Below are 57537 nucleotides of genomic sequence, written 5' to 3'. Positions count from 1 at the left end.
CCAAAGCATCATTCCGTCAATATTCAAACGCTCAAAACGTGTACTTCCTCCCCAGTAGCGATCTACCGATTTTTCCATCGCATAAGGCAACAGGTATTGTGCCCCAATGGCGGTAGGATTGTTGGGGTCTACGTTCATTTTGTCGAATTCCGAGGTACAGGAAGTCACAAAAAATACGGCCAAAATGAATGATAAAAGTGTATGTTTTTTCATTGTAAAAGTCTTTTTAGTTCAATTGATAAAGCCTGTTTTCTACCCGGTCACTTGCTTAAAAGCCAAGTGAAATGTTGAAACCAATGCTTCTTGAGTTTGGCAACTCACCATACGCAAACCCTTGACGGTTACCGGCAAAACGGTCTACTTCAGGATCAATGTGCGGCGTATTCTTGAACAAAATCGCCAGATTACGGCCCACTACCGACACTTTCGCGGTACGGATGAAACCCGTTCTTTTCAAAAATGCTTCAGGAATGGCATAACCCAATGTCATCTCACGAAGTTTTACATAGCTGCCATCGTAGATAACGGCTTCGTGGTAACGGCGCGGGTTGTTGTAACCGTACAATTGGTTGGCTGATACAATTACGTCGTTGGGAGCGTAAACGGCTGAACCATCGGCGTTTGTGCTTACCACTTTTACTCCTGTACCAATGATACCTTCTTCACGACCAACGGCCGTTTCTTCGTATTGACCCGTCCAACGGGCAGTACCTGTTCCTTCGTCGAAGAAATCACCGCCCATCCGTACATCGATCAATGCCGACAACGAGATTCCTTTGTACGTAAATGTATTTGAGAAACCACCTGTCCAATCAGGTTGAACGTTTCCTAAAAGACGCGGAACCGTTGATACCACCGGCAAACCATCTTTATAAATGACCTGTCCGTCAGGTGCGTGCTCAAAACCGATCCCGTACAAAGCTCCGTAAGGTTGACCTACCCGCGCTTCAGAAGTTAATCCGCGTTGGGTGTGCAAAGTATAGGTAGTCAACCCTTCGGCCAATGCCACTACTTTGTTGCGGTTGCGGGCAAAGTTCAGGGCCACATCCCACGTAAATCCGGTGGCTGATTTGATCGGCGTACCGATCACCATGACCTCAAGACCTTTGTTGGTGATTTCCCCCGCGTTCAGGATTCGGCTGTTGTAACCGGTCGCTTTCGAAATCTCAACACCAAGGATCTGGTTTTTAGAGGATTGACTATAATAAGTCACGTCCAATCCCAAGCGCCCGCGTAAAAAGCGTACGTCCAATCCCAATTCAATTCCGGTCGTGATTTCAGGTTTTAGGCTGGAGTTAGGAATAGTGAGGTTTTCGTAATATTCGGGCGTACTCCCGTCCCAAGCGCTGCTTGAGCGGTACGTTTGATTCAACTGGTAGGCTGAGGCATCATTTCCAACCTGCGCCCAACTTGCCCGGATTTTACCAAAAGAAAGAATGCTGCTTTGAAGATCGAAGAGATCGGTCAATACGGCACTTGCCGATACCGAAGGATAGAAATAAGAACGTGCTGAAGCGGGAAGCGTGCTTGACCAGTCGTTACGAGCGGTAAAATCAAGGAATAAAGCATTTCTCCACGCTACCTGCGCGGTTCCGAACAAGCTTTGCATTTCTGATTTTTCAATGCGGCTGGCAACGGTGTTCAAACTCGTTACGGAGTTTGATAAGTTATACAGCTTATCCACTACCAATGATCCTACCTGCGTAAAGTTACGCTTATAGTAGTTGGTGCGGCGAATTCCACCCGCCTGCGCACTTATTGAGAATTCTTTGTTAAGACTCTTATTGAATGATAAGATAACGTCGCTGTTGGATTCCTGCGCACGAAGCACTTCTTCTGAATATTGGCCCGGCGTTAGGTTTCCGTTTCTTACCCGCTCAAAATTAAGTATGTTGATGCGTGTATCGGTCCACAAATCCGTTCCGGTACGCGCCATCAAAGTCAAATAAGGTAAAATCTTGTAATTCAACGCAATATTGCCCACAATACGGTCTTTCTCGTTTGACAGCGGCAATACATCCTGCGTAAAATAAGGGTTTGTGAAGAACGTGTGCTGCCAGTTTGGCGGATCGTTGTCGGGCAATTTACCTGCTACAGCCCGTTGAATGTGAACGGCGGTATAATCGTTATAATTTCTCAACTTTGCCCAATCCGTATGACGGTGCGACCAAATAAATTGCTGCCCTTCCTGATAACCGCGGTTGCCGGAACCCGTCTTTACGTATTCGGCAGAAACCGTTGCGCTTAATTTTGTCGTAAGATTATAATTCGTATTTAGCTTAAAGTTATTACGCCAGTAATCATTTTTATACATGATCCCTTTTTGGTCCATACGACCGATTGACAAGCGAAAACTTCCTTTGTCATTGCCTGCCGAAAGCGCAACGTTGTTGGTGTTGGTCACCCCTGTTTGCCAGTAGCTTTCCCAGTTATTGGGTTGAGGAGTCAACGGAGCAACGTCTTTACCGGTCCACCATTGACGTACCAAACGGCCGTCCATCGGCGCACCCCAGCTTTCGTCCGTTCCTTCCGTTCCCGTGAGCGGAGCTGAAGATCCGTACGCCGCGCGGTATTGTTGGATCTCGGTTGGATCGGTGATCGAACCTGACCAGCCGTCGTTGTACCATGTACGGTAGCCATTTCCTCCGCCGTATGTATTTTGGAATTTAGGTTTTACCGAAGGTCTTTCAAACGTAACGTTGCTATTGACCTCAATCCCGATCCCTTTGGTTCCTGCACCGTTTTTGGTCGTGATCAAAATAACCCCGTTGGCCGCTCTTGATCCGTACAATGCTGCCGCGTTGGGTCCTTTCAAAACACTGATATCTTTGATGTTGTCGGGGCTGATTTCCGATAAACCGCCACCGAATTGTTTTTCCCCACTGCTTGTCAGACGGCTTGACGTAGTTTGGTCGATGGGTACTCCATCAATAACTACTAACGGTTGGTTATTGCCTGAAACGGAAGAACTTCCGCGAATCTGCACCGTTGAGCCGCTACCCGGGCCGCCGTTGCTTTGAACGCGCACACCGGCGATCCGCCCTGCCAGGTTATTGACGACGTTGTTAGAGCGCGCTTCCGTAATTTGTGAGCCTTTAATTTCCTGCACTGTGTACCCAAGTGCTTTTCTTTCTTTCTCAATACCAAACGCCGTAACCACTACTTCCTGAAGTGCTTTTACGTCGGGTAAAAGCTCAATACTCACCGATGAACGAGTACCTACGAGTACTTCCTGCATTCCATACCCAATAAAACTGAATACCAAAACGGCATTATCGTCCGGAACGGAAATTTTAAAAGTCCCTGTTCCGTCTGTTGCAACACCTGTCCGTGAACCTTTTAGCAGTACGTTTACGCCCGGTAAAACACCTTCATCCTTGGAAGTTACCGTACCCGTGACCATCCGCTGCGCATAACCTGCCCAACTTATTGCCAACATAGTAGAAAATAGTAGAAGTCTTTTCATTGGGTGCCTGTTAGAGTTGATGAGTGTTAGTAAAGATGAGATTTAGTAAAAGGGGTACTTCACGCTACGCACCGACTGTACCGAATTTGCCGGCACAGGCCGCATAAGTGTCAACAACCGTTACAGTCGGGCAAGCGTGGCCAAGCAAGAGGATATTTCCTCCTTTATCGTTTAAGAAAATCGGTAACTGCCTTGTGACAGGCAGTTACGTTTTTCTTCAATTATGGTAATGATTAATTTAGGTTAAGATTCAGCACAAACTTTTAGGGTAAGCACCAACTCGAGCAAAGAGTTATTCCTGTTTATTATAGAGTTCTTTTCTCGATTAATATTCTTCTACAAGTGCGGCTAAAGAAGAACATCAAACAGAAGTAAATTGTATTTTTTTTGTAAATCCGATTCGAAAGTATGTCGTTGACTACAAATTACCAAACGTATATTCGATATTTTTTCGATTTTTTTGAAAATTATAAGAAAATAACAATTATTTCTTAGATAATACAAAATATTATTTCATATTTTAGACGAAATACGTTACTTACTTTATAAATACATCAAAATATTCCAGTTCATTTTTTTACATATTTTTCTATATTTTTGACAAATTCATTTTTTTTACTTCAATTTTTATCTATTTTTGTTTGCCATTTTGATTTTATTCAATTTTTTAGTTTTGATATTCAACATTTAATTAGTTAAGAAAATTATCTTTTTCTAATTTTCAAAGCTATTTAAAAGTAGATTTACCCAAGGGAATTACACTTTATCAACATAACAAATTGCCTATCGTTGCCAAGCGAGAACAATCCATTTCCTCCCTCCAAACAAATCAACCATCTTTTCCACTACTCCTATGTCATCTAACCTTAATCGTCGTGATTGGTTAAAGTCAGGATTATTTGCTTCCGCCGGCCTTACTTTGGGACAAGCCGGGCAAGTGATCGCTGCTCCTACCAATAACTTAGGAATTCTGAATGTTTATGCGGAACGAGAAATAGAATTGGCGCACGAAGCGATGCTGGCAGCAGCTCCGCAGATCAAAGCCCGCCTTTCTTCCAACGAGAACCCCTGGGGCCCTTCACCGGCAGCTATCAAGGCTATTTCTGACAATGCTCCTAAAGCCTTTTTATACGCCGGCCCAACCACTATGGAGTTGCGTAAAGCCATTGCTGAAATGCACGGTGTTTCAACCGATCAAATATTATTAGGTGCCGGTTCCTCTGAGTTGTTGATGGCAAGCCTGCTGATGGCCGGCGCTAAAGGAAAAGTGATGATGGCCGAAACCTGCTATATCTCAGGTCGCGATGCACGGGATGAGGGCGCCACCATGCCAACGGATAAAGTACCATTGACCAAGGATTATCAATATGATCTTGATGCCATGGCTACACGCGTGGGTACAGATACCGCTATGATCTATATCTGTAATCCAAACAACCCTACCGGCGTAATGCTTCCTTCTGAAAAACTGCGTTCTTTCTGCGACGTAGCTTCTTCTAAAACAACGGTATTGGTGGATGAGGCCTATATTGATTATGCACCGAACCCTGCTACCGATAGTATGGTGGAGAATGTTCGCAAGGGTCAAAATGTATTGATCTTAAGAACACTTTCGAAACTTCACGGCTTTGCAGGTCTCAGAATTGGCTACGCACTTGGTCAACCCGGCACACTTAAAGAACTGCGTAAGTATTGCTCAGGCGGTTTCACTGTCTCAACAACTTCTGCCGCCGCCGCCACTGCCAGTTTCAAAGACAAAGCCTTTCAGGAAATGGTATTGAAAAATACAGCTGAGTCAAAGAAATTCCTTTACGATACGCTCAAGTCTATGGATATCACCTATTTGCCTTCGTCGGCAAATTTCGTGTTGTTCCCCATCAAAATAAAAGGACAGGTACTTCTTCAAAAAATGATGGCCGAAGGTGTAAGCGTGCGCAGTTGGTTTTTTGATCAACAAAACTGGTGCCGCGTAAGTATCGGTACAATGGATGAAATGAAAGCATTTAAAGACGCTTTTACCAAATCTATCAGCTAATTTCTACCCAATGAGATTCTTTTTTATTGTATGTTTTTGTGCATGTATAAGCGTACATGCACAAAACAATATGCGCGCCATTACGCCGGCAGAATATGCCAAAGTAAAAGCGATTCCCCTGAAAAGTGTTGAAAAACATACCTACATCCGCGAACAAGGCTACGTCTTTGACCGTCCGGAAGGAGCCGATGGATTGTTTACCTTTAACCTGAACGACGGCATTGAGCGGAAGATCTATCTGTATAAAGTTTCGGAAGGTACTGCCATGAATGGCGTTGGCAGTCTGGCTGTGTTTACCGCGCCGGGCAAACAACTCAAGCTGTACATTCCCAACAAACTTGCCCCCAAGGAGGTCTGGAATCAATACATCGTTGATTTAAAAGCCAACAATAAATTGGCCGATGGCTTTGCGGTTTGTGTGGCCTATATGTTGTCTCAACTCAAAACCGAAGCGGTGGCCGATACCACTGCCAAAGAAGAGAAAGACCCCAACGATTTTTGCTTCCCTGCCGAAACTTTTGTCAATTTGGTTGATGGAAGTGAAAAACATCTTTCTGATGTTATCGTGGGAGAAATGCTTTCGGGTATCTTTTCAGGAAAAGTAACCAAAGTCGAGAAGCACGAAGGAAGTTTCCGGCTTACGCGGCTGCTCATTAAACCGCACGGACAGGCGTGGGTAAGCGCCAAAGTACACGGTGGCTTGATCGCCTTGGAAGCTACCGAAACACATCCCCTTCTTACCTTGACAGGAAAGAAAAAAATAAATCAACTGGCCGTCGGTGATTGGATATTTGTACGTGATGCCGTATCAGGTCGTTTTGTAACGGCGGAAATTGCTGCTATCCAAAAAGCAGCCCGTACGGTGTCGAAAGTATATAATGTACGCACTGAAAGCGGCTCGTATGAAGTTGAAAGTATTGTTGCGTTGGATAAAAATTGAGTACTGATTTTACTAAACCCTAAACTGTTTTCTATACCAAACCCCGCCTCTGTGCGGGGTTTTTGTATTCTCTTTAACAGGCGGCATTCGCCGCCAAGTCCTTCTTTAATTATTTCTACGTTGATCTTTAGGTTGGCTCATGACCGGACCTGCAAAAAATGTCTGTAATGTTTTTTTGGTGACTTTTCCCCGCTGCCAACGTCTTTATCATGAATGTAGCTCTACATTTATCGAACATATACGGCGAAAGTCAGCAGTCATTGATTGCCGGCTTTTTTTTCAGCGGCGTGACCGACTCTCTCCTTCTATGAATATAAAGAAATTGATTATTATGAAGCTCTGCAATAATCAAGGATATGAAGACTTCAGGAAGTGGCTAATAGAAATTTATCAAAAATTGTCGCATGAAAACCCTGATAGTATATTGAAAAATTTAAACAGGTTTTGAAAGCAATTGAATACTTAAATAGCATTAAGTACAAAGAGTAACTCTAATCAACAACGCCTCGAAATATCTTTTTCGAGGCGTTGTTAGTTTAACATCATAGCAAGAGTACCTTTTATGTAAGTTTTTTAATTTGCACTCTTTAACACAAAACCCCTCTGCTTTTCAATTTGAGATGCTGCAGAACAAGGATAAATAATTACATCGTCACACTTTAAAAATCTTAAAAATTATCAGTTGATAATACAACCTGTGTGCCCGGAAATTGAACACTTGGATCGTCTTCGGCGGTAATAAATATTTTTGTTGGTTTAACGGAAGATACCGTCTCAAAGTTTGCTTTCAGTTGCCTTGACATATGGCTTGCTGAACTTTTTATTTGCCCAATATTTTTCGATATATCGTGATCCGTAATCATCCAAACGATATACGTTTGTTTTGACGGCTGTAATCTTTGAACCTCCGCTAAATCCTGCAGGTGAATTTGAACAACATAGTTCTTATTTTTGTCGTTAGACACTTTTACATACCCTCGCGCTGCCGGAACGACCGGCGATGTTAAAAAGTTAACTTTCTTAGAACACGAGACAATTGAAAACAACAACAGGATGCTAAAAAAAATCAGTATACTGTTTTTTTTGATGATTTTCATTATAGCCATTTTAAGTTTATTAATAGACGTGCTAAAATCTAATTCCAATGGTACCTTGTAACCACGTATTTTTATAACGTGGGGTTGTAGCTGTACCATCTCCATTATTATTCATGCTATCCCAGCCTGCTCTTGCACCAATTATAAAATGGTTTAAGTTAATGTCCACGCCGCCTATGAAGCATAGGGTATTTTTACGAATATTGTCATTTTCAAACTCGCTTTCCTGTTGAACAGTCGTAATGCCATTTTCAAAGACATTCTTTTGTTTCAATAAATATGAAAATTGAGGGCCGACTAAGAGTGTTAAAAACCCGGCAGGTTTTATGGCAAGAAACAAAGGGACATCAATATACGTTGTAGTACGTGTGAAATCATAGGCGCTACCAAGTATTCTGCCTGTTGCATGAAAGCCTTTTTGGGAAAGTAACATTTCGGGTTGAATTCCTATAAATGCTCCGATAGGAATTGACAGAAATAGGCCTCCCGCAAAACCTGCTTTAGCACTTGATTTAAATTCTTCTCCCTTGGTATCATATACATTTGAGTAGTTCATTCCGGCTTTTACGCCAACCTGAATTTTTTTGCGATTGTCAATGAGGCCTCCCTGTGCACATATACTGCCTGCAAAAACTGTCATTATTACCAGTACTGTCAATATTCTTTTTTCCATTTTCTTTACAATTAGTTTTTTCATGTTATTATGCCCTTACTTAGATCAATACGTATTTTTGATCACCGGATATTTAAATGATTTGTCAAGTTCATCCATATCTTGACTAAATTAAGTTTTAAACATTCTCTATCTCTCTTCCCCGTCTACTTGCAATTATTTATCGTCATTTTACATCCATAATTTCTTTTGTTACGGTACTATGGTTAACTGCATATCTTTTCAAAAGCCCGGTTAAAGATTCGTAATAATCATTTAAATTTTTGATGCTTATTTCAGGATCAATAACATCAGGAATTGAAATCGGCATTTCTAAAATATATTTAGACAATTCAGGAAATTTTTCGTGAATTATCATCGTGATTTTCAGAATATCAGCATTAAGATCGTTTTTTGTTTTCATAAATCATGGGCGCTCTCAACTGTGTTTAAACAAACTGAAAAATCAATTATTTTAATAAACCATTTTATACCCTACGCCCAGTATTTCCTTTGCGCTTTGCGCCTCAGTCTCTGTGCCATGCGCAAGAAGCATGAATTTGCCGGCTTTTATTTCCGTTTCATATTTCAAAATACTGTCTTTCTCAATACCCAAACTAACTAAAGCTGCACCAAGTACACTCAATCCTCCGACAGTGACAGCGCCCTCCAATGCTCCTACCAACGATGCCACTAATGGACCCGCAATCAGTAATGGCCCCAAACCGGGAATAAGAAAAAAGGCGGAACCAAACAATAAACCCCATACACCGCCCCAAAAAGCTCCAATACCACCCCATTTCTGCATACGGTCGCCTATATTATAGTACCCAACCACATTTTCGTCGGTGTGATAATCCTTTCCCACGATGGAGATCTGTTTCATATCGTAGCCGCTTTTTTGCAACTTTCTGACCGCCTGCTCTGCTTCATCATGGGTGTCGTAAAGCGCAACGATTGTATTTTCGTTTTTCATCAATATAAAATTAAGTGTATCCTAAAAATTTAATAACTCCGGTGTGTATACAAAAGGGCATCAGTTTAAGTATCTTCGCAATACCCAAGCGGTAGTTTCGTGCTGCTCAATGATCCCCGTGAGGAAATCCGTAGTACCTGCATCTTTGTTTTTTTCGTTAGAGGTTTCAATATCTTTTCGTAATTGGATAATTATAGATTCATAATCGCCCAACAGCTCTTTCATCATTTCTTTCTGTGAAGGATATTTATCCGGTGATTCTTTCAGCGTAGAGCGTTCGGAAAATTCTTTCATGGTACCAATTGTTTTCCCGCCAAGCTTATTGATTCTTTCGGCCACCAAATCGATGGTTTGTTCAAGCTCAGTATATTGACTTTGAAATAATTTATGAAGTTCCATAAAGCTTTGCCCGGATACATTCCAATGAAACTTTCTTGTTTTGATGTACAACGTCATTTCATTCGACAACATAGTAGAAAGCAGCGTAATACTTTTATACAGGTGTTTTTCGGCAATACCAATTTCCGGTTTCATATTTCTGTTTTTTAGCGAAGACAATGTATTATTTTTTAAATTATTTAGTGTTTTTAACGGTTAGGTCATTGAATGCTTTACCCATCTTGTCCATATCGTGACTGAATTCAACTTTGAATTTTTCCCAATTCTCTTTACCTTCTTCTTTATAGTCATCTATTTTCTTTTTCATATCAGTGTTCTTTTTCTCCAGAGCATCAATTTTCTTTTTATAATCAGCTCTGGTCTCTTTTTTTTCAAGCGCTATCCGCGATCTAAAATCAGCAATACTTTTATCATTTGCGGCAATCTTTTCAGTTGTTTCTTTTTTATAATTTTCAATATCTGTCAAATATTCACTTTTTGCTTCTTTTAAATCCTCATTGGCTTCCTTTACATTGACTTCAGCATCTTCCACTTTTTTTTCGGGGTTCTTACAGCCGGTCAAAATACTGTCATTTACAATGGCAAGTACTGCCAGTAATAAAATTGTCTTTTTCATTTTAATTGAATTTATCTAAATTGTAATTTATTTTTTATTAATTGCCAAAATTGGAAAAGAATACTATTACAAAGGTGAGTTTTTTGGACTTAAAAATTGTTACACAATTACATATAAGAATTGCATCATTCACACATTATCACAGGCAAGCCACTATGTTTTTTTAGTTGGTATATTTTTCGGGCTTGTTATACTCTATTTCTGTAATATTAAACTTAGCATAAGTAAAATCACTTTTTTTCAATCTCCACAGCACTTCGAAAGTTAAGGGAACAAAAACATCATTCATTTCTTTATAACCAGAAGATTTAACAACCCATGTCTCGAGTTTTTTTTCGTCCATATATCGTTTAGTCTCCATTTGAATTATCTCACCGATTTTATTAAATGTGATGATAAAAAACAGCGATAGCCCATTATAGTCTAATGTCAATTTTGCTGTTTGCGAATCAATTGGGAGCCATTTCAGTCTTTCGCCGGGTAATAAATTTGTAGGATACAAAATACTTTCCCCAAGCCATCGGAGCAGTTCACCTTGATTATATTGTCCGCCTTTGGCATCTGCGATAGTATATAATGAAAAAAGAGAAACGATGAGCCTTCCTTTATCAGCAATGTACATATCACGGGCAATGAACATTGAGGTAGTTCCTTTCCAAATAAAGCCGGGCTTTTCCATTGTTGCATACTGCTCTCCTTTTATATTTACCCACGTTTTATTTAAGCCCGGCTTAAATTGCCCATCGTGCTTAATTCTTGCATAACTGATATAAGGCTGGCCATCTTTTAAAATATGATTAAAATAGCGTTGCACTGGTTCGGGCAATCCGGCGAGTTGATAACGGTAGAATATTTTATTGGATATGCTTTTTGATTGTAAAAAAAGCTCCTCCACTTCTTTGTTGAATTTAGCAGACATATTTATTCGTGCGCCAATAATAATTACAAAAATAAGCACCAATACTATCGTTATAGTTATCATAAATATTTCAAATATCATTATTAAAATAAAATTACTGTTTCTTATAAAAGTCTCTTACTTGTGGCAACAACGCAAAAAAAATCAAAACGATAGAAAGAAACATATAAAATGTCTGGAGCCAGCCTACAGCTTGAATAAAGATGGTTTCCACCTGTATCCAAATAATGAGTGCAAAAGCCACGTAAATACTGAATGACCACGCCCAATGCATATCTTTAAAGAAATTAAAATATTCACCAACTTTATTTTTTCTTTTTTTCAATAATGCAAACACTATGAGACAGGGAATAAGGCCTAAAACAAAAAATAAGATGGTCCCCGGAATAAGAAAATCATGAAATGGTGAGTTTCTCAAAATTGAAAGGGGAAGTCCTCCTAAAAGTTTACCGGAAGGTGAAAGAATTAAAGCCACACCACCACTTAATGCGCTTATGCCGAGAAATGATAATAGGCATAGATAGACATATATTGCTGTTTTCGATTTCATATTTAACCTTTCCCTATTTATTTTCTATCCTTGATCATCAACAAGCCATTATGTCTCTGCTATCTTGTCCTATCCAAATAACTAATCGTATTACAAGAATGACGACTGTCATTGTATTTTTTGTGTATGTGCGGTAGTTGCGATCTTTCTAAACATTAAAGCCAGCAACAACATTGATAATGGACCGGTGATGATCCAAGGAGTGGCAATGAGAAGTAGTTTCTCCGAAAAGTCGGGGTAGAAATACACAAAAGCTATCAGGGGAGTGCCGAGGCCATGAAACAAGAAGGAATACCTAACCCACTTTTGAAATCCCTTTTTTTCAAACAGTGGTACCGCAAATAGTGTAGCCAACCCCATTGCTATGTAACCAATGGCATCAAAATCCCAGAAAAGTGAATGAGGGGTTTGTTTTAGAATCGTAATCTCATTTGAATGCCCTTTCATAGTCATTGGGATTACGGTTGCTAATTGAACAACATAATTAGCCGTTACGAATACTGCATAAATAATCGTAAATATAAGTGAGGCATGACTCCAAAACTTCTTTTCATCTTTTGTAACATGATATAGAGCGAGAATTTCAAACAAAAAAGGAACAACAATGCAAAGTGAAAATCCATAGATTAAAATTTCATCCGTTGGATATAAAAGTAAGCCCAAAATTTGTAATGACTGAGCAATACCAAATGCTGAAATAGCAATAAATGCAAAAGAGCCGGCCCAAAAACCAATTTTTAAAATTGCCCTATCCAAAATGAAATTATCGCAATTGCTATTTACTTCCATAAGAGTTTTAAATTAATTATGTATGGCATAGATTTAATAACACTCTTTTCATTATAGCAAATAAAAAACTCCTCAAGAGTAAAGGCCTTGAGAATTTTTTAAGGACAATCTTTATAGTTAATTACATGAGCCTTGTAAAATAAGATACGGTACCGTCCATACTCACCTGTACCACAATTTTCTTGTTTTCTTTTTTCAGTTCTACAAAGTAATGATCAGAATCTTCAAATTGTTGATTAAAGAAAATCATACCGGACTTTATAAGCCCATTGTCATCGTATTCTAAAATATCGCCTACGGTATAGCTCTTGAAGTTTTCATTAATGTATTTACGTGCGGTGGCAGGTAAATCTGAGAAGGTTTTAACAGTGGTTGTACCAACAAGCTTAGTGTCATAATCATAGAAGGCAGTTTTAACTTTCCCATCTTTCATAAAAGTCGCTTCATCAAAATGAGCTGTTCTTTCCCACTGCACATCTTGGGAAATACCGAAATCATTTATCAGTTGTTGCTTAGATTGTTCACTCACTGTTTTCCCATTCAATTTTCTTAGCTCCATCTTAGCCTCATGCTTTTCCAGCCTAAGCTCAGGCTCTTTTTTTTCAATTCTTACAATATCTTTTTTAATATCATCCTTTTCTGTTTGAGCGTTTATTGCAGTAACAAAGGCAAGTAATGCAACGATAGCTAAAAATATTTTTTTCATGTTATTTTTCAAAAATTGTTTAAATTATTATTCAAAGTTGCGCACTTTATCACTCTCAAACGTTATATAGTAAAAGAAATAACTTACGTAATTCACACATTGTTCTTTTACAAATCATCAATAGCTTTTTTTGCTTTTCTTTCAGCTATTTCTTCTTTTAAAGTAAGCCATTTCTTACCCCATATTTTTCCCATTAATTTATCAAATGGCATAAGAACTCCAATATTTATAACTCCCTGCATTTTTGTTTTTATTGTTGGCGCAATTTTGCGGTAGCTTATTGAGAAGCTCCTCTCCAAGTAGGTCATATAATGCCAGTAGCCGCTGGGCATAAATATAGAGTCTCCATGTTCCAGTATATGATCGTATCCTTTTATATATTTTAATCCGGGGTATTTATCGCTGTCAATTTTATCAATATCTATTAATGAATACGTGTTGAATGGCAAACGATACAATAAATCATTGTATTCCGGAGCTATCAGAACAACGCGCTTTTGCCCACCAAAGTGGGTTAACAGGACATTAGACATATCAATGTCATAATGTATACGTACGGTGGTATCTTTGCCTCCAAAAAACATGTATCCCATGTTGTCTAAAACGCCTTCAAATATATGAGGGCATGGAAATTCGTTTCTGAGGTTAGGGTTACTTTTAAAAAAATTAAATAGGAATATCCTCAAATCGGTACGCTCATTGTTCTCAATAATTGTTAAATAATCGCCAAACTTCATTTTTAAATCGGGCAAGGTATGAGCTGACGACGCACTTTGTTTATTGGAATTATCATAAACGCCGATTTCCAAATCTCCCATTGTTTCTTTAAAGTAATTAATAGTCCATTTTTTGCCGGCTATTTCATTATCAGTCAACCCCTTAATCACTACGGGCTTTTGAGGCAAGAAATAATTATCGTTGAAGTCTTTCAAACCTGTAGAATCTAAAATATCTATTTTTAGTGTTAAATCCATATTATTTGAGCTCGGGTTTATACTGATAATTGTGTTATTTTTTTGCTAAAAATTACCATATCAAAAATAACGCATGGGCATATACTTTATCCTTTGAATAAAGAATAATCCAAACGAGTCAACGAAAAAATAAAGGATTTTAAATTTGCCGGCGCTTGTATACTATGCTTAAAAGAAAGCCGGAAACATTAAGAATTGTTTTAAAAGAAATTCAGTAAACGCACCTTTTCTCGAAAGCATTTCAAGTCACCTATGGCTGAAGAAACGGCATTACCTCCTGCTTCGATCGCCATTTTTATGGTATTTCCTAAATATGAATTACGGAGTTAATTTCTCTATTCTGTTTTTTGGTTTTTTTATAAACTCCTGTATTTTTTAAAAAACCAAACTTTCAATATGTCAGCCGTGATAATATATACTATTACGATCAATAGCATTGTAGCTAAATAATTGAATGGCAAAGGCACTAAGCCAATGTCGTTAGCAAAAGGCAAATAAGGTAGCGAAATGGTAAGTGTCAAGCCAATAACACTCAAAATGAAAAGCGAATTAGTTGGTTTGCTCTTGAAAAAGTTTTTGTGCGTACGGATAATAAACAAAATAAACAATTCCGAAAGTACAGATTCGATGAACCATCCCGTTTGAAATGAAGCCTCTTTTAACTGAAAGCCATATAGAAGTATGAGAAATGTAATAATATCAAATAACGAACTGTGAATACCGAAAACGACCATGTAATTTCGAATAAGTTTTAAATCCCATTTTCTGGGTGCGGCTAATTGTTCTTCATCTACGTTATCGGAGGCAACGGCTAAATATGGAAAATCTGTGATGAAATTAGTCAACAAAATCTGCTTAGGAAGCATCGGCAGAAAAGGCAACAGCAATGATGCCGCCGCCACGCTACACATATTGCCAAAGGTAGATCCGGTACTGATGTAAATGTATTTTAAGGTATTGGCAAAGGTTTTGCGTCCTTCTTTGATACCATCAACGAGTACCGATAAATCTTTTTCCATCAATACAAAATCGGCCGCTTCACGAGCTACGTCCACTGCATTTTCAACCGAAATGCCAACATCTGCTGCATGGATTGCCGTTACATCATTAATGCCATCGCCCATATAGGCAACAGTATAGGTTCTGCGTAATGCCAAAATGATGCGTTCTTTTTGTTGTGGTTCTACTTCCGCAAAAATGTGCGTTCGTTTGGCCAAAAGTTTTAAGGCGTCTGTACTTGTATTGTTAATTTCTGCACCGGTCAAAATCACAGGATTTTTAATACCAATGGCCAAAGCAATAGATTTAGCTACGTTTTTATTATCTCCTGTGATGATTTTTAAGTTTACCCGGAGCGCCTTTAAAGCTTCAATTGTTTCGGTTATCCCTGCTTTTATAGGATCTTCGAGCAAGATAAAGCCTGCAAAAATCATATCTTTTTCATCGTCTTTGGAGATAGCATTCGACTCAATATTTTTAAAACAAATACCAATCGCCCGTAGGCCTTTAATGCCAAACTGCTCAAATCTTTTTTCTATTTCCGGCTGATGCAAGCTAATATTTTCGATGTTTCCATTGCTGAGTTTTACTTTCGTACAAATCCCGAAAACTTCTATAAAAGCCCCTTTTGTAATCAGTAATTTTTCATTTTGCCTGTTGATGGCGATGCTTAGTCTTTTACGAATAAAATCATAAGGCACTTCACCCATTTTCTCGGCTTTTACTTTTATTTCGGGTGTTAATTTCTTCAAAGCATCATCAATCGGATTAACATACCCTGATTCAAAAGCAGCATTCCAATAAGCGAGTTCTTTTACCAACTCATTTTCTTCGCCAAAGGCATTTACCAATCCCGAAACGTTGATGACACCTTCGGTTATTGTTCCTGTTTTGTCGGTACAGAACAAATTCACTTCGCCCAAATTCTGAATAGAATTAAGTTTTTTTACGATAACCTTCTTTTCCAACATTCGTTTTGCACCTGCACTCATGGCAATTGTTGTAATAGCAGGCAATAATTCGGGAGCCATACCAACCGCCAAAGCCAATGCAAACAATGCCGATTCTACGACGTTTTTATGATTCAATAAATTGACAACTAATATAAATAGTGAAAGAACCAAGGTTATTTTCATCAGGAAATAGCCAAAATCTCTGATACCTTTTTCAAATGCAGTTTCTATTTTTGAAGTAACACTTTGTGTCAGGTTGCCAAAAATGGTATTCGCTCCTGTTTCAATTACTAATGCTTTGGCATTGCCGCTTACAATATTTGCACCTTCCCAGAGGCAATTTGTTCTTTTCGACAATTCCGTTTCTCCGGCTAAAGCCCCTTTTTCTTTTCTTACAGGAAATGATTCTCCTGTTAAACCGGCTTCATTTACATTCAATTCATTGGCTTCTATCAACAGGCAATCGGCGGGAATCATGTCACCCGCATTGAAAATGAGTACATCACCCATCACAACATCTTGATTATTGATTTCCTGCGCCTTACCATCTCGTAAAACCGTACTTTTCAGCAAAATCATGGATTGTAGTTTTTCGATAACCCTGTCTGCATTTCGTTCTTGAAAAAAACTGAGTAAACCTGTAGAAACTACGATAAAAAGAATGATAAAAACATCGGAAGTATCCCCCAAAAAAGCTGATATAATGACCGCACCAATGAGCAGAAGCATCAAAGGGCTTTTAAATTGAGAGATAATAAGTAGAAAGTTCTTTTCAAAAACAGAGCGTTTTTTTATAAACTGTGCCGATTGTTGCAATATTTTCTCAGCATTGGCCTGCGAAAGTCCATTTTCAGAACTTCCTGATTTTTGATACCAATAGGAAGGTTCAAACTGCCAAAATTTATTTGGGGGAACAATTTTCATAAGGAGTAATTTTGCATTATTGCTTATCCCAAACAAGCAATAATCGGTTCAATCACCGGTTTAGTTTCATTGGGATTACTGACTTGAATACAACTGATTCCCATATTTTTAGCGGAAATCATTGCCCTCTTCGAATTCAGTTTTTTTTCACAAATCGGCCAATTCCCATAACCAACGGGCAATTTCTTCGTTTAATGAAGGGATCTGCATAACCATCAAATTAAACCCTTTTTTGCTCATGCGCCAATCAATGTGCATTGTTTTGACGGCGGCATCATACACGTATATTTTTTTAAAATGATGTCTGCCGTTTATGCCGGCTAATTTGCATATTTGCAATGATTTTTGCAATGCTTCCAGTAAGGTTTCCGGAGTAACTTCTTCCGATACTATCAAGTGTCGAAGCGAGTATGGTCGCATAGAATGATAAAACGCATCTTCAAATTCGCTTAATGAAATATGAGTTTTGATTGAAGAATAAAGAATTATCGTATCTGTTTTCATACTATTAAAAATTATACCGTCGCTTTGAGTTGTTCAAACAAATCTCGTTGCATATCAGTAAGTTTATCAGGGATCTGTACCTGGAATAAAAGCGTAAGATTCCCAAAGTCATTCGGTTTTTCATAGACGGGCATTCCTTTCCCTTTTAAGCGAATGGTTTTCCCGTTTTGAGTTCCCTGCCCAATTTTTATTTTTACCTGCCCCGATAACAAAGTGTTGACCACAATTTCACCACCCAATACTGCAGTATATACATCAATGCTAATTGTATCATATAAATCATCGCCTTTACGGATAAAGTGTGCATGTGGCTTCACTTTTACCCGTACAAACAAATCACCGCGATTTTCCCGGTTGCTTCCCCGGGCGCCTTTGTTTTTTATTCGCAGCACTTGGCCATCATAAGAACCCGGTTTTACAGCAATCCGAAATTTTTCATTTTCGACCTGAATGGTACGATCCGCACCCTGATAAGCTTCTTCCAAACTGATTTCCATCTCCGTTTCATAATCCCCTCCCCTTCTGCTTTGAGTATTTGCCGCATCTCTTGCGTTGCCCGCAAAAAACCGGTCAAAGAAATCAGAGAAATCGGCCTGCCCTCCAAACCCTTCATTTGAGCCATAGTATTGCTGAGCTCCGTCGGCACTACCCGCTCCGCCAAAAGGATTTCCTGCACTTTGGTTGCCGCTTTGTTCATATTGTTGCCAATTTTCGCCCAATTCGTCGTATTTCTTTCGTTTTTCCGGATTGCTTAAAACGCTGTTTGCTTCGTTGGCAAGTTTAAAGACTTCTTCCGCTTTTTTATTATCGGGGTTTTTATCAGGATGGTTTTTTACCGCTATGTTCCTGAATGCTTTTTTAATTTCATCTTGAGTAGCTTTCCTGTCTACTCCCAGTATTTTGTAATAATCTTTATATTCCACCTTATTGGTAAATTACTTCGACTTTATGTACCGGATAATCCGTGTAGCCATTTTCGTCTGCCGAATAAAAGAAATCCATTTTAAGATCTTCGGATAAAACCCAATTGTTTTCCAATCTTTCTACCAGATCAGGATTATTAATAAACGGCCGGCCGAATGCCACAAGGTCGGCCAAGCTGCTTTGAAGATCGGCTTCTGCTTTCTCTAGGTCATAGCCCCCGGAAAGAATCAATGTATTGTTAAAATTTTGCCGTATCCGCTTTTTAATTTCCAAAGGAACGGGAGGCGCTCCCATAGCCGAATGATCAACAAGGTGTATATACGCAATGCCAAGCTTGCTAAGTTGCTCCGAAAGGTAGCTATAAGTGGCATCTATCTCCGGGTACTGCGGCATATCGCTTGCCGTTCCGTAAGGAGACAACCGAATGCCCGTTTTTTCTTTCCCAATAGCTTCTGCTACGGCAGTAACGACTTCAACCACAAACCGGCAACGATTTTCAATAGTACCGCCATAGCGGTCATCACGTATATTGCTTATGGGGGATAGAAACTCCTCCAACAGATAACCGTTTGCGCCGTGGAGTTCTACCCCGTCAAACCCTGCCTCCATCGCATTTTCGGCGGCGGCAGCAAACTCGGCTATGGCATGTAGAATAGCTCCGTCTGTCATTTCTGTAGGTACGCAAAAATCCTGCAGTTTTTGGGCATCAGTCCACATCTGCCCATTCGCTTTTATGGCCGATGGTGCCATTACCTGCGCTCCTTCGGGCATATTGAGCGGGTGGCTTATTCTGCCGGTATGCATCAACTGAACAATTATTTTTCCCCCCTTTTTATGTACGGCCGAAGTGGTCTTTTTCCAGCCTTCTATTTGCGATTCATTAAACAGCCCGGGAATTCGGGCATAGCCCAATCCATTAGGAGATGGCGATGTTCCTTCAGTAATGATCAATCCCGCCCCGGCTCGTTGCTCATAATAGACTGCCATTAATGCATTGGCGGTGTTGCCGATTGCTCTGCACCGGGTCATGGGAGCCATAACCACGTGATTTTTCAATGCTATGCTTCCCACCGTTGTTGGGGTAAATAATTTATATTCTTTCATGATTTTTATCCGAATTTTTCCGCGCAACCAGTTGTATACCTCAGCAGACAAGCCAAGGTTTTCGGGTACAGGATTGGCGGCCGTCAATTATCGTTATTTTATTTTTTCAATCGTTACTTCGTTTTCCAACGGCAATCCGTCTTCAAAATCCGAAATGTTTTTTATCGTCGTTATCGCAATCTGATCCAATGCTTCTTTCGTAAAAAATCCTTGGTGAGGGGTAATGAGCACGTTATGAAAAGACATCAATCGCTCTATGACATCATCCTGAATGATGCTTTCGGATAAATCGTTAAAGAACAAATTTTCTTCCTGCTCGTACACGTCAATCCCCAAATACCCTAATTCGCCGTTTTTCAGGGAATCAATGGCGTCTGCGGTCTTGATCAGCGCACCTCTGCCGGTATTAATGAGCATTGCGCCTTTTTTCATTTGAGAAAATGCTGCGCTGTCGAAAAGATAGTGAGTGTCAGGTGTTAGCGGGCAATGAAGTGAAATAATATCAGCGGCACACAGGACCTCATCAAAAGCCCTGTATTCAACGCCTTTTTCTTTCAACGCCGATGATTCTTTAATATCATACGCAATGACGTTACAGCCAAAACCCAGCATTATTTGACAGAAAGCGGTGCCTATATTTCCGGTACCGATGACGCCCACCGTTTTTCCATAGAGGTTAAACCCCATCAGGTTTTCTACCGAAAAATTACCTTCCCTTACTCTGTTGTACGCTTTGTGGGTTTTTCGATTCAAGGTCAGAATCAGTGCGACGGCGTGCTCTGCCACTGCCTGCGGCGAGTACGCCGGCACCCTCACTACTTTTATGTGGTGCTCTGCGGCGGCTTTGATATCAACATTATTAAAACCTGCACTTCGTAAAACAATGAGTTTAACGGCTTGCGGTTGAGTTGCCGCGTTTGATAATTTTTCAATGGCTTTGGCATCAATTTTATCACTTACGAAGACACAAACGGCTTCAAATCCTGCGGCCAAATTTGTGGTGTCTGCATTTAAGGAAGCGTCAAAATAAATCAGTTGGTGCCTGTTGTTGATGTTAAATCTATCAAGGTATTCGCGTTCATACGGTTTTGTACTGAATATGGCTACTTTCATTTACTTTCATGAGCTCTCACTCCGTTTTATCATCTTCCAAATCAGCAGGATCGTCGTCGCCTAAACTGTTATACTTGTTCTCTTCATCTTCGCTTCCAACGCTTTCCCGGTCATCATCCAATGCTGAGCCCGGCACATCTGAATTGCCTCCCGTTGGGTTTTCCCTGAACTCTTTTTCGTTATCCACGCCTGCATTTTCATTCGACATTTTTAGCTGCATACTATCTTCCGGATCGCCTTCGCCTTCTTTTTTATACTGCCGGTAAATATCCTCATCGAAGGGATATAACGGATACCCCGGAAGATTCTCATTGCTGCCGGTCTCTTCGACTTGAGGCAGCATCTTGCTAAGTCTTTTTCTCATTTGGATTAGTGGATTTAAAAAGTTAGGCTGAGTCGATAGTCTAATCCCATTGGCCCTTCACCCAATATTGGCCCCGTCGATTGGTTTCCCAATGTCCTTGCTTAAAAGACCGGCCTCGTTTTGGCATCACCCAAGAGCCGTTCCGCTGATCATAAGCACGCGATTGACGATTCCAGACCCAGTCTCCATCTCTCCAAACGTGATTGTCACTCGGGCGTTGGGGTCTGTCATAGTTCATGGGAGAAGGTTGATTTCTAACATACGCCGGGGCACAAGCACCAACAAATGAGGCAATTCCGATCAGTACGATTAACAAAATGAATTTTTTCATAACGCTGAATAGTGAATTTTGGCTGATAGGCAGTTATTTATTTTATCAGTCCTTATTTTTAGTAGGAATGATATAGAGAGGGATCAATGTATGATGCAAAACATTCTCGGTTACACTTCCCAGCACGATGGCTTCTAACCATTTTTGACTGTGAGAACCTAACACAATGACGTCTATATTTAATTCTTTGGCTGTTTCCAAAATTGAATCGGCCACGTCACCTTCTTTTACTATCGTTTGAATGCTATCATCTCCCAAGTGCCGTTTTGATTGATTCAGAAAATCCTGCGTTGATTTCTTAAGTTCAACAATAAAGTCGGGCTGTAAAAAATCAGTAGCTAAATAACCACCGAATCCCATGACCGAGGAATAGGATGTTGTAGAATAATAGGTTGAGTCAACCATAACATGTATCAATATAACTTCGGCGCCCATTGCTTTTGCTAATGAATACCCTGCTTCTGCCACTTTTTGAGCTGTTGGATTATAATCCAACGCAATCAATATTTTTTTCATACTGAAAAAATTTTTAATCTGCCTGTAAATATTTCTTCTTCTCATTATACTCCTCTGCCGATATTTGACCTAAAACAAATCGGCGCTGCAGGAGTTTAAGCGGAGAATCTTTTTTCTTTCGTTGACCGGGAATATCGTATGGAATGGCAAATATCCAAAAAAGAAGAATTACCCAAGCGATCCACCAAATCAGGTTCATTCCCCAATAATAATTAGCATAAAACATAAATTCTTATTTTAGATGTGTGCGTAAAATCCAAGCCATTTTTTCATGCTCTTCTATTATTCCCGTAATAAAATCGCTTGTACCTACATCTTTATAGGTATCCGCAAAAGGGGTAATATTTTCTCTCAAAAAAATAATAATACTATCGTGATCTATCAACAATTCTTTTATAAAACCTTTACTGTCATTTTGTTCATAACTTGTTTCCGACAAGTGAGTTGTATTCAAAAATATTTTCAAAGAAGCGGGTGCATAATGGCCTAACGAACGAATACGTTCAGCTACACGATCAATTATTACATCTAACTCCCGAAACTGCACTTCAAAAAATGCATGCTTTTCAGAAAAATCCAAGCCTTCTACATTCCAGTGTGCATTACGGGTTTTGGTATAAAGCACATACTCATCCGCTAAAAGTTTAGCTAATACATTGACAACTTCCTGCCTATTGGCATTTAGTATACCTATTGAAGATTCCATGATAAGCCGAGGGTTATTTTTTATTGAACTATGTTATTAAAAATGAGAGGTTTCCCTCTCATTTTTTTTACGCCACTAATTTATAATCATATTCGATTGTCAGCTTATTTTCCACATCCGATACTCCCGGAGCATTCCAAGCTATTCTTTCGACTTCGTCTTTCTGATACCAGGAATTAACGGTACCGGTCAGTATTACTCTATTCCCGGAAACCGTGACATAAATATCCTTATCATTAATAGACCAGTTGCGTGCGAGTGCGCTTACAATATCGTTTTTTTCGATCTCATCGTTCGTTTCCGCCTTAATTTTGATGGAGTTGGTTACACCTTTTACGCCCAAAAGATTGCTTACTGCTTTTTTAGCCGCATCTTTTTGGTAGTTCCAGTGGAGTTCACCTTCTAACGTTACCCAGCCATCTTCAACTTTTACCTTGACTTTTTCCTGAGGAATTTCCCAATTCCAATTGAATGCATTGATAACTTCATTGGCAATTTCACTATCATTCTTACTCCAAGTGCTGCTGAATTGAATTTTAATATTTTCAACGACTGCTTTAACACCAACTACATTTTTTGCCGCACTTTCCGCTTCTGATTTTTTAGCATAACTGTCAACAATTCCCGTAAGGATTACAATGCCATCTTTGGCAGTAACGCCAATTTCAGCGGCATTCAATAATGGCTCCCATTTGATTGCTTCCTGAACATCTTTTTGCAAATCTTCATTAGTTTTCATTGTACTTTATTTTTTATTGCAAATGGATTTTTACAATGGATCAAAGGTAGATTCATTTATCGAATCGGAGCTTACATAATCATACGATATAGTTATATAGTTCACATGTTTTTACAAAATCGACCCTGCAGGTCTTTATCTGTGTACAGCTCACGTTACATTACTATACAATTAATTTTATAATTATTACTCGATTTATTTCACCTTACCCTCTTTTTTTTCAGAAATCGAGTCTTCATTTCCAAGTACTTTTTTGTCGATTTTTTCAGCATTAACGCTTAAAAAATCGGCAAACGTATCCTTTATAACATCCAGATAATCATCCCCTATATTTATTATTTTTTTTCTTGTTTTAGAGCCCTTATGAGGGGCAAAAGCAATACCTATTAAAGCGCCTGCAACAACACCCGCAACAACACTTAATACTATTTTTCCTGATTTCATTATTGATTTTTTTTGTTGTTTAAATACTGTTTATTAAGTAATTTATGCCACTCAGATTTATTTTTATTTTTCATTAGATTCGCATAGATACATATCCAATATTGTTCAGTCTTTTACTTACGCGCACTAAACACCTCTGTCTGCGGGTTTTATTTGAAAGGAATAAGAAATTTCCGGTGTATCCGTTTGTTTTCACTCTGCCGTGTACAATTAAAAGCTTCAATCACTTTACCGTTTTGAATACACACCTATGCAAGCACATGTGTGTATCCTTCATAATCTGTCGCAACGTCAGAACACACAAAGTTCTCGCCATCGTGCAGGGTGATAATATCCTGCGACGTTATACGTATTCCGTTTTGCATAATCACTGATTCTACGGCCGTAAATATCTTTTGGGAAAGTTCAAATCGCTGCAAATCCTCCTGCTGCTTGTCTTTATCCCCCCCCGCTGCGCCGGAGTCGGCATTACTCATTTTTTTACTGTTGACCTCAATGATCAGCTGCTGAGCGGTAGGTTCAACCTCAAAGTGGTAATAAAACCTGATTCCGGTCAGCAGCGGATTCGTATCCCAATCCCATCTTACAAATTTTAACAGCATAGTATTTTTTGTTTCAATTGGCTTTAATCATAACCGCTTTTGATGATCGTCGAGATCATCTTAAACCGCACATTAGCCTTTATGATGTTGCGGGAATGGGCGGGAATAATAATGGAGTGTCCCGTGTCGAGAAAACTGGATTTACCATCAATAATAATTTCCGCTTTGCCATCAATGACCTGAATGAAGGTGTCAAAAGGGGAAATCTTTTCCGTCAACGCCTCGCCTGAATCGAAGGAAACGACCGTTACATTGCCCGTTGTTTTTTTAATGATCGTTTTGATCAATACTGAATTGGGAACATATTCAATAATTTCGACAATGATGAATTGTTGTGCCTTTTCAAGGTCTGAATCTTCCAAGGAAGTGGGAGTTTAAAATGTTTTCGATGAAATGGGTTTCGTTCTATTTACCGATGCCTCAAAAAGGTGAAGCTATTCCGCCAATAAAGTGTTACATATACAAAACGGCAGAAGGTATCTCTCACATGTTTTCCAGATTTTCCCTGCGCTTTTGTTTTAATTTTCGGTAGAATGATGGAGAAAGTCCCGTGACTTTTTTGAATTGATTGGATAAATGCGACACGCTGCTGTAGTGGAGTTTATCCGCAATTTCGGTCAGGTTGAGTTCATCGTACAGCAATAATTCTTTCACCCGTTCAATTTTATGAATGATGATAAATTGTTGGATAGTAATGCCTTTGACTTCAGAAAACAGGTTGGCCAGGTACGTGTAATCATGGCCTAATTTTTCGCTGATATACTCAGAATAGTTTGTTTTAGGTAATTCATCTGCATAGTGAATCATTTCAATGACCACTTTTTTTATCTTTTCAATCAGAATGTTTCGTTTATTATCGAGCAACTCCAAGCCCGAGACAAACAGTTGTTCTTTGAGGGTTTGACGCTGTTTGGGGGTAATGTCATGCAACAATACAACGGTTCCAAGTTCAAGCGATGAATAGGCTAATCCAAGTTTTTTCAGCGTCGCTTCTACCACCATTTTACAGCGCAGGCTGACCATATACTTAATGTAAATTTCCATGGTGATTTCTTGTTACCTACTCTCCAATTCAGCTGTCGGTCATTCAGCAACGGAATGACCGACAGCTGAGCATATCAATTGAAAAGGCTTTTCTGCCTTCTCAATTGATAAAAGAATTGATCTATCAATTCCCCTGGCAGTTAATCGAGCAGACAAACAGCTTAAAATTGATTGGGTTAACTACTGCTGCCGAGTGTAAAATGAAGCAGGGTAAAATGAGTTATTTCATTTCACCAAAGGTGAGGTTATTCAACGAGGAAATTGTTATAGATTTAGCCAATATACTTGTATATATCACACGTTTGATGGCTCTCAACCGGCCGGCAAGCCAAGTCTTGGATGCCTGTATATTCCTGAAACAGTTTGACACTAATTGTCTAAAGTTGTGATTGATACAGTTAGTTTAGTTCTATCAATTAATTATCTAAGTACCTGTTCAAAATTAGTTTAAATTATTGGCGGGTTGTTTGACGGCTGGCCGCTGCCGTCAAACAAAATAATGCAAACTAATTCTTATGGCTTACTTACACTTTCCCTGTTTATAATGCTTAATCCCCCGAGCATCCGCTTCGCATGAATTGCCATAGGTCTTTCCATTACAACCGCAAACCGGGTCATAATTAGTGAAGCAGCCGTGAGTACGCCGGTCATTTTCTTTACATCCACTGCGTATTATATCACAACCTAAAAAGGCAACCAATAACAAAAATAACAATAGAAGGCGCATCGTATTTTAGTTAAATAGAACTGCTTGTATGGAAAATGTCCTGATTTCTTATAACGATCCAAGCATTGGTTGAGTATTTTTACCGCATCAATACCCACTCTCTTTGACCTCAAACTATTTCGGTGTTCTCAAAATTCCTCAATTATGGTCAACACATCATTAGGTATGGCTTTTTCTCAGTATTAGTCAAAGTAAATTAGTATTCACACTATTATTGAAAGGAGAACCAAGTCATGATTTACAATCCAAATGAAGACTACGACGACGCATCTTCCGGTGAAATCGATGATGCAGAGACCGGACAAAGCGACTACACCGATGAGCTTTTGGGAGATGATGTGACCGACGAGGAGGCGAAAGCAAATACACCGAATCAGTATAAGGCTACCGTAGATTCAGACAATGATTAACTGCTAAGTTATTTGTCCATAGACGTTATTTAAATTGAAAGGAGAAACCAGCGATGAATTATGATCCAAGTGAAGATGACGATGATACGCCCAACGGTGAGACTACTCAAACCGATGACTCAGCGGCAACACAAGGTGATGAGACCAAATCTGCCAACAATGATAGTGGAGCAAAAGAGCCGGGCCAGGATGTTCAATACGAAAATGACACCATTAGGGAAAGTGTCCGCTAAGTATTACTGAAAGTAATGAAGTAACTATTCACACTGCTATTTTAGAAAGGAGGATCAAGCCATGATAATCGAAGACCAAAACACAACCGGTGCGGATGATTTAAACGATGATACAGACATTGCCACAACAGAAAGTAAGGACACGACCGATCAGTAAGCGAATTAGATGATGTCGAAGAAGTAAGTACTGCTAAAGACTATAATGACGTTACAGTCCGGAATTTGGTAGGAGGTCAGGCTCAGGTCACCATCGTTGGAGACCTTTTTGTCATTGCCTGAATCGGGAAATTCCTTTTCTCTTCAACCTTTAAATTACTGCTTTTAGTAGGTCGGCTTTAACATTAAATGTTTGCAAAAGTATTTAATAAATAGCCGGTTATCTCTCTTATTGGTTTTGCATAAATAGGAGCCATCCATTCAAAATCACCCTTAAAATAGTAAGTCGGATATAAAAAAGAAGTAAAAAATGCCACCATCACGGTATTTTTCAGAAAAGCAGAGGTTTCGGTTCTATGCATTAATTTTAAAGTAATAAATAAGAGAGGAAAAATTAAAGCTAAACTCTTTGTAGTATCAAGAATACTGAATGATACTATAAGTGCACCTAAAAATGTGACCAATGCCAGTAAAAACCACTTAAAGTCAGCAGTATGACGATTTTGGTATACGTATACCAAAAAAAAGAGGATAAAGAGCCAATAGCCCTCAAAAGGCAACGCTATTCCCAACGGTATAAATTTAAATTGCTCGTATAAGCACCAAAAATAATCTGCCCCTGTATTGCGTTGGTGCAAGGCATAGGATGCTAATCCTTTGATATAATGAGAAGATAAATAATATCTGCTCCCTAAATAGGAAAGAATACTCATCATATATATCAATGAAAAACGATTGAATTTATGAGGAATATATAACTTCCACCATAAGAATAAAATAGGTGAAAAAAGAAGGGATCGTTCGTCGGACCAAAAATTCAGAAATAGACTTAAAAACAATATCCGGGTATCTCGAGTAGCCATCGTTATTAAAGTAAAAAAATACGCAAACGGTATAAGCCAGGAAGAAAGATCCCAAAAAAAGTCTTTGCCTAAAAATAAAAAGCTAAAGCCTAAACAAAAATAACTTGATATAACTTTGTTGCCCGTAATTTCATAAGCCAGCTTAAGGGCTAAATAAAAGAAAATACCCCCCATGAGATGCTCGGCCAGCGTTAAAAACCCAATTACGCGTAGTTTGTGAGTTGTATGAAACATCTTTGCCAGCAATATTGGCGTTAGGCGATATTGTTTATTGAACTCATTGGTTCCTAATCTTTGCTTATTTTCTCCAAACGGATCTTTTACTTTTTGATGAATAAAATCCCAGGAATAATCGTGGTTTTTTTCACTAAAAAAATAATGGTAATTGGGAAATGAAAAGATCAGAATTAAAAAGCACGAAAATGCCGCAACCCTTACTTTCCAAAATTTACCGACAGCCAAAAATGAAGAAATAAAATTATCACTCTGAACAAGCAATGATGATAAAGCTTTTTGAATCATTGTTTTAATAGTGTGGATATAGCAAAATTTGGCAACAATTAATTACCAAATACCTGAATTAGTTCAAGCAATTACAATTTCAAACTCAAATATAACATTGAGTTTTATAATTTATGCTGATTTCAATCACAAAATTTATAAAATAATGCCTGCCGCCCTACTCTTTAAATATCACTAAATAATCAAAGGAAATAAAAGTAGAGTAAATTTTTGTTTAGATTTTCAAAGCAGTTCAATAATGAATTTTATGTTGAATTACAGTCTGTTCTTACAGGTAATGCAATGATCTGCCTAAATTTGTGGTCACAAGCAAAACATACGTATATTTACGAGTCAGGCTGCCGGATCTACCCTCTGACCCTTTCTGTCTATTTTATATTAAAGCAAGGAATATTTATATTAAAGCAAGGAATACATTTTAAAATCAACGTTTCTCGGATTTCAGGAAAACATGAATAAGACATCATTTTCTAAGATTATTGCCGGTACCATGACATGGGGAGTTTGGGGTAAAGATTGCAACACCAAGCAGATGATTGAATTAATGAACTGTTGTTTGGAAAATAACATCACCACCTTTGACCATGCGGATATTTATGGAGACTATACAACAGAAACAGCTTTTGGAATCGCTTTCCGCGAAAGTAAAATCGACAGAAACAACATACAACTGATTTCAAAATGCGGCATTCAAATGCCATCAGAAATCAGAAAAAATACGGTAAAACATTATGATTATTCTACGTCTTACATCATCCGGTCTGTTGAACAATCATTGAAAAACTTACAAACCGATTACTTAGATTTGCTTTTGTTGCATCGGCCCAGTCCATTAATGAAAGCAGATGAAATTGCCGAAGCAATTGGAAAACTTAAAGAAGATGGGAAAATTATCGATTTTGGCGTTTCCAATTTTACGCCGGCACAAATGAACCTAATTGAAACGGGAACCAAAATTCATTACAACCAAATTAAGTTTTCAATCACCGATTTTGAAGCAATGCTCAATGGAACGCTAGACCATATGCAAACCCATAAAATCATCCCCATGTGCTGGTCTCCATTGGGAACTGTTTTTAAAAAGGATGACGAACGGTCTCATCGTATAAAAAAGATGGCGGCTCATTTTTCATTAAAATACACTGTTTCCGTGGATGTCATCCTTCTTGCGTGGATTTTAAAACATCCCTCAGCCATTCTGCCCGTTTGTGGTACGGCAGACCCAGCCAGAATCGCCAACTTAATGAAAGCAGCGACGGTAGAGATGGAATTGCAGGATTGGTTTGCTCTTTGGTCGGAAAGTTCCGGTGTTCCGGTTCCATAAGTCACTCGGGGTAATTCTTTACCCAATCCAAAAAAGGAAACTTACCTTTACATACAATTTTGCACTTCCGACAGCAAATGATATATCGTACATCTTGATTTCTTTGCCGACATGGATTCCCTGCGGTACATCTTTTACCGCTTTCGGCAGTTAAGCCCCTTTAGTCGTTATCAGAATGAAAACGGCCTTTCTTACAACCATATGGAGCAACTTAAAGAAGTGTCTCCAAATTAAATCGGGGTTCATCGGCACACCTTCTAAAAACAGTTTCAAACCATATTAACAGGCTGCCAATAAACCGTTTCCATATATAAACCCTCCTGACAATGTGGGATATATACAAGAAAATACTAAAATTATATAATAATTTACCCATGAAACGGTATCACCTTTGAGGCGTGATATATAAATTATTCTGCGTTGATTTTCAGCCGGTGTTGTAAGTAACTGAGTGAATCCCCGGTTACTTTTTTTAGGGGTTGCCCCTTTTATAGGATCGTTATTCGCCGGCGCTGTATGAGACGTTAATACAATTAGTCAAAAAAGAAGAAGTGGCGTAGAACCTGTTACAGGATATTTTTGTGAAGGTATGGAAACGTACAGGGCAGTATGATACCGGAAAGGGACGGCTTTTTACATGGCTACTCAACATTACCCGTAACACAGGCCGCGATTATTTACACCCACAGCACCATGACTATGAATTGCCGTTTCTACTATTCTGTTTCACAGAGACGGTACCTTGCTTTTTGAAAAATGTACGAATTTTTTTAATCAACCTAGAATACGTGGTTGGCCGTTGCAACACGAGCAAACCCTCTCATTACTTCTTTATCTACCCCCCCTTATGACTAATTCATCACTCCATGTGCTGCTGGCCGATGACGACGAGGATGATCGTGTTTTTTTTCAGGAAGCATTGCAGGAATTACCCGCTTGCATCCGACTCACCACCGTCAAGGATGGCAATGAACTCATGCAATGGCTGGTGCAGCAAAAGCCAAGTCTTCCGGACCTTCTTTTTTTGGATCTGAACATGCCGCGAAAAAATGGCCATGAGTGTTTAAGGGAAATCAAACAGGATCCTGAGCTGCAATCATTGCCCGTCATTATTTTATCGACCGCAGTAAATGAGCAGGAAATGGCGGAACTATACGCAATCGGGGCATGGCATTATATTCAAAAGCCTGATACGTGCGGCCACCTGAGCAAAATCGTTCAGCAGGTGTTTCAGCTCTCGCAGGAGAAAAATCTAAAACAGCCACCAAAAGATGATTTTATTCTATTCTGCCATCCCTATGTAAATCATCGCTATGAGTACCGGGGTACGATATAACTCCGGCTCACCAAACAGCCCCGGAATTACCCTGTGAGCCGGAGATAAGCGACAGAATCACAAACCGGACAATCAATCTCAAAAGTATATTCTTAATTCCAATCATACCTTACGCTATCCAAATGCAGAACCGCTCAACTCACTCGGAAGACTTAAACAGAAAAAAAAATGAATTGGCAAAACTTTTAGGCCACCACTCCGAAGAATTCGCAAGAATTGCCCACTCAAACAATGATTTTGTAGCCAATTACTTACTTGGATTTTTAGGCGAAGGCGACCTGAGACTCTTACAGGAAAACGAGTATCTCCAAGATTTGGCGAACGGATTAGTAGCGCTTAAATGGCAATTTATCCATGGTATCAATCATGAAATTTCTTACGCTAAGTTACATACTACTCTGCCAACGACACAATTGGAATTCAATGCTGTTTTGAATGAATTGCTGTTACTGACAAAAACAGGCGACTCAAACAATTAAGACAGAATACAGGTGGCAGAGGTTTCTCCGTCTCAATAAACAGGAATTTTGTGAAACAAAATTGTGGGTAAAATTATGGATGCCTGTCCGGGATTATTAAGAAGCACAGGCAATTATCGTTGCCGAGATTATCTTAGCAGGACGTCCGTGATTTTAATTCGGAACAGCCCGTCAGCAAATCGGGCCGTTTCCGGCATGCCGTTCTGAATGCGTGCATACACTCCCATGTCTTCATTGAACGTAATGGAAAAACGCCCTTCTATCGTACCCGAAACCCTGTCATACTTTGTTACTCTGATCCAACCGGGTTTTAGTCCTTTATAGATATAGCGTTTGTTCAAACCGCCTGCATTGCCGATGTAGGAAAGGGCAGCATACTCATGTTTCAGTTTGCGGCGTTTGTTCAGCTTGGCAATAGTGGTACGGCCCTTTTTCAAGGGGATATTGTAAATAACCAGTGACTGGGTTCTGGTACATTCAGGATCCAGACAACCATTATTTGTGTTGGGATTAGGTCCATCACCCATGCCGGCATAATCAATATCGGTGAAGATTACCAGATTAAACTGTCGGACATCTTCGAGTTGTTGTTGGTTTGGTTCTTTGATCCGCAAAACCTTGCCGGTGCCATACCAAGCCGTATCATTCAGCATACCGATGACATTGTATTTGCTGTTTGCCGGCAGAGAAGGCTGCCTGACACAGGCTGCACAGGCTAAAAACAAGATTGCATAATAGCAGAGAATTCTCATAAAGTTTACATTTAAAAGAAACCCCTAATATAGAACTAAATCATTAGTTTTATATTGCTTTATGAAATTGCCCTGCGAAACGTCTATTCGTCTCACCAACAATTTGAACCTAATCTTATAGATGAAATGCTTAAAAAATACAGCCTATTTGCCTGTTTTTAATTGCAATAACACGTATTCTTCTCCTTCATTTATTCCTCTGCCAATCTCTTGCCAGCCATTTTTGGCATAAAAGTGTAACGCCCGGTCATTTTTAGATTCACACTTTAATTGATAAGGAAAAGAAATATAAACAGACAAGCTGTCAATTAAACGTTTCCCTATTCTCCGCCCTTGGTAACCGGATTTAATATAAAGATGATGAATAAACCTATCCGGCTCCCACACTGAAATAAATCCGACGATCTTTTGTTCGTCATCTTCTGCCAAAAGAATCAGCTCTCCGCTTGTCTGTTCATAGAAATCTTCCTCCCGGAAGGAATTAATATCTTTCCACGTAAAAACCTGACGACGAACTTCGAGAAAAACAGCGGCAAGCTCCGGAAAGTCTATGGCCTGCGCTTTTCGAATCTGAATAAACATAGGCTAAATCCTAAAAAAAAAGCCCCGCTGTATGGCGAGGCTTTATGTTACGTAGAGACGCCCTATATTGCGTCTCTACAAAATAGCATTATTCTAGAAGAATTTCGCGCGATTATCTACAACCTTGGCATTTTCACGAACGGCTTCGTTTACTAAGAAACTTGCCTGAAAACTTTTCGATTGCAAATTAGCTTTGTACATCGAATAGTCACCGATGGCCGGTGCAGGTGTACTGGAAACCTGTTCCATGATAAACACACCGTTCTCACCCGTGAATACTTTCGATTTTTTGCCCGGTTTCAAGCCGAACCCTCTTCCTAACGCAATCGGGTCAAGACCTGCGCTTGTTAAGAAACCGGTCGCCAATGAAATATCGTTGGCATTTTCAACCAACGCACCGGCACCGTATTTTTGAGCAATGGCCTCCAACGTTGGGGCTTGAATACTGCTCAATTTTTTAGTGATCTGCTCTGCTTTGAGTTGATTGCGAACTTTCAAGGTCAATTCATCTCTGAAATCATTGATGGTTGGGCTGTCTTTGTCTGACTTGCCGGTTAGGATAGCCACCACGTATTGATCGTCCGTTTCAAAAACAGGTGAAGCCTGATTTTCTTTGGTATCATCGTTAAATGCCCAACGCACAATTTCGCGGGCATTTTGCATGGTATTAATGTTGGTAGCTGACTCAGGAATACGATTCGCCGTTTGTACGATCAACCCTTTATCTTTTTTCACCGACTCATCAAACTCCGCTTTTGATTTTGACTCAATGGAGAATTGATCCGCTTTTGCGTAGATCGCATCACGCGTGGCCTGACTTGGCGTCATGGTTTTGCCGATGGCTGAGATCTTGTACAACACGTTGGTTTTAGCTTCCGTTACTTTGATAATGTGGAACCCAAACTCCGACTCGACCAAACGTCCGATCAAACCTGTTCCGCTCATCGCAAATACGGCATCATTAAATGGCTTTACCATACCCCCCTGACGGAAGTAACCCAAATCACCGCCACGTTGTGCCGATGCCGGGTCTTGGCTATTGGCTGCTGCCAACTGTTCAAAATTTGCACCACCCTGTAGTTGTTTCAACAGATCAGCCGCTTTTGTACGGGCAGCCACTTTTGCGGAATCACCTGTACCCTGTGTACGAATCAAAATATGGCTCGCTTTCACAGTATAGGCAGTATCTAATTTTGTACCTCCGTATTTATAGATAAAATAAGTATTTCCTTCGCGGTACGGGCCATTGACGCTCCCCGGAATGAAAGTCTTCACAGCACCTTTCAATTGGTCAGTCATTTCAGAAAGCGACCAGTATAATTTTGTAGGTACGTCTGAATTGATACGGGCATACGTTGAATCGTTGGGGGCAGTAGCCAAACCACGCGCTAACTCCTTGATTCTGTTATATAGCTCCGTACTGTCATCTTTTGTAGGAACAACAGGGAACGATACGTACTGAATGGTACGTGAGTCGAAGCCTTTGTATTCATCCTTATGTTTGGCAAGATAATCTTCCAATTGAGTATCGGTCACTTTAACGGTGGTATCAACCACAGAATAGAAAGGCACAAATAAATACTTAAGCGTGGCTTTTGCAGTTTGAGCCTGGTATTCTTTTTCGGCTTCGGCACGCGTTACGTACGTTCCTACGCGAAACAGGTTTTCGTATTTTTGACGAACACGGTCCTGCGCCAAACTCTTTTCGAAATTTTGCCATGCCACCTGTTGAGCAGGAGGTAAATTCTTAAGGTTCTTCAAATAGCTGATCACCGATGTTTTGTCAAATACGCCGGTTTGAGGATTTGTAAACGACTGCTGAATGGCAGGGCTTACGTTGTTTCCCTGAACCATATCAACCAGCTCATCATTGCTGACCTTTAAGCCCAATTCATCATACTCTGTTTTGTACGCATAATCAACGATGTATTGATTCCATACCTGCTCACGCAATGATTGTTGTTCCGCTTCGGAAGCAGGACGACCGCTTTGGGCTTCAAATGCCTGACGAGCCTGATCTAATTTGAGTTGAAAATCTTTATAATCGATTGTTTCCCCTGCAATCTCCCCCACAGTTTGGCTATTCCCTCCAAACATGCTCCGAGCTCCTAAAAGGTCACCTCCAACAATAAAGAGGATTAAACTAACGGCAATGACCAATACTGCTACCCCTGATCGTTCCCTGATTTTGTTGATTAACGCCATAGTTGCGTGCGCGTTATTTGAGTTAAAAGTTAATTGTTATCGTTAAGTTGTAATTTAGGAAATGGTACTTTCCGAAAATTGACCCGCAAAATAACATCATTTCCCTAAACAATCCAACTGCTGATTCATTCTTTGTCAATATTCATGCCAAGGATCAGGGCAAAAACCAAAGCTTTTTGCTTATCGGAATCCGGTCTTTTCCCTGTACCTTAAGTATATATACTCCTGACGTTAAATGGGGCAAATGAATGGATTTAGGACCGGTAAGTTCCGAAACAGATTCTTCATAGACCATTTTTCCGTCCATGTCTATTAATTGCAATTGAGCGTTTTGAATGTCTTTGGAGGTTTCTAACGTAATGACACCGTCATGGCTTGGGTTTGGGTAAACGCTTAAACCGTTGTTGGCAAAATCATACACAAAACTGTACACAAAGGAAGACAGTGAAGCGCACGTTTTGGTAGCATCCAGATCATAAAAGGCAACCACTGTGTAATTCCCGGATTCGGATGGTTTCAACAGGTTTTGGGTCGTAATTGTTTGTTTGCCTTCATGTTCCCACCGAAAACTGATATTAGGCAGATAATCTCCTTCGGCCGTTAAGGCGAAAGGGCTTGTTTTTGTTATGACCGGACGCAGAGGTACGGGGTTTACTTCAACGATAACTTCCTTGGAAGGAGCGGATTGGCAACCCCAACTGTCAATGACATGAGCGCTGTAATGCCCTGACTTTGTTGCGGTAAAACTTTGAGAAGTGTATGACTCGTTCCAAACTGTGGTCAGAAAAGAGTTAGTTGTTAACGTCACTGAACTTCCTTCACAAAATCGGAGCGCTCCGTTGGACGTAATAGTTGGCGTTGCAGGCAAGGGATGTACGGTAACCGAGAAAGTGGGGGAATAGGCCGAAGCACAATTGTATTGATTAACCGCCCGAACCGCATAATCTCCGGATTGCTTTACAACGATGTTAGCGGCTTTCTGTCCGTTATTCCACTCTAAAGTAGTGGTGGTTGATAAAATACTTCCTTCATTTACTTCCAGCGTTACAGATTGGTCTGCGCAAAAGGTCAATGGCCCTTTAGGCGTCACCGACGGTATCGAAGGGACGGGATTTACGGTTGCATTTACCGTGCCTGAAAAATCTGACCAGCAACCTTTGTCGTCTTTGATCTGAACGGCATATTTAGCATTATCACTAACCACTATGTTTTGAGAAGTTGCTCCGTTGCTCCAACGGTAGCCTGCCGCCGTTGGGGTTACCAACTCTACACTTTGTCCCGAGCAGAACACCAAATTTCCTCTTGCCTGAATGGAAGGAACAGCGGGCTTGGGCAACGCGCCTCGGGTATTATCTCCTACGCTGACGGAACTTGAATACATAAAATGCCCGAAAGAATCCTTCACTTTAACGCGATAAACGCCATTACCGGCCAAAATTTCTTTATTGTTTTCGCCCGTATTCCAGTTTACTTCGGCATAGTTTCCTTCTGCAATGAGCTTTACCCGACTGTCATCAGTACAACCTACTTTAATCGTGGGCAGCGTCATAGGCGCTATCGGATTTGATTGACCGAAAAAGTAGGAATTAAGACTTTGGTTCCACTGCTGCGCCAACGTCGTCAACGCACTTCCCTGAATATGTACTCCATCGGGCCGTGGGATTTGAATATTGTCGGTCGATGGACCTTCAAAAACATTGGAAGTAGTATTGATCACGGTTGTTTGCGCGTTGGTAACCGTTTTGGAAGTATACGTATTATACGAAACCTTCGAAACCACCCAACTCAGGTTTTGGCCGGCATCATTGCGACTTTGACCGATCACCTGCTGAAGATTGGATACTATTTCCTGTTCTGACAGGCTGAATTGAGTGTCTGATTCGCCCTGGTGCCACAACACCGCCCGCACTCCGGTAAGCGAGGTAAACTGCCGCAAAACCAGTTTTAACTGTGAATAAGGAAGTTGATTGGTATAATATCCACCGGTATAAGGATTTGCTGCGTATCCTGTGGTGCTTTCCCTCCACGATCTGCTGGTGGTGCCCTCCAAGGCTACATTATAAAATAATACAGGGACATTAAAACGATTGACCAACATATCCCCTAACATCCCCCACGACCAGGCGGAATACCCGTAAGGAGCAATATAGCTGTCGGCATTTAAGTGCGAGAAGGTCGGTTCGGGCAATTCGTTCGGGTCAAAAGAAGCATTGAGATAATTGAAACAATTCACTCGGTCGTCGGCGGCAGAAGGTGCGCCGTAATTTTGTAATCCACGAGCATTTGATTGACCGGCTACCAAAAATACTTCTCCAATTCCTATTCTATCCACTTCGGTGCTGTCGGTTGCTTTTCCGTTACGGATCACTCTTACTTTCAATTTATACCAGCCCCCGGCCCCCGCGATTGTGCCGGAAAATACCCCGCCAATGGGTGATTTTTCCACCACTTGCCAGTTGGTTGCCGTTCCCTGTCCGGAAACAAAAGGAACCAAAGCCGCTTCAATTTGATCGGGAATTCCCTGTTGATACGAACCGCTGACTACGAATGTCGCCGTATTATTATTGGATCGTTGGAATACAAGACGTGAGGTAGGAAAACTGATCCCGACTTGTGAAAATGCGGGAATAATGGCGCAGAAAAGAAAAAAAACAGAAATCAGTTGCAAACGTACTCTACTGTTTTTCAAATTATTGTAAACACTTAACATCCTACGTTCCGTAGTTATTTTTAGGGTAAAAGCCTCAAATTTAAGAAATTGGCTTGGGAGTACAAGCTACCGATAAGTAAATACTGCAAAAAACCCCACTGTGTTGCAGCAGGGCACCTAAGTTTTTAAACCATAAAACGACGAAAGCCTTCTTTGCAGAAGGCTTTCGTCTGTTCCTGATAGGATAGGCTTGCGAAAATTATCGGGAAGAAACGTACCGTTTTCCGTTGGAATATTTAAAATCAACGCCGTCGTCAAAATCGGTTTTATCGAAAGAAGCGCCGTCATGGAAATCAGCGTATTTGAAATCAGCATGGCGCTGAAAACGGCTGCCGGTAAAGTCTACTCTTTCGTCAAATTCGGCGTATTTAAAATCGGCACTGTCATGAAAACGTACATCTTTAAAATCCGCCTTATGTGCAAAGTCAGCATATTTGAAATTGGCGTAATCGTCGAAACGAATATTGGCTAAAAACGCATCCTGACGGAATTTGGCGTATTTGAAATTGGCTTGTTCGGCAAATTTACTGCCTGCAAAATTGGCCACTTTGGAGAACGTTGAATACTTGAATTCACTGCCATTTTCAAACGTACAATTTTCAAAAATGGCATTTTCGCGAAAATCGGCCGAGTAGGTCACCCCGCCATTGTTGATCTCAATATTAAAAACTTTGGTTTTGCTTCCGTTCTCCTGAAGGTTTTTGTACGCGATCACATCGCCTTTAAATGTACAATTACGAAATACCACGGGCACTTCCACGGTTGTTTTGATTTCTTCCCATCCCCCCTTTTCATGCTTTACTTTTCGATTGGAAAGTTCTGTAAAATCCAGATCGCCCGTTACTACGACGCCGTCATATTGCACGGATTGGTTTTTGTCGATGGCTTGAAAAATATCTCGGGCTGAGACCTGTTTTTGAGCGTAAATAGCAGTGGTTGAGAGCGCTGCAAGCATTAGTGAGTTTAAAAGTTTCATTGCTGTACGGGCTATTTTGAAGTGAATGATCGGTTTTAGAGAACAGATGCAAAAATAAATCGAAAAGTTGCACGGGGTTGCATTAATTTTCAATCAAAACCCCGGCTTCCGCATACCAATACCCCGAGGTACCTGGAGTGACCGGTTTCCAATCGTTGATATCAAACGTTCCGGTGCCTTCCGGGGTGGCGGTGATCTTCACAAATTTTACCGCCCGGTTGTTGCGATTCCAAGTCAATTTTTTTCCTTCTTCGCAGGTTTCGGGGTTTTTAGAATCTGCCACCAAAAAGTAAGCTGCCTGACTTCCAAATACACGGGCAATGCCTTTTTCATCAATGCAAACCGACGTTTTTTCGTCCACGCCGATGCCTTTTGCTTTCATTTTCCAATCGGTTTTCATCCGTGCCAAAAACGCCAAATGTCGCCCATGACGGCTTCGATTGCTGTAATGGGTATCGGTAATGATATTTTTCAAAATGGGTATGTCAATGAATCCGCCGTTGAGTAGGGTCAGTTTGGAATGAAATGGGTTTCCAAGAGCTTCGTCGGAAGTAATGCCGTCATTAAGTGCTGCAAAACTGACCCCTCCCAATACGGCACAGCCTGCACTGGTGCCGCCAACGGGGGCTTTCTTGGTATGGATCAAGTAGTTAATAGCGTCTTCAACGGGTGTATCCTGCCAAAATTTAACGTAATTTCCCTGATCTCCACCCGCAATGAACAGCATTTCGGCCTGTCGAATTCGCTGAGCTACGGCGGGGTTTTGTGCCAATTCCCGCGAATTGATAAGCAATGTTTCGACCGAATTGACGCCACCCAATCCGTAAATAAAGTCATTGTAACCCGTAGCGCCGCTCGCTCTGATAATCACCACATCGCCGCCTTTGGCACGCTCGATCATCCAAAGCAGTGCTTCTTTTACATCGGTGCTTCCGCCACCCAATACATACCCGTTCATGGTTGGTACGTTGACGTCAGCCGTATCGCCCGTAATTCCTATCGAGGCAGGAGTATTGCCCTTCTGAATTGTTTGGGCTTTGCTTGTTTGTATTAAAAACAGTCCTGAAAAAAGAAGTAAAATAGTCCTGAAAGCCATTCGAGATGAAAGTATAGTATATTTATTTATGTGTACGATTATCTTCCGTTACTACGTTCTACGAGGGCAAATGTTGGCTTTTTTTGATAAAATCAAGAAAAATAGGACCTTTGACTACTCAAATTACTTGATTAAAAAACTCTTCGGCTATGAAAACCTTCCGCTCTTCGGTATATGTCTTATCGGTATATCTCCTGATCGTCAGTTGTGCGCGACAAAAAATTGTTTCCACCAACGACAGCGTCCATTTATTATTGGGAAATCCAACCAATGCACAGGCCAGCGAGTCAGTCCCTGATAATTACCTGATCGTCAAACCTCAATATGCGTTATCGTATAATCGTTCCAAAGGGCACGCCAACTGGGTTGCGTGGGAATTGTCAAAACAATGGTTAGGCAGCAGCGACCGTCAGAATGATTTTCGGCCCGATCCTTCATTGCCCGCATCTTGGTACAAAGTTACGCCAAATGATTATACAAATTCAGGATTTGACCGCGGGCATTTGTGCCCTTCTGCCGACCGCACCAATTCGCTCGACAATAATTCCGCAACGTTTGTGATGACCAACATGATTCCGCAGGCGCCCGAACTGAACCGCGAAGCGTGGGCGTATCTGGAAGAATATTGCCGTGAACTGGTCGCACAAAAGCACCGTCTTTTCATTGTTTCGGGAACGTACGGTACCGGCGGTGAAGGCAGCAAAGGAACGTTGAATAAATTGGATAATGCTGTTAATGTTCCGGCAAGGGTTTACAAGGTCATTACGATATTGCCCGAAAATGGAAACATCAACGACATAACCACCGACACGCCGGTCATTGCGGTAGATTTCCCCAATAAAACGAGTCAATTACAAAATGCGGGTTGGTTTCGGTTTATTACCACCACGGCCGATATTGAGAAGAAAACAGGCCTTACGTTTTTTACAAATACGTCAAAATCTATCCAAACAAGTCTTCAGGCTAAACGCTTCGATTACGTCAATTCGTCGTTAAATGTAGATACTAAGTGTCGGGAATACAACGGAAAACAACTCTTTATCGGAAAAAGCGGTGGATGTTATTACATCAATTCCAACGGAAACAAAACCTATGTAGAACGTGAGCTATGTAACTGTCAATAAACAACTTACACTTATTCTCCCCACGCCGTGATCATAATATTTCGGGGGCCGCCTTCGTCGCGGTGCTCGCACAAATAAATTCCCTGCCATATCCCCAAAGCAAGCTGTCCGTTGTGGACAGGAATCAATACTGAACTTCCCAACAAAGCCGCTTTCAAGTGCGCGGGCATGTCGTCGTCGCCTTCGTAATTATGCAAATAACCGGGATCTCTTTCGGGAACGGCTTTGTTAAAAAAGGTTTCAAAATCTTGGCGAACGGTAGGATCGGCGTTTTCATTGATGGTCAGCGACGCCGAGGTATGTTGAATGAACACTTGGCACATTCCTGTTTTAATTTCCCGTAACTGCGGCAATGCCTGTATCACCTCTGAAGTAATCAGATGGAAGCCCCTTTTTCGGGCTTTTAGCCGCAGTTGTTGTTGGATTATTTTCATAAAAAGCCGTTTGAACCGAAAAATGTAGAACCGAAAAACTGAAAAATGTAAAACCGAAAAATGTAAAAGGGCGAGGGCTGTGTCTTCGGTTGCTCACAACCGAAGATGTAAGATGGAAGCCCCTTTCTCGGGCTTTTAGCCGTAGTTATTGTTGGATTATTTTCATGAAAAGCCGTTTGAACCGAAAAATGTAGAACCGAAAAACTGAAAAATGTAAAACCGAAAAATGTAAAAGGGCGAGGGCTGTGTCTTCGGTTGCTCACAACCGAAGATGGCGGAAACTGAAAAACTGAAAAATATAAAAGGGTAATGCCGATTATCTCCTAAACGCCGAGGGGGTCATGTTGGTTTGTTTTTTGAAGAAATGGTTAAAATGCGCCGGTTCTTCAAAACCAAGGCAATAACTGATCTCGGCAATGTTCCAGTTAGTGTGTTTCAATAACGCTTTTGCTTCACTTGCCACGCGCTCGGTGATGTGTCCGGTGGTGGTTTTGCCGGTGCTTGTTTTAATGGCTCGGTTGAGATGGTTTACGTGTACGTTTAATCGCTCCGCAAAATCTTTGGCCGAACGCAGCGCAAACTGCTGCGAAGGTGATTCAATGGGAAATTGTCTTTCCAACAGCTCGGTAAAGACCGCCGCAATTCGGGCGTTTGCGTCTACGTTTTGGTACAGTTTTTCCGAAGGCTGTATCTTCAACGCACAGTGCACGATCTCCATGATGTAATTGCGAATAAGGTCATACTTGAATCGGTAGTCGGAAGGCAATTCTTCCAGCATCTTTTCAAATACTTGGCTCACGTTTCTATCCTGCGCTTCGTCAAGTTTATAGGCGGGTTTGCCGCCCGGTGCGTACATGGGCAATCCGCCCAATCCGGTGCGCAGGTGTTCGCTGAAAAACTCTTCTTTGAAAATACAGAAAAAACCCGAGCGCTCCGTTCCCAATTGTTCAAAAGTGTAGGGTATTCGAGGATTAAAGAACAGCAATGTCGTACCCGAAGCTTCGAGGCTTTTATCGGCATAATGGTACACAAAATGCCCCCTCAGAAGGGAGATTTTGTAGTAGTCGCGGCGGGCGTATCTTATCGGCGGTTTGCCCGGTGCGCCATGATCTTCCATCCGAAAAGCATTGAAATGGCCCAGATCTTTTTGAAGATCATCGGGCATTCCGTTGAATTTATAGCGGTAAAAATCCTCGAGTGTCTCTATGTTCGACATTGCTGTTTTAAATTAAAAATGCCTTATCCCTTACGATCCACGCCCTGACGTTCGATCATCCAGCCGGGGTATTCAGGCGTTAATTTACTGATACCTTCCAAGGTAATGAGTTCTTCCGCCGACAGTGTTATTTCGGTAGACTTGATGTTATCCTCCAGTTGATCAGGTCGTTTGGCTCCGATAATGACCGACGTAACAACGGGTTGATGCAACAGCCACGCCAACGCGATCTGCGCAACGGAAACGCCTTTGGCAGTGGCTATTTCCTGCATGACCTCAACAATATCGTATGCTTTATCTTTGTTCACAGGGGGAAAATCAAACGAAACACGGCGTGAATCTTCGGGCGAAGTATGCCGTCCGTACTTGCCACTCAGTAATCCTCCCGCCAATGGACTCCATACCATCAGGCCCAGTTTTTGGTCGGTCAATAGAGGAACGATCTCGCGTTCAATGTCGCGTCCGGCAATGGTATAATATGCCTGTAATGAAACAAATTTTGCAAAGTGATTGCGTTCCGAAATGCCCAACGCTTTCATGATGTGCCAAGCGGCCAAATTGCTGCAACCAATATAGCGCACCTTGCCGCTGCTGACCAAATTATCTAAGGCATACAGCGTTTCTTCCAACGGGGTGATAGGGTCAAAACCGTGAATTTGATAGAGATCAATGTAATCCATCTGCAATCGTTTCAGGCTTTCATCGACCTGTTGCATGATATGTTTACGCGTCAACCCGGTCTCGTTTGGCCCGGGGCCCATTTTTCCTCTTACTTTGGTCGCAATGATCAGCTCGTCACGGTTCAGTCCCAGATTGCGAACGGCGGCGCCCGTCATTTGTTCGCTGATTCCCTCGCTGTATACGTTTGCGGTGTCAATAAAATTAATGCCGGCATCTACCGACTTTTTGATCAACTCGTCTACTTCGGCCTGCGGAACCGTTCCGATGGCGGTCCAGATACCTTTTCCTCCGAACGTCATGGTTCCAAGGCACAGCTCAGACACTTTGAGCCCTGTATTTCCTAACAAATTGTACTTCATGGTTTTTCTGATTTTTACGGTTGATTGTTGTGAATAATTATTTACTGCATTGAACTGCGTACGAAGCATTGCTTACTAAAAACAAACATAAGGAAATTGAGGTAAGCTTGCCTTGCATTGTTTTAACGCCACAAAAGTACAGGTATCTCCTACGCTGCGGTTTGCCCCAATCAAACGAATACTTGTAAAATTCAAACAATTCCAACCGACCGAAAAACAACGGAAAGGTAGCATAAAACGGGAATACCAACGTCATTTGAACGCTGCTATTCCCGTCTTTATGATTAAGCCTGTTTTTATACAATTGAACGAACCAAGCCACCTTCAGCCCGAATCGCTGCGCCATTAGTGCCGGAAGCCAGCGGACTCACAAGGTACGTAACCATGTTGGCCACTTCTTCTGTGCCGGCAAAACGTTGAATCAACGACGTAGGTCTGAATTCACGGAAAAATTTCGTTTCCATTTCTTCGCCGCTGATGTTGTCCTGCTTGGCAAGGGTATCAATAAAATCACCGACACCTCTTGATTTGGTGGGGCCGGGCAAAACGGAATTGACCGTTACATTGGTTCCTTTGGTCAACTCGGCCAATCCGCGACTGATGGCTAATTGAGCGGTTTTGGTCATTCCGTAATGAATCATTTCGTCGGGAATAAAAATGGCGGATTCACTGGAAATAAAGATGATCCTGCCCCAATTCTTCGCCAGCAGTTTAGGGAAAACGTGCCGCGAAAGGCGCACACCACTCATGACATTCACGTCAAAAAAGCGAAACCAATCTTCGTCCGGAATCTCGGCAAAGGGCTTGGGTTCAAAGATACCCACGTTGTTGACCAGAATATCTACTTCGGGAAGTTCCTGTAATAACTTTACGATATCCTCATTTTTGGAAAAATCCGCCGCAATACCCGAAACTTTCGCATTAGGATATTGTGCGAGTAATTCATCTAACGCAGTATCGACACTTTCTTTGGTGCGACCGTTGATGATGACCGTCGCCTCTTCTTTTATAAGTGCTTCGGCAATGGCAAAGCCGATCCCTGCGGTCGAACCGCTTATAAAGGCTGTTTTGTCTTTCAATTGCAAATCCATAAAAATATATAATTAGGTGTGTTTTACTAAGTTATCCAATGCGAAAGTGTTATTGTGAATAAAATTAAGCAACAACGCAAACAAGCCTGTATGAAGCAATTGCGAAGGAAGCCAATCCCATTTTTCGATCATACAACTGCCGAATATCAATATAAGCATGATCAATGCGCCCAAGTAAAGCGCCTGTCGGGTAAAAAGACCCAGTAGCAATAAAATTCCTGTCACCAACTCCAACACAGGCAATGCATAACTGAAAGGTGTAACCAAGGCAGTGGGCAGCATGGATTTCTCAAAATTTGACAACATCCAGGCGCTGAAACCGGGAAGTTTCGGAACGCGCACCAACCCATGGCCAAACATACTGGCGGCGGCGGCTAAACGAAGTATCAGAAAACTGTGTGTATTCATTCGTTACATTGTTAAACAGTTACCACTACTTTCCCTACGGTCTTACCACTTTCTACCTGATGATGAGCCTGCGCGATTTGGTCAAAGGTAACTATTTTGGAAACGTGCGCTTTCAGGATCCCTTTTTCCAATAAGTCTGCAATGTCTTTCATGTCTTTGCCACTTGAATGCACCATGATGGGGTAGCCATGTACGCCTTTTGCCTCCGCTTTTTGGGTTACGAGATCATTCGCTCCCGAGGGCATACTGATAATGGTTCCGCCGGGTTTGATAACTTTTAAAGATTGGTCGATAGTTTCGCCACCCAAAGCATCCAAGACAAAATCAATTTCTGACACCTCTTTTTCCAAAGATTGTGCTTTGTAATCAATGTGTTGATCGGCTCCCAGACTCAGCACAAAATCTCTGTTGGCCGCCGAAGAAGTTCCTATAACATACGCTCCCAAATAATGAGCAATTTGCACTGCAAAATGTCCGACCCCGCCCGAAGCGGCGTGGATCAATACTTTTTGGCCTGCCTGTACTTTGGCACTGTGGACGACCGCCAACCAAGCCGTGAGGGCTGCCAATGTTGCTGCCGCTGCTTCTTCGTGCGAAATATTTTCGGGTTTTAAAGCCAATTGCGAGGCAGGCACCGCAACGTATTCCGCATACGCTTTTCCGTGTCCGGGAAAATTGACCATCCCAAACACTTCATCTCCCGCTTTAAAATCCGACACATTTGCTCCCATTTCTGTAATAACCCCGGAAATATCCCAACCTAAAATCATCGGCGTCTGATCTTTGATGCGTGCCGCTGCACCTTTGCCGTTACGGGTTTTAATGTCTACCGGATTGATACTAAAGGCTTTGACCTTAACCAATACTTCATTATCATGGAGGGTTGGAACGGGTATTTCTTCCTGAACAAGTTGTTCTACACCACCAAAATCTTTTAATATGATCGCTTTCATTAGTTGTTATTTTAATTGATAGTGCAAAATTATACCAAAAAAAACACCTATTACCTGTACATATCTTCTCTTTATCGGTAAATTTGCGCCATGAAAAGAGAAAGTTTATATGAACCGTTTGAAATAGCATTCAAAACAGTGGATGAATGTCCCAAACCCGGGCACCAACATACTTTTTTTGAATTGATCTATATCGTCTCGGGCACCGGCACCCAATGCATCAACAAAAATAACTTTGCGTACCGCGCAGGGCATTTGTTTTTAATTACGCCGGAAGACTGTCATTCGTTCGACATTGAAACCACAACTCAATTTTTCTTTCTGAGGTTCAATGATATCCACATCCGATCCAATGCTCTGCATTACGGCAACATTCAGCGACTGGAATATATTCTTCAAAATGCCAATCATCAACCGGGATGTATCCTGAAAAATCAGGAAGATAAGTGTTTGGTAAAACCCATCGTGGAAGCCATCATGCGTGAATATATTAGCCGCGACTTATACAATAAGGAGTTGATCCAACATTTAGTGAATACCCTTATCGTTGTGGTAGCGCGCAATATTGCCAAATACATGCCTGAGCAGGTAACCGAAAATACCACCGAAAAAGCGTTGGATATTTTGAGTTACATTCAAAACAACATTTATTATCCCGACAAAATAAGGGCGGAAGTCATCGGTGATTATTTCGGCATTTCAGAAACCTACCTGGGGCGGTATTTCAAAAAACACACGCAGGAAACGATGCAGCAATACATCACCAATTATCGGGTAAAATTAATCGAAGTACGGCTCCAACGCAGCGATCTGCGCATCAATGAGATAGCCGACGAAATGGGCTTCACGGACGAAAGCCATCTGAATAAGTTTTTCAGGAAACAAAAAGGAGTAAGCCCTTCCGAATTTCGAAAAAGCAGAGCAAACTATTCCCTTGAATTAACGGCATAAAGCCTTTAATTCAAACAGTTATAGTGAAGCGGTTTTTATTAATTGTATAACTTCATGATTTTTTGGATGTACGGCTCAAATTCTTTTTTGGGCTTAAGGAGCCATTCGCTGTTATAATCGACTACACAGCCGTTGTTGATTCCTTTTTCACTGTCCCAAATACAAAGCCTGACAATTTTTCCATTGTTAATGCCAAGCTTGGAAGGTGCTTCAATAACATTCACTTCAAAGCGGTATTGGTCAATTTTGCCACCGTACAGCCCGGGCCGGGTAGTTTTAGAAGATTTAAAGAAGGTAAAATTTTTCATAAAGTAGGGTATAAACATACTTTCCTACATACGGGATTTATTCTTTCTTAGATTTACCTGATCAAAATTTAATATACAACTATATTTAATATACAACTATCAAGAAAAGAGTTCAGCATTAGTGCTTTTTAATAAAAAAGCAGCATCTCTGAAGACACTGCTTTCAAAATGAAAAATTTTACTGTTACCGAGTTGTAATTACGCTCATGGGAGCATCGGTTGTATTTCCTGCTATTTTGTTATTTCCAAAAGAATACACCTTGCCCAAACCCACTCCGATTCCGGCCGTATTGTTAAATAATGTTACATTCGAAAGCCGTATCACGGAGGTTGCTGTCTCAGCAACTACTCCTGTTGTGTTCCCCGAAATGGCGCAATTTTCAACGTTGATGATTGCATTGGCTTGAGCACGAATCCCAATTCCAACCCCCTGAATACTGACATTGCTGAGAAAAGCTTTTACCGTATCTGCGGTGGTTGTCATATTTATGCCGGTAATAGCAGCAACTGAGCCACCGATGGTTGTATTTTTAACCGTAAGTATTCCTTTGGCGGTCTTATCAACGGTAATCCCGTTTGCTCCGGCAGCTAAACTCGAAATGGTACAATTTTCAACATGAACCTGCCCACCACCTATGTATCTGATTCCGTTGAGTCCCGTACCTCCACCGTTGATAGAAACACTCCGAATATTGACTACATCAGTAGCGCCGGCATTTATAATAATGCCGTTTGTTCCGGCATTTAAAATTCCGGCCAACGTTCCGTCGCCGTTGATGGTGATAGACTTCGTAATGGTAACAGCCCCAAAGCCTCCGGGATCAAGTACCGAGATCTCTCCTCCTGCCGCCGTTTTTGAGATGGCCCCGGCAAAGGTTTTACATGGTGCCGTACGACTGCACGGGTTGGCATCATCACCTACTCCTGATACCCAAGTGCGGGTAGCTTGGGCGCATAAATGAGTATAGCCAATGATAGTAAATGCGATGGTATAAAGGAAACAGGTATGAATGTTTTTCATTATGATCTTGTGTTAAAAAATGGGAAATTTAATGATTGACCGATTAGTTCAACGAGCCGACTTCTTAAAACCGCCTAATCGCTCGAACCCGGTACGTAGCAACGCTTTTAAGGGCATTGCCCGAAGTGCCAGTACCAAAATCCTGTACATAAACATTTTCAGAAGCCAATCCTTCAGAAACCGAAACCTCTGTTGAACTCCAATAGTTACTGCCGGTAAATCCGCCAATGGCATTTTTTTGGGCATACATAAGATTAAGTTCATTCTTAGAAGGCAAATACCAGTCTCCATACCCATCACTGTCAGTGTATTGAGCTGCAAGCAAAGCGGCATACGTGCCATTTCCCTGACTGTCAATGATCCGATCCGTGTTATATTTCCCACCGTATGCTCCCACTCTAAACGCATTGGCAGTGACATAATCAGTACTTAACCATTTCGTTGCAGCACTTTGGTCTGCGGTTGCCGCTACCAACCCATGTTGCCCTCCGGAGGCAGGATCTATCCAAAACACAATGCCGCCCTGTGCCGTCTGTCCAACCGTATAGGTGATTGGTGATACGGTTGTTGTTTGAAACATTGCTATCCAAGTACTGCCATTGTAACTATAAGGGCCGGCGGGTGTGCAATCGGTGCAATACACCTGTAAGCCGGTAGAAAGCGTCAGGGCATTACGTTGTGAAATGTTCATACGCGGAGGCAATATGCCTTTCGTGGTACTGACGGCGTCAATCAACGAAGTAGTTGCGACCTTGGGGTCTATGGTGACACTGCTTTGAGCAACAGCTCCGGCCCCGCAAATCAAAAGGGTTGCACTAAAAAAAAAGGTAAATTTCTTCATTTGTAATTTGAATAAAGAGTAAAACATAACTGAATTTTTACTGTTGAGTTTACACAGCATCAAGTGCTGTTTTTTTAAGCCAATTAATACCTTCAGTGACCGATAAACACCGGTGACAGGAGATCAAAAACCAAAAGTGCGTTAGGTAGGAAGTAGTTAAACTGATCCGTAGGGAATCAGTTTCGAGAATAGAACTTTATAACGATGAGTCTCAGGGACAGACAACAGTAAAAGTAAGGTTGATTGTTTTATACTTAGTTTTAACAATCTAATTCTTATTGACTCCTGTTGAGTAAATACCCTTACGATTATTGACCAAAAGGCTGTTTCAATTGGTTGATACGATCCAAATACCGGTCCATTGCTTCTTCAAATTGCCGATCATTGATCAGTCCTTTGTCATGACGGGCTTGGAGGTCAGCGACCCACTGAGCGTGGATGTGAATGGTTTTATTGGCAGAAGTGAGAATGAACTGTTCTTTTTCCGATTCCGACAAAGGAATGAGTTGTCCCCTGTTTTCGGCGAGCTTTAATTGACGTAAATACTCTTCATGTTCAAGCCTTTCGCGTTCTCTGCCCTTTTTCAAGAGAGCGTCCATTTCCCTGCGCGTAATGTAATCATACGGCCTTTGCTGCTGAAGAATGTAGATCGTGAGGGAAACAATGATCAAAGCTAAAAGCATAGGAAATGTGTTTAAACAAAAATAACGATTTTTTCTAATTTTCTGCGCTTCCTGTTTGAGCTATCGGTATGGGTGGTTAGGGTCTCATTGATACGAATAGTTCAAAGCGCAAACAGTTAAATCAGTTAACCGGCTCTTGTACTGCATCTCATCCGGAATAACGAGCCGGCTTTTTAACAAAAAAAGCCGTACAACACAGTCGCACGGCTTTAGTTTCATTCCACTTCATCAACTATATAGGTTGGTAATTCCTGTCATGTACAATCAGTAAAAATTCTATATCAGAAAGAGTTAAAATCCGCCCGGCATCGCTAAGCGGATTTTCTCACAAGTACCCCATTGATAGGTAATTCTAACAATGCAATTTACATGCTAAAGTGTCAGTATATTTTTGGTGTCATCTAAAAGTTATCAAGCGGTCTTTTAAAGGCAGTAAAAGCTTCACAGATCGGAATACTCAGTTAATCTTTTGATTGGAGAAAAAGTAAGAGAAAACGGCGATTGGTTTATTTTTCAATGCGTTCACTTTCTGGAGTTGAGATTTTGTAAGCCATGTAATAACTATATGGCTTTCTTTTAAGTGAATTTGCAAATCTTCTACAACAAAACAACCATAAAGTATAGACGTACTAAAAGCTCTGCTTACCCTATTCGCCCTTCAGGACTTCCGCCGGATTACTTTTCGCCGCCTTCATTGTCTGCGATCCGATCATAAGGAATGCGATCAGCAATACCGCCGGCAAGCCAACGAACAACTCGGCAACCTGCACGGGGGTGTGATACGGAAAATTGGTGAGCACAACATTTTCGAAGAAAAAGTACGTTATGGGCAGAGCGATGAATGCCGATATCGACAGCAATACAAGAAAACTGCGGCTCAATAAGTAGATAAGGCTGCCCGAGCTTGCGCCCATCACTTTTCGGATGCTGATCTCTTTCAGTCTGGTTTCGGTAGTAAACGCCACCATTCCGAACAATCCCATTGATGCGATAGAAATGGCCAGGAATGAAAGGAAACCAATGATCTTGATCATGATAGAAAATTCGCTGTATGCCTCTTCTATGGCTTCATCATAGAATTCCGCCTGAAAGGGATGAACACGATCTACCTCCTTCCATGCGGACTTGATCTTGGCTACGGTTGCAAGCATGTCTTTGCTTTGTATTTTGGCATTGATGATTGTTCTATCTTCGGGCGTCCAAGACATGAATGCTACCGGCTCAATGAGGTTGTCGACCTTGCCGTAGTGAAAGTCTTTCATTACGCCAACAATCGTCATTCGGCGATTACTTCCCTGCATATTACTGAATGTGATCTCTTCACCGATGGCTTTTTGTGGGTCATTGAAACCAATGTTAAATCTTTTTAAAACCTGCTCGTTAACGATCACTTCCCCGGCGGCTTTGGCGGTGGTGGGTCGTGTCTTAAAATTCTCCCCGGCAATAAGCTTGTATTCATGCACAGTCAGGTAGTTTTCGTCGACGTTGTTAGTCATGACCAACGCAGAATCGCGCGAATCTTTGTATTTCATATGGCCACCCCAGGCATTGCCAACAGCGGTGATTATCAGCGACCGCGATAGTGCAGTTACTTCCGGCATCTCGGTCAGTTCCTTGAGAAACGCATCCGGTTTGTTGCCCTGCATATTGATGTTCAGGATATTTTCTGTGTTGAATCCCAGGTCGAAGGCAAGGATGTTTTTATACTGCACATAGCCAATGGCAGTTGTTGTGATAAAGATCAAGGTGAGCGTGTATTGAATCACCACCAAGGCACGTCTGAGTGTTACCTGTTTAAATACTTTCACCGACCCGTACGCCGTAACGGGCACATTCCTGAGCGCACTGATCGCGCTGACTTTCGAAAAGAATAAGGCAGGCATAAGACCGGCCACAACCCCTACGGTAATCGAAAAAAAGATAAAGGCTATGACCATAGACACAGTAAGCTCGAGCTTCACCGTACGCTGCATCTCCGGAGCCAGGCTTATCAGCTGCGGCCGCAAAACGAGAAACAGGAGAAATGAAAGAAGAAGGGCTGCCAGAGAGATCATGATCGCTTCCGTCAGGAACTGTTGCCATACCTGATTCTTTCCGGCACCAATCGCTTTGCGAAGACCTACTTCCTTAAAACGTCGCATGGCTCGTGCCATCGAAAGATTGGTATAATTAAAACACGCCGACAATATCACAACGAGTGCCAACCCACCCAGTATCCAAAGCACAATCGGAGGCATATGAGGGCCCACGGAGCCACGCATATCTCTGAGATTCTCTCCGACCACGATCTTGTATAAAGGAAGAAGCTCGAGTTGGATCTCAGAACTTTCTTCAGCAAGATTTTCCTCCTTTGCAATGGCGTCAAGCTGCGACCGAACGGAAGCCATGTCGGTATTTTCCGGCAACCGGAGGTACACGTAGTTCAACGACATATTTGTCCATTTTTCGAAGTTCCGGTCGTTTCGGTTAAGATGCTCGGCCGTTGACATTGATACCAACGCTTCAAAATTCAAATGCGAAAAGAAGGGAACATCCTTCATTACACCGGTCACCCGATAATTGAGTGTATCGAATGTAATCACCTTGCCGAGCGCAGATTCGTTGCCGAAAAGCTTTTTCGCTGCCATCTCCGTGAGAACGATCGAGTAAGGATCTTTCAACGCTGTATCGGGATTCCCTTCCGACATTGGAAATGTAAATATCTTCAACAGCGATGGCTCCGCCCAGTAGCCCTTGATGGGAAGAATATTGTCGCCCACCTTGGCATCCTGTGAAAAGTCGCGTATAATAGCTACTTCCGCGCCGGCGGACCGTTCAATGCCGGTCACTTTTTCCCGGATAAGCTTTCCGGTCTTTATGGAAGTAGAGGCAAACTTACTGCTTTGTTCACGATTGGAAGTCAATACGTTGGTGATGCGATATATCCTTTCGCCATTCCTGTGGAACCTATCATATGAATACAGGTCGAGCACGAACGCGATCAGCAGTAACCCAACGGACATACTGATGGCAAGGCCAACAATGTTAATGAACGAGAACAGCTTGTTGTGCATTAAGTTGCGTCTCGATGTTTTGATGTAGCTTCTGATCATGATCCGATTGATAAAAAGGTTGGCAAATTTTGGTCTTTGTACCGTAGACATTGAATGAAATGCACAGTTTCCATGCTTTCAGGCCTTATTTGGCTATGAAATAGTTTCTGCGGCAAGAATACTAAGGCAGTTTAAGCTGAATAAAAAAATGACGTAAACCGGGATAAAAATGGGATGAATGGCTGTTAATCACAATTCCGAAATAAGTTTTCAAAACTGTTTACCCAATCGGTCCCGTCAAATCATTGTCTCTTAAATCAATATGTCAACCTGTTTGCTTTGATATACCATACTGAGATACTTTAATTTTATCCACCTTCGAGTGACGACATGCAAAGGGAGTTAAAACGAAGAGTACAATTCTCGACCACTACTGTAAAGCCCACCTTTTTCTGTACCTGTGCTTTATTCAGCCAATTGGATTTTTGTTAATTCAAGTGGAACACCGGAAATATCAATAGCTTCATAATTATACGTGGTATCTATTCTGAGCTGTCCGCTGAATACAATAACCAAACCATCCTTTTGATACTTACCGGGTAAATTGCATGGAAGGGCAGGAGCCGTTAAACCCTTTGGAAATGAACGAATCAGTTGGCAATTACACTTAGTAATTATAATATAGAACTGCTTAGAAGCCCGATCCTGTTGCAGGACTCCCATGGCATTATCGTAAGTCATTATGACCTCCTGCTTAGGTGAGACCTCGCAAGGTGATAACGGTTTGACTGATTGACAACAGTTAAGCAACAGACAATAGCTTATTAAAGCACAAAGAAAGGCGACTTTCATACTCCATTTGATTATCGGTTTGTGTAGTAGTGATACGTTTGTCGGTCACATTGCCGGGAATTTACATAATCGGATATTTCATACCCAAAGATATAAAAGAAATCCCGTCTCGGGTCTTCAAAAAATCTTTTGTATCATTGCTTTTATTTGGCATAGATCAATGTTGGGTGTTCATTGTGAAGGGGCAATTTATGTCGCAGAAAAATATGCTCTTTAAGGCAGGTAAAAGCGGGAAAGTCGGGGCTTTTGCAGTAAAGACACACCATGCAGGACAGTACCTTACTACCAATCAATGATTTCGGAGACGGTATACAACTTTTTAAACATTCTGACCTGGATAGCTTTGTACTGATCATCGGCCAAACCGGACAGCGCATTGCCATCAATACCGCTTTTTGGCCTGACATTCCGAGTGCTAAATCAATTTTTGGCGATTTGTTGGAACAGGACGCTAAAACGCTCAGCAGAAGTGACATCGAGCGGATATGTGACTTTCTGGAAAGCTATTATCAACAGGGGGATTTGTAAGTCTACTTGAATAGGCAGAATGGTACTATTTGGCACTTTTCTATAATTTTTAAAATTTTTAGATTATAGAGAATATATCATAAAGTATATTTATAACTTGGCGTTTCCTATACCTATACCTAAGCTTATGAAAATCAAAACCCTTGTATTACAGGACACTTATGGTGTCCGGTCTGTTATTGCGGACGTGATTGATTCTTCAAATTACGATGTCTGCCAAATTGCCGACATTGATATTATGCAGCTTCCAACAATCGTTGACCGACTGCAACCTGATTTAATCCTGTGTCAGGAGCGATTTCGTGAGGTGCTGTTTAAGATGGATAAAGAATTACCCAAGGCCCTGCCGTTTATTTTTTTCGGCGACACGGGACAGACTGCTCCTGTAATGCACATCACCGAAAGACGGGTCGCTTACCTGACTTCGCCATTTGGATCAGGTGTTTTGAATGCGGCGGTACAATTGATGCTTGGCGTGGCAGTAATGCACTAAAGACTACGGCAGAATTTAATACAGGAAACCGGGCACACTGCCATGGGCGGAAATTTTCTCCCATTCCCTGCAAGGGGCATTAAAGTATTGATCCTTTGCTTTAATGCAGTGGGGCATTGCTTTCCTGAAATATTCAACCTTATAAGCAATAGCAAGCCCTAAGGTTGAGCATAAAAAAGCCGCCCAACAACGCTGCACGGCTTTCACTATTCCACCTCAAATAAATATCATTGACGTACCTACGAGTATAATTTCTAAAACGATTCTCGGTCGCAACAAAAAAGAATCCCGAACATTTCCTGTCCGGGATCTCGATTCTATCCCAGGCCTTTTTACTGTTGTGAATCATGCAGAGTATCGGGACAATATCATGTAAAAAAAGAACCCCACAGACGAGTCATCGTACGGGGTAGCAATCAGGGCACATCTGATGATATGCAAAATGATCGCATCACTTGAATTTTGTCAATAGCTAAAAACAAAAAAATCCACTCAGGACTACCCAAATGGATTTTCAGCACAATATACCCTAATTGAAATGTTATGATAGTTGCAAGATAGAGCATATTTGCTCTTTTATTACAAGTGCCATCGAAATGTTATCAAGCGGTCTTTTAGGCAAAAAAACGCACAGCGTTGCTGTGCCGGGTTTAATATCATTGAATTTGAAACTTTAAATATCGCTCTACATAGGCCATGAATAGGTGAAAAATTTTTGCCTGCAACAAAAGAACCTCGTAGACAGCGTCCACGAGGTTACAGGGTTTCTCTAAGTTATGTTATGAAACAGTATTTACACGGATATGCGAAAAATGGATTTAAAGTGATGCAAAAAGTCAGTACTATTACGAAAGCGGCTTTGAATAAGCATTTCAAAGATATTCCTTCTGCTTACATAGACGAAAATGTTCAATTTGAAATATTTTTAATTGAACTTTATTTAAAATAGACTATTTTTTACCATTTTGGTATACTAATTGCTTTAATATTAGAGTAAATAACAGAATAATCTGTAGGGTAAACAGTAAGGGTATCGCCCGGCTTTCCAATAAAGTCGGGCGATCTTTTTTAACAAAATACCGAGTTAATACTCTGACGTTGAAAATAGTAATAGAAAACGGCGATTGATTTAGTTTTCGATACATTCACTCGTTAAAATGGTTGTTTTGTTTATTTCTGCTTTTTGGGATATAAATACCTACTTTCTTTGTATTGCAAAAGCCACTTTACCCTACTTTTGAGATTGTACAAGCCATGTGATAACCGCATGGCTTTTTTATGTTCCGGGTATTAGGTCCCGATTATTGGTTAGACATCATTCGCTAAATCACATTCAAAGCAATGACGCGAGAGTATACCATTGATATTTTTCAACACTTCGCCTTAGATTCCGGTGATTTCACCTGCCAATAGGTAGGTTTCACGGTTGTCAGGCCTTCAATGGTACCTTAAAGTTGACTTTATACCTTAAATTTGTATAGTTATTAAAATGTATGTTCAATCACTCCGGTGATTATTGAATAATATTTTAAGTAGGGTAAAGTGTACCGTATGGCCATATCTTAATGAGGTATGGCCATATTTTTTTAAAGATATACACTTACCCTGCAAATGAACCCTTGACCAAACACACCCTTACTTTGTAAGGGCCCTGTTTTATTATTTAATAAGGTTCGGACCTGTCCTTTTCACGCTTTCAAAATTCTTTCTATCATCTTTCCAACGAGGCAGCTACCCTATAACAACTGTAAATCCACTATAGGTGTGTAGGTTTATTTTCTATCAGCATTTCGAAGAGCATTATCAGCCTTGAGCTTTGTGATTTCCGCTTTTAACTCCTCCAGTGCTGATAGCTGCGCTTTTAATTCTTCAATCTCTTTTTGTTGCTCTTTCACAGCATTGACCAGTGGCATAACAAAGTCCGAATAAGCTAACGAATAGGTTCCATCCTCCGATTTCTTCAATCCGCTGAAAGGCACATTCATTTCCTTCATCACAGCTTCAATATCCTGAGCAATAAAGCCATCGTGACGCACATGGGCCTTATCGGCAATGTAGCTGTAAGAGGCGGGCTGTAAACGGGTGATGAAGCCAAGCCCCAAGTCATTGGAGTAGCGAATGTTTTCCTTTAAACGGCGGTCGGATGGGGTAGACCAGGGAACTTGACCTTCGATGACGGTAATTTGATTGTTGCCGATGCGCACTTTATTAGAGGCATTCACGGTGGCATTGTACCCCAAGGCCATAGCGTTAGTAAGGTTATTGGCAGAAGCATCGGCATCGTAGCCCACAAAGGTATTATTACTGCCGATAGTGATCAAACTGCCGGCATCGTAGCCCAGAGAAGTGTTTTGGTTCCCGGTGGTGTTGGCAGAAAGCGCAGTCATGCCCAGTGCTGTGTTGTTGTAGCCGCTTGTATTTCCATAAAGCGCCCTATAACCTATGCCCGTATTAAAGCCTCCGGTGGTGTTACGAAGCGCATTATAGCCCACGGCAGTGTTGTTATAAGCGCTAATGTTGTAACCAAGCGCACCGGTGCCCACAGCGATATTGTAGTCACCATAGGTGTTACTGCCAAGCGCACCGGTGCCGATAGCGATGTTGGCTTGGCCCTCCGTATTGTTATAAAGCGCACCGGAGCCGATGGCAGTATTGGAATTGCCATATGTGTTGTGATAAAGCGCTTCACCGCCCAGTGCCATGTTGCTGTAGCCATTGATGTTGTAAAAAAGTGCATTCGAACCCAGAGCGGTGTTCAAATAACCGGTGGTGTTGGTATAAAGCGCCTGATAGCCCAGTGCAATG

At 41.1% G+C, this 57537-nt stretch carries 62 protein-coding genes (2 of these 62 running past the window's edge); 13 read left to right on the top strand and 49 right to left on the bottom strand.

Annotated features, from left to right (window positions below; all coding sequences use genetic code 11):
* Together ACQY73_RS00520 and ACQY73_RS00515 are read right to left on the bottom strand one after the other, a co-directional pair.
* A protein-coding gene (locus ACQY73_RS00520) for a SusD/RagB family nutrient-binding outer membrane lipoprotein (RefSeq protein WP_428659947.1) crosses the window boundary here: on the bottom strand, positions 1 to 213 show its 5' end (the start). The gene continues 1248 nt to the left of window position 1, outside the view; the window shows 213 of its 1461 coding nt (coding positions 1-213); it begins with the start codon at positions 211 to 213; the stop codon falls past the left edge of the window.
* A 55-nt stretch (positions 214 to 268) separates the two neighbouring features.
* The gene (locus ACQY73_RS00515; protein WP_428659944.1) at positions 269 to 3466 is read right to left on the bottom strand and encodes a SusC/RagA family TonB-linked outer membrane protein; all 3198 of its coding nucleotides are present in this window, start codon (positions 3464 to 3466) and stop codon (positions 269 to 271) included.
* 853 nt (positions 3467 to 4319) lie between these two features.
* Here ACQY73_RS00515 and ACQY73_RS00510 point away from each other — a divergent pair.
* Both ACQY73_RS00510 and ACQY73_RS00505 read left to right on the top strand, forming a co-directional pair.
* Positions 4320 to 5501 carry a pyridoxal phosphate-dependent aminotransferase gene (locus tag ACQY73_RS00510; protein WP_428659942.1) on the top strand — a complete coding sequence of 394 codons (1182 nt, stop codon included), beginning with the start codon at positions 4320 to 4322 and terminating at the stop codon, positions 5499 to 5501.
* Between the two features lie 70 nt (positions 5502 to 5571).
* On the top strand, positions 5572 to 6441 hold the full coding sequence (locus ACQY73_RS00505) for a hypothetical protein (RefSeq protein ID WP_428659939.1): 870 nt from the start codon (positions 5572 to 5574) through the stop codon (positions 6439 to 6441).
* 668 nt (positions 6442 to 7109) lie between these two features.
* On the opposite strand, the gene ACQY73_RS00500 is transcribed toward ACQY73_RS00505, so the two are convergent.
* From ACQY73_RS00500 to ACQY73_RS00370, 27 genes are all read right to left on the bottom strand, one after another.
* Positions 7110 to 7538: a hypothetical protein gene (locus tag ACQY73_RS00500; protein WP_428659936.1), complete on the bottom strand. Its 429-nt coding sequence runs from the start codon at positions 7536 to 7538 to the stop codon at positions 7110 to 7112.
* A 31-nt stretch (positions 7539 to 7569) separates the two neighbouring features.
* A complete protein-coding gene (locus tag ACQY73_RS00495) occupies positions 7570 to 8235 on the bottom strand; it encodes a porin family protein (RefSeq protein WP_428659933.1) in 666 nt (221 codons plus the stop codon).
* A gap of 142 nt (positions 8236 to 8377) precedes the next feature.
* Positions 8378 to 8614: a hypothetical protein gene (locus ACQY73_RS00490; protein WP_428659930.1), complete on the bottom strand. Its 237-nt coding sequence runs from the start codon at positions 8612 to 8614 to the stop codon at positions 8378 to 8380.
* Positions 8615 to 8665: 51 nt separating this feature from the next.
* The gene (locus tag ACQY73_RS00485; RefSeq protein WP_428659927.1) at positions 8666 to 9166 is read right to left on the bottom strand and encodes a general stress protein; all 501 of its coding nucleotides are present in this window, start codon (positions 9164 to 9166) and stop codon (positions 8666 to 8668) included.
* A gap of 60 nt (positions 9167 to 9226) precedes the next feature.
* Positions 9227 to 9700: a Dps family protein gene (locus ACQY73_RS00480; protein WP_428659925.1), complete on the bottom strand. Its 474-nt coding sequence runs from the start codon at positions 9698 to 9700 to the stop codon at positions 9227 to 9229.
* A gap of 40 nt (positions 9701 to 9740) precedes the next feature.
* On the bottom strand, positions 9741 to 10181 hold the full coding sequence (locus tag ACQY73_RS00475; RefSeq protein ID WP_428659922.1) for a hypothetical protein: 441 nt from the start codon (positions 10179 to 10181) through the stop codon (positions 9741 to 9743).
* Positions 10182 to 10344: 163 nt separating this feature from the next.
* Positions 10345 to 11100 (bottom strand): DUF6544 family protein, encoded by a 756-nt coding sequence (locus ACQY73_RS00470; RefSeq protein ID WP_428659919.1) that lies wholly within the window; start codon positions 11098 to 11100, stop codon positions 10345 to 10347.
* A 94-nt stretch (positions 11101 to 11194) separates the two neighbouring features.
* The gene (locus ACQY73_RS00465) at positions 11195 to 11650 is read right to left on the bottom strand and encodes a hypothetical protein (protein ID WP_428659916.1); all 456 of its coding nucleotides are present in this window, start codon (positions 11648 to 11650) and stop codon (positions 11195 to 11197) included.
* 108 nt (positions 11651 to 11758) lie between these two features.
* Positions 11759 to 12439 (bottom strand): hypothetical protein, encoded by a 681-nt coding sequence (locus tag ACQY73_RS00460; protein ID WP_428659914.1) that lies wholly within the window; start codon positions 12437 to 12439, stop codon positions 11759 to 11761.
* Between the two features lie 121 nt (positions 12440 to 12560).
* Positions 12561 to 13145 (bottom strand): hypothetical protein, encoded by a 585-nt coding sequence (locus ACQY73_RS00455; RefSeq protein ID WP_428659911.1) that lies wholly within the window; start codon positions 13143 to 13145, stop codon positions 12561 to 12563.
* Positions 13146 to 13252: 107 nt separating this feature from the next.
* Entirely contained in the window at positions 13253 to 14119 is an 867-nt protein-coding gene (locus ACQY73_RS00450; protein WP_428659909.1) for a cupin-like domain-containing protein, read from the bottom strand.
* A gap of 356 nt (positions 14120 to 14475) precedes the next feature.
* On the bottom strand, positions 14476 to 16995 hold the full coding sequence (gene mgtA, locus ACQY73_RS00445) for a magnesium-translocating P-type ATPase (RefSeq protein ID WP_428659907.1): 2520 nt from the start codon (positions 16993 to 16995) through the stop codon (positions 14476 to 14478).
* Positions 16996 to 17142: 147 nt separating this feature from the next.
* On the bottom strand, positions 17143 to 17499 hold the full coding sequence (locus ACQY73_RS00440; RefSeq protein ID WP_428659904.1) for a hypothetical protein: 357 nt from the start codon (positions 17497 to 17499) through the stop codon (positions 17143 to 17145).
* A gap of 11 nt (positions 17500 to 17510) precedes the next feature.
* Complete coding sequence (locus ACQY73_RS00435) at positions 17511 to 18422, bottom strand: DnaJ C-terminal domain-containing protein (RefSeq protein WP_428659901.1); 912 nt, start codon at positions 18420 to 18422, stop codon at positions 17511 to 17513.
* A gap of 1 nt (position 18423) precedes the next feature.
* On the bottom strand, positions 18424 to 19527 hold the full coding sequence (locus ACQY73_RS00430; RefSeq protein WP_428659899.1) for an alkene reductase: 1104 nt from the start codon (positions 19525 to 19527) through the stop codon (positions 18424 to 18426).
* A 93-nt stretch (positions 19528 to 19620) separates the two neighbouring features.
* A complete protein-coding gene (locus ACQY73_RS00425; RefSeq protein WP_428659896.1) occupies positions 19621 to 20640 on the bottom strand; it encodes a 2-hydroxyacid dehydrogenase in 1020 nt (339 codons plus the stop codon).
* A 16-nt stretch (positions 20641 to 20656) separates the two neighbouring features.
* Positions 20657 to 21004 carry a hypothetical protein gene (locus tag ACQY73_RS00420; protein WP_428659893.1) on the bottom strand — a complete coding sequence of 116 codons (348 nt, stop codon included), beginning with the start codon at positions 21002 to 21004 and terminating at the stop codon, positions 20657 to 20659.
* A gap of 40 nt (positions 21005 to 21044) precedes the next feature.
* A complete protein-coding gene (locus ACQY73_RS00415; protein WP_428659891.1) occupies positions 21045 to 21335 on the bottom strand; it encodes a hypothetical protein in 291 nt (96 codons plus the stop codon).
* Positions 21336 to 21380: 45 nt separating this feature from the next.
* Entirely contained in the window at positions 21381 to 21851 is a 471-nt protein-coding gene (locus ACQY73_RS00410) for a universal stress protein (RefSeq protein WP_428659888.1), read from the bottom strand.
* Between the two features lie 13 nt (positions 21852 to 21864).
* Positions 21865 to 22077, bottom strand: a complete 213-nt coding sequence (locus ACQY73_RS00405) for an SHOCT domain-containing protein (protein WP_428659885.1) — start codon at positions 22075 to 22077, stop codon at positions 21865 to 21867.
* A gap of 6 nt (positions 22078 to 22083) precedes the next feature.
* A complete protein-coding gene (locus ACQY73_RS00400; protein WP_428659882.1) occupies positions 22084 to 22557 on the bottom strand; it encodes a Dps family protein in 474 nt (157 codons plus the stop codon).
* Positions 22558 to 22624: 67 nt separating this feature from the next.
* Entirely contained in the window at positions 22625 to 23296 is a 672-nt protein-coding gene (locus tag ACQY73_RS00395; RefSeq protein WP_428659879.1) for a BON domain-containing protein, read from the bottom strand.
* Between the two features lie 195 nt (positions 23297 to 23491).
* On the bottom strand, positions 23492 to 23740 hold the full coding sequence (locus ACQY73_RS00390; protein ID WP_428659876.1) for a YtxH domain-containing protein: 249 nt from the start codon (positions 23738 to 23740) through the stop codon (positions 23492 to 23494).
* Between the two features lie 248 nt (positions 23741 to 23988).
* A complete protein-coding gene (locus ACQY73_RS00385; RefSeq protein ID WP_428659873.1) occupies positions 23989 to 24342 on the bottom strand; it encodes a hypothetical protein in 354 nt (117 codons plus the stop codon).
* A 23-nt stretch (positions 24343 to 24365) separates the two neighbouring features.
* A complete protein-coding gene (locus ACQY73_RS00380) occupies positions 24366 to 24704 on the bottom strand; it encodes a cupin domain-containing protein (protein ID WP_428659870.1) in 339 nt (112 codons plus the stop codon).
* 121 nt (positions 24705 to 24825) lie between these two features.
* A complete protein-coding gene (locus tag ACQY73_RS00375; protein WP_428659867.1) occupies positions 24826 to 25386 on the bottom strand; it encodes a helix-turn-helix domain-containing protein in 561 nt (186 codons plus the stop codon).
* Positions 25387 to 25906: 520 nt separating this feature from the next.
* On the bottom strand, positions 25907 to 26113 hold the full coding sequence (locus tag ACQY73_RS00370; RefSeq protein WP_428659864.1) for a protease inhibitor Kazal-type: 207 nt from the start codon (positions 26111 to 26113) through the stop codon (positions 25907 to 25909).
* A 233-nt stretch (positions 26114 to 26346) separates the two neighbouring features.
* Between ACQY73_RS00370 and ACQY73_RS00365 the strand changes: the two genes are divergently transcribed.
* Together ACQY73_RS00365 and ACQY73_RS00360 are read left to right on the top strand one after the other, a co-directional pair.
* The gene (locus tag ACQY73_RS00365; protein ID WP_428659861.1) at positions 26347 to 26523 is read left to right on the top strand and encodes a hypothetical protein; all 177 of its coding nucleotides are present in this window, start codon (positions 26347 to 26349) and stop codon (positions 26521 to 26523) included.
* Between the two features lie 53 nt (positions 26524 to 26576).
* The gene (locus ACQY73_RS00360) at positions 26577 to 26756 is read left to right on the top strand and encodes a hypothetical protein (protein WP_428659858.1); all 180 of its coding nucleotides are present in this window, start codon (positions 26577 to 26579) and stop codon (positions 26754 to 26756) included.
* Between the two features lie 341 nt (positions 26757 to 27097).
* On the opposite strand, the gene ACQY73_RS00355 is transcribed toward ACQY73_RS00360, so the two are convergent.
* Complete coding sequence (locus ACQY73_RS00355) at positions 27098 to 28297, bottom strand: hypothetical protein (RefSeq protein ID WP_428659856.1); 1200 nt, start codon at positions 28295 to 28297, stop codon at positions 27098 to 27100.
* A gap of 451 nt (positions 28298 to 28748) precedes the next feature.
* Between ACQY73_RS00355 and ACQY73_RS00350 the strand changes: the two genes are divergently transcribed.
* From ACQY73_RS00350 to ACQY73_RS00335, 4 genes are all read left to right on the top strand, one after another.
* The gene (locus ACQY73_RS00350; RefSeq protein WP_428659853.1) at positions 28749 to 29621 is read left to right on the top strand and encodes an aldo/keto reductase; all 873 of its coding nucleotides are present in this window, start codon (positions 28749 to 28751) and stop codon (positions 29619 to 29621) included.
* Between the two features lie 563 nt (positions 29622 to 30184).
* Positions 30185 to 30472, top strand: a complete 288-nt coding sequence (locus tag ACQY73_RS00345; RefSeq protein WP_428668593.1) for a sigma factor — start codon at positions 30185 to 30187, stop codon at positions 30470 to 30472.
* On the top strand, positions 30469 to 30957 hold the full coding sequence (locus tag ACQY73_RS00340; RefSeq protein WP_428659850.1) for a response regulator: 489 nt from the start codon (positions 30469 to 30471) through the stop codon (positions 30955 to 30957). The genes ACQY73_RS00345 and ACQY73_RS00340 overlap by 4 nt, the downstream gene beginning before the upstream one ends.
* A gap of 122 nt (positions 30958 to 31079) precedes the next feature.
* The gene (locus ACQY73_RS00335) at positions 31080 to 31436 is read left to right on the top strand and encodes a hypothetical protein (protein ID WP_428659848.1); all 357 of its coding nucleotides are present in this window, start codon (positions 31080 to 31082) and stop codon (positions 31434 to 31436) included.
* A 128-nt stretch (positions 31437 to 31564) separates the two neighbouring features.
* On the opposite strand, the gene ACQY73_RS00330 is transcribed toward ACQY73_RS00335, so the two are convergent.
* The 6 genes from ACQY73_RS00330 to ACQY73_RS00305 all read right to left on the bottom strand — a co-directional run bounded on the left by ACQY73_RS00330 (position 31565) and on the right by ACQY73_RS00305 (position 39757).
* The gene (locus tag ACQY73_RS00330) at positions 31565 to 32188 is read right to left on the bottom strand and encodes a hypothetical protein (protein ID WP_428659846.1); all 624 of its coding nucleotides are present in this window, start codon (positions 32186 to 32188) and stop codon (positions 31565 to 31567) included.
* Positions 32189 to 32332: 144 nt separating this feature from the next.
* Positions 32333 to 32770, bottom strand: a complete 438-nt coding sequence (locus tag ACQY73_RS00325) for an N-acetyltransferase family protein (protein WP_428659844.1) — start codon at positions 32768 to 32770, stop codon at positions 32333 to 32335.
* Positions 32771 to 32863: 93 nt separating this feature from the next.
* Entirely contained in the window at positions 32864 to 34975 is a 2112-nt protein-coding gene (locus ACQY73_RS00320) for a peptidylprolyl isomerase (protein ID WP_428659842.1), read from the bottom strand.
* Positions 34976 to 35129: 154 nt separating this feature from the next.
* Positions 35130 to 37643, bottom strand: coding sequence for a sialate O-acetylesterase (locus ACQY73_RS00315; RefSeq protein ID WP_428659839.1), 2514 nt, complete (start codon positions 37641 to 37643; stop codon positions 35130 to 35132).
* 241 nt (positions 37644 to 37884) lie between these two features.
* A complete protein-coding gene (locus ACQY73_RS00310) occupies positions 37885 to 38661 on the bottom strand; it encodes a pentapeptide repeat-containing protein (protein WP_428659837.1) in 777 nt (258 codons plus the stop codon).
* 82 nt (positions 38662 to 38743) lie between these two features.
* Complete coding sequence (locus tag ACQY73_RS00305; protein WP_428659835.1) at positions 38744 to 39757, bottom strand: cyanophycinase; 1014 nt, start codon at positions 39755 to 39757, stop codon at positions 38744 to 38746.
* Positions 39758 to 39906: 149 nt separating this feature from the next.
* Here ACQY73_RS00305 and ACQY73_RS00300 point away from each other — a divergent pair, with 149 nt between their 5' ends.
* Positions 39907 to 40881 (top strand): DNA/RNA non-specific endonuclease, encoded by a 975-nt coding sequence (locus ACQY73_RS00300; RefSeq protein ID WP_428659832.1) that lies wholly within the window; start codon positions 39907 to 39909, stop codon positions 40879 to 40881.
* 11 nt (positions 40882 to 40892) lie between these two features.
* On the opposite strand, the gene ACQY73_RS00295 is transcribed toward ACQY73_RS00300, so the two are convergent.
* The 6 genes from ACQY73_RS00295 to ACQY73_RS00270 all read right to left on the bottom strand — a co-directional run bounded on the left by ACQY73_RS00295 (position 40893) and on the right by ACQY73_RS00270 (position 46023).
* Positions 40893 to 41315: a secondary thiamine-phosphate synthase enzyme YjbQ gene (locus tag ACQY73_RS00295; RefSeq protein WP_428659830.1), complete on the bottom strand. Its 423-nt coding sequence runs from the start codon at positions 41313 to 41315 to the stop codon at positions 40893 to 40895.
* 316 nt (positions 41316 to 41631) lie between these two features.
* Positions 41632 to 42531 (bottom strand): helix-turn-helix domain-containing protein, encoded by a 900-nt coding sequence (locus ACQY73_RS00290; protein WP_428659827.1) that lies wholly within the window; start codon positions 42529 to 42531, stop codon positions 41632 to 41634.
* 23 nt (positions 42532 to 42554) lie between these two features.
* Complete coding sequence (locus ACQY73_RS00285; protein ID WP_428659824.1) at positions 42555 to 43571, bottom strand: aldo/keto reductase; 1017 nt, start codon at positions 43569 to 43571, stop codon at positions 42555 to 42557.
* A 296-nt stretch (positions 43572 to 43867) separates the two neighbouring features.
* The gene (locus ACQY73_RS00280) at positions 43868 to 44662 is read right to left on the bottom strand and encodes an SDR family NAD(P)-dependent oxidoreductase (RefSeq protein WP_428659821.1); all 795 of its coding nucleotides are present in this window, start codon (positions 44660 to 44662) and stop codon (positions 43868 to 43870) included.
* A gap of 12 nt (positions 44663 to 44674) precedes the next feature.
* Positions 44675 to 45070: a DoxX family protein gene (locus ACQY73_RS00275; protein ID WP_428659818.1), complete on the bottom strand. Its 396-nt coding sequence runs from the start codon at positions 45068 to 45070 to the stop codon at positions 44675 to 44677.
* 11 nt (positions 45071 to 45081) lie between these two features.
* Entirely contained in the window at positions 45082 to 46023 is a 942-nt protein-coding gene (locus ACQY73_RS00270; RefSeq protein WP_428659815.1) for an NADP-dependent oxidoreductase, read from the bottom strand.
* 90 nt (positions 46024 to 46113) lie between these two features.
* Here ACQY73_RS00270 and ACQY73_RS00265 point away from each other — a divergent pair, with 90 nt between their 5' ends.
* On the top strand, positions 46114 to 46974 hold the full coding sequence (locus tag ACQY73_RS00265; RefSeq protein WP_428659812.1) for an AraC family transcriptional regulator: 861 nt from the start codon (positions 46114 to 46116) through the stop codon (positions 46972 to 46974).
* Between the two features lie 38 nt (positions 46975 to 47012).
* Here ACQY73_RS00265 and ACQY73_RS00260 read toward each other — a convergent pair whose 3' ends face one another.
* From ACQY73_RS00260 to ACQY73_RS00235, 6 genes are all read right to left on the bottom strand, one after another.
* Positions 47013 to 47282, bottom strand: a complete 270-nt coding sequence (locus ACQY73_RS00260; protein WP_428659810.1) for a DUF7678 domain-containing protein — start codon at positions 47280 to 47282, stop codon at positions 47013 to 47015.
* A gap of 184 nt (positions 47283 to 47466) precedes the next feature.
* On the bottom strand, positions 47467 to 48303 hold the full coding sequence (locus tag ACQY73_RS00255; protein WP_428659808.1) for a hypothetical protein: 837 nt from the start codon (positions 48301 to 48303) through the stop codon (positions 47467 to 47469).
* Between the two features lie 64 nt (positions 48304 to 48367).
* Entirely contained in the window at positions 48368 to 49144 is a 777-nt protein-coding gene (locus tag ACQY73_RS00250; protein WP_428659806.1) for a hypothetical protein, read from the bottom strand.
* Between the two features lie 308 nt (positions 49145 to 49452).
* On the bottom strand, positions 49453 to 49827 hold the full coding sequence (locus tag ACQY73_RS00245) for a hypothetical protein (RefSeq protein WP_428659803.1): 375 nt from the start codon (positions 49825 to 49827) through the stop codon (positions 49453 to 49455).
* A 647-nt stretch (positions 49828 to 50474) separates the two neighbouring features.
* The gene (locus ACQY73_RS00240) at positions 50475 to 52919 is read right to left on the bottom strand and encodes an ABC transporter permease (protein ID WP_428668591.1); all 2445 of its coding nucleotides are present in this window, start codon (positions 52917 to 52919) and stop codon (positions 50475 to 50477) included.
* Positions 52920 to 53324: 405 nt separating this feature from the next.
* A complete protein-coding gene (locus ACQY73_RS00235) occupies positions 53325 to 53600 on the bottom strand; it encodes a hypothetical protein (RefSeq protein WP_428659800.1) in 276 nt (91 codons plus the stop codon).
* A 375-nt stretch (positions 53601 to 53975) separates the two neighbouring features.
* Between ACQY73_RS00235 and ACQY73_RS00230 the strand changes: the two genes are divergently transcribed.
* The 3 genes from ACQY73_RS00230 to ACQY73_RS00220 all read left to right on the top strand — a co-directional run bounded on the left by ACQY73_RS00230 (position 53976) and on the right by ACQY73_RS00220 (position 55681).
* Complete coding sequence (locus ACQY73_RS00230) at positions 53976 to 54239, top strand: hypothetical protein (protein WP_428659797.1); 264 nt, start codon at positions 53976 to 53978, stop codon at positions 54237 to 54239.
* Positions 54240 to 54366: 127 nt separating this feature from the next.
* Positions 54367 to 54732, top strand: coding sequence for a hypothetical protein (locus ACQY73_RS00225; protein WP_428659794.1), 366 nt, complete (start codon positions 54367 to 54369; stop codon positions 54730 to 54732).
* A gap of 781 nt (positions 54733 to 55513) precedes the next feature.
* The gene (locus tag ACQY73_RS00220; RefSeq protein WP_428659791.1) at positions 55514 to 55681 is read left to right on the top strand and encodes a hypothetical protein; all 168 of its coding nucleotides are present in this window, start codon (positions 55514 to 55516) and stop codon (positions 55679 to 55681) included.
* 823 nt (positions 55682 to 56504) lie between these two features.
* Here ACQY73_RS00220 and ACQY73_RS00215 read toward each other — a convergent pair.
* Positions 56505 to 57537 carry the 3' portion of a tail fiber domain-containing protein gene (locus ACQY73_RS00215; RefSeq protein ID WP_428659789.1) on the bottom strand. 350 nt of this gene lie beyond the right edge of the window, so the window shows 1033 of its 1383 coding nt (coding positions 351-1383); its start codon lies beyond the right edge, outside the window; the stop codon is at positions 56505 to 56507.

The sequence above is a fragment of the Runella sp. genome, assembly GCF_965279615.1.
In the GTDB taxonomy this organism is placed as follows: domain Bacteria; phylum Bacteroidota; class Bacteroidia; order Cytophagales; family Spirosomataceae; genus Runella.
The sequence above is the reverse complement of the archived record's forward strand: the minus strand, read 5'-3'. Positions and strand labels throughout refer to the sequence as shown.

Excerpts from the sequence above, each read along its gene's own strand:
- ACQY73_RS00490 (WP_428659930.1), bottom strand. The coding sequence starts at position 8,614 with ATGAAAACAAAAAACGATCTTAATGCTGATATTCTGAAAATCACGATG.
- ACQY73_RS00450 (WP_428659909.1), bottom strand. The coding sequence starts at position 14,119 with ATGGATTTAACACTAAAAATAGATATTTTAGATTCTACAGGTTTGAAA.
- ACQY73_RS00290 (WP_428659827.1), bottom strand. The coding sequence starts at position 42,531 with ATGTCGAACATAGAGACACTCGAGGATTTTTACCGCTATAAATTCAAC.
- ACQY73_RS00480 (WP_428659925.1), bottom strand. The coding sequence starts at position 9,700 with ATGAAACCGGAAATTGGTATTGCCGAAAAACACCTGTATAAAAGTATT.
- ACQY73_RS00440 (WP_428659904.1), bottom strand. The coding sequence starts at position 17,499 with ATGAAAACAGATACGATAATTCTTTATTCTTCAATCAAAACTCATATT.
- ACQY73_RS00375 (WP_428659867.1), bottom strand. The coding sequence starts at position 25,386 with ATGGAAATTTACATTAAGTATATGGTCAGCCTGCGCTGTAAAATGGTG.
- ACQY73_RS00355 (WP_428659856.1), bottom strand. The coding sequence starts at position 28,297 with ATGATTCAAAAAGCTTTATCATCATTGCTTGTTCAGAGTGATAATTTT.
- ACQY73_RS00455 (WP_428659911.1), bottom strand. The coding sequence starts at position 13,145 with ATGAAAAAAATATTTTTAGCTATCGTTGCATTACTTGCCTTTGTTACT.
- ACQY73_RS00420 (WP_428659893.1), bottom strand. The coding sequence starts at position 21,004 with ATGAGAAAAAGACTTAGCAAGATGCTGCCTCAAGTCGAAGAGACCGGC.
- ACQY73_RS00230 (WP_428659797.1), top strand. The coding sequence starts at position 53,976 with ATGCAGGACAGTACCTTACTACCAATCAATGATTTCGGAGACGGTATA.
- ACQY73_RS00395 (WP_428659879.1), bottom strand. The coding sequence starts at position 23,296 with ATGAAAACTAATGAAGATTTGCAAAAAGATGTTCAGGAAGCAATCAAA.
- ACQY73_RS00285 (WP_428659824.1), bottom strand. The coding sequence starts at position 43,571 with ATGAAGTACAATTTGTTAGGAAATACAGGGCTCAAAGTGTCTGAGCTG.
- ACQY73_RS00505 (WP_428659939.1), top strand. The coding sequence starts at position 5,572 with ATGCGCGCCATTACGCCGGCAGAATATGCCAAAGTAAAAGCGATTCCC.
- ACQY73_RS00415 (WP_428659891.1), bottom strand. The coding sequence starts at position 21,335 with ATGAAAAAATTCATTTTGTTAATCGTACTGATCGGAATTGCCTCATTT.
- ACQY73_RS00370 (WP_428659864.1), bottom strand. The coding sequence starts at position 26,113 with ATGCGCCTTCTATTGTTATTTTTGTTATTGGTTGCCTTTTTAGGTTGT.
- ACQY73_RS00460 (WP_428659914.1), bottom strand. The coding sequence starts at position 12,439 with ATGGAAGTAAATAGCAATTGCGATAATTTCATTTTGGATAGGGCAATT.
- ACQY73_RS00335 (WP_428659848.1), top strand. The coding sequence starts at position 31,080 with ATGCAGAACCGCTCAACTCACTCGGAAGACTTAAACAGAAAAAAAAAT.
- ACQY73_RS00390 (WP_428659876.1), bottom strand. The coding sequence starts at position 23,740 with ATGAAATCAGGAAAAATAGTATTAAGTGTTGTTGCGGGTGTTGTTGCA.
- ACQY73_RS00265 (WP_428659812.1), top strand. The coding sequence starts at position 46,114 with ATGAAAAGAGAAAGTTTATATGAACCGTTTGAAATAGCATTCAAAACA.
- ACQY73_RS00220 (WP_428659791.1), top strand. The coding sequence starts at position 55,514 with ATGAAACAGTATTTACACGGATATGCGAAAAATGGATTTAAAGTGATG.
- ACQY73_RS00295 (WP_428659830.1), bottom strand. The coding sequence starts at position 41,315 with ATGAAAATAATCCAACAACAACTGCGGCTAAAAGCCCGAAAAAGGGGC.
- ACQY73_RS00225 (WP_428659794.1), top strand. The coding sequence starts at position 54,367 with ATGAAAATCAAAACCCTTGTATTACAGGACACTTATGGTGTCCGGTCT.
- ACQY73_RS00410 (WP_428659888.1), bottom strand. The coding sequence starts at position 21,851 with ATGAAAAAAATATTGATTGCGTTGGATTATAATCCAACAGCTCAAAAA.
- ACQY73_RS00485 (WP_428659927.1), bottom strand. The coding sequence starts at position 9,166 with ATGAAAAACGAAAATACAATCGTTGCGCTTTACGACACCCATGATGAA.
- ACQY73_RS00350 (WP_428659853.1), top strand. The coding sequence starts at position 28,749 with ATGAATAAGACATCATTTTCTAAGATTATTGCCGGTACCATGACATGG.
- ACQY73_RS00280 (WP_428659821.1), bottom strand. The coding sequence starts at position 44,662 with ATGGATTTGCAATTGAAAGACAAAACAGCCTTTATAAGCGGTTCGACC.
- ACQY73_RS00240 (WP_428668591.1), bottom strand. The coding sequence starts at position 52,919 with ATGATCAGAAGCTACATCAAAACATCGAGACGCAACTTAATGCACAAC.
- ACQY73_RS00385 (WP_428659873.1), bottom strand. The coding sequence starts at position 24,342 with ATGCTGTTAAAATTTGTAAGATGGGATTGGGATACGAATCCGCTGCTG.
- ACQY73_RS00365 (WP_428659861.1), top strand. The coding sequence starts at position 26,347 with ATGATTTACAATCCAAATGAAGACTACGACGACGCATCTTCCGGTGAA.
- mgtA (WP_428659907.1), bottom strand. The coding sequence starts at position 16,995 with ATGAAAATTGTTCCCCCAAATAAATTTTGGCAGTTTGAACCTTCCTAT.
- ACQY73_RS00245 (WP_428659803.1), bottom strand. The coding sequence starts at position 49,827 with ATGCTTTTAGCTTTGATCATTGTTTCCCTCACGATCTACATTCTTCAG.
- ACQY73_RS00495 (WP_428659933.1), bottom strand. The coding sequence starts at position 8,235 with ATGAAAAAACTAATTGTAAAGAAAATGGAAAAAAGAATATTGACAGTA.
- ACQY73_RS00235 (WP_428659800.1), bottom strand. The coding sequence starts at position 53,600 with ATGACTTACGATAATGCCATGGGAGTCCTGCAACAGGATCGGGCTTCT.
- ACQY73_RS00430 (WP_428659899.1), bottom strand. The coding sequence starts at position 19,527 with ATGAAAGAATATAAATTATTTACCCCAACAACGGTGGGAAGCATAGCA.
- ACQY73_RS00260 (WP_428659810.1), bottom strand. The coding sequence starts at position 47,282 with ATGAAAAATTTTACCTTCTTTAAATCTTCTAAAACTACCCGGCCCGGG.
- ACQY73_RS00340 (WP_428659850.1), top strand. The coding sequence starts at position 30,469 with ATGACTAATTCATCACTCCATGTGCTGCTGGCCGATGACGACGAGGAT.
- ACQY73_RS00255 (WP_428659808.1), bottom strand. The coding sequence starts at position 48,303 with ATGAAAAACATTCATACCTGTTTCCTTTATACCATCGCATTTACTATC.
- ACQY73_RS00250 (WP_428659806.1), bottom strand. The coding sequence starts at position 49,144 with ATGAAGAAATTTACCTTTTTTTTTAGTGCAACCCTTTTGATTTGCGGG.
- ACQY73_RS00425 (WP_428659896.1), bottom strand. The coding sequence starts at position 20,640 with ATGAAAGTAGCCATATTCAGTACAAAACCGTATGAACGCGAATACCTT.
- ACQY73_RS00465 (WP_428659916.1), bottom strand. The coding sequence starts at position 11,650 with ATGAAATCGAAAACAGCAATATATGTCTATCTATGCCTATTATCATTT.
- ACQY73_RS00325 (WP_428659844.1), bottom strand. The coding sequence starts at position 32,770 with ATGTTTATTCAGATTCGAAAAGCGCAGGCCATAGACTTTCCGGAGCTT.
- ACQY73_RS00475 (WP_428659922.1), bottom strand. The coding sequence starts at position 10,181 with ATGAAAAAGACAATTTTATTACTGGCAGTACTTGCCATTGTAAATGAC.
- ACQY73_RS00500 (WP_428659936.1), bottom strand. The coding sequence starts at position 7,538 with ATGAAAATCATCAAAAAAAACAGTATACTGATTTTTTTTAGCATCCTG.
- ACQY73_RS00310 (WP_428659837.1), bottom strand. The coding sequence starts at position 38,661 with ATGAAACTTTTAAACTCACTAATGCTTGCAGCGCTCTCAACCACTGCT.
- ACQY73_RS00275 (WP_428659818.1), bottom strand. The coding sequence starts at position 45,070 with ATGAATACACACAGTTTTCTGATACTTCGTTTAGCCGCCGCCGCCAGT.
- ACQY73_RS00470 (WP_428659919.1), bottom strand. The coding sequence starts at position 11,100 with ATGTCTGCTAAATTCAACAAAGAAGTGGAGGAGCTTTTTTTACAATCA.
- ACQY73_RS00330 (WP_428659846.1), bottom strand. The coding sequence starts at position 32,188 with ATGAGAATTCTCTGCTATTATGCAATCTTGTTTTTAGCCTGTGCAGCC.
- ACQY73_RS00360 (WP_428659858.1), top strand. The coding sequence starts at position 26,577 with ATGAATTATGATCCAAGTGAAGATGACGATGATACGCCCAACGGTGAG.
- ACQY73_RS00270 (WP_428659815.1), bottom strand. The coding sequence starts at position 46,023 with ATGAAAGCGATCATATTAAAAGATTTTGGTGGTGTAGAACAACTTGTT.
- ACQY73_RS00300 (WP_428659832.1), top strand. The coding sequence starts at position 39,907 with ATGAAAACCTTCCGCTCTTCGGTATATGTCTTATCGGTATATCTCCTG.
- ACQY73_RS00320 (WP_428659842.1), bottom strand. The coding sequence starts at position 34,975 with ATGGCGTTAATCAACAAAATCAGGGAACGATCAGGGGTAGCAGTATTG.
- ACQY73_RS00510 (WP_428659942.1), top strand. The coding sequence starts at position 4,320 with ATGTCATCTAACCTTAATCGTCGTGATTGGTTAAAGTCAGGATTATTT.
- ACQY73_RS00305 (WP_428659835.1), bottom strand. The coding sequence starts at position 39,757 with ATGGCTTTCAGGACTATTTTACTTCTTTTTTCAGGACTGTTTTTAATA.
- ACQY73_RS00515 (WP_428659944.1), bottom strand. The coding sequence starts at position 3,466 with ATGAAAAGACTTCTACTATTTTCTACTATGTTGGCAATAAGTTGGGCA.
- ACQY73_RS00405 (WP_428659885.1), bottom strand. The coding sequence starts at position 22,077 with ATGTTTTATGCTAATTATTATTGGGGAATGAACCTGATTTGGTGGATC.
- ACQY73_RS00400 (WP_428659882.1), bottom strand. The coding sequence starts at position 22,557 with ATGGAATCTTCAATAGGTATACTAAATGCCAATAGGCAGGAAGTTGTC.